This window comes from Corynebacterium sp. CCUG 51687 (genome assembly GCF_024453995.1).
In the GTDB taxonomy this organism is placed as follows: Bacteria; Actinomycetota; Actinomycetes; order Mycobacteriales; family Mycobacteriaceae; genus Corynebacterium; species Corynebacterium pseudogenitalium.
This window is the reverse complement of the sequence record NZ_JAGPYT010000005.1, coordinates 1-57671: the sequence shown is the minus strand read 5'-3', so window position 1 is coordinate 57671 and position 57671 is coordinate 1. Positions and strand designations below refer to the sequence as shown.

The 57671-nt window shown below is 61.1% G+C and carries 47 protein-coding genes and 1 tRNA gene; 35 read left to right on the top strand and 13 right to left on the bottom strand.

Annotated features, from left to right (window positions below; all coding sequences use genetic code 11):
* The first annotated feature begins 469 nt into the window (after positions 1–469).
* The 7 genes from KBX13_RS06535 (at position 470) to KBX13_RS06505 (ending at position 8961) form a co-directional block, all read left to right on the top strand.
* Positions 470–1444, top strand: coding sequence for an Abi family protein (locus KBX13_RS06535; RefSeq protein ID WP_256021321.1), 975 nt, complete (start codon positions 470–472; stop codon positions 1442–1444).
* Positions 1445–2162: 718 nt separating this feature from the next.
* The gene (locus KBX13_RS06530; protein ID WP_256021319.1) at positions 2163–2645 is read left to right on the top strand and encodes a hypothetical protein; all 483 of its coding nucleotides are present in this window, start codon (positions 2163–2165) and stop codon (positions 2643–2645) included.
* A gap of 85 nt (positions 2646–2730) precedes the next feature.
* Positions 2731–4518 (top strand): ABC transporter ATP-binding protein, encoded by a 1788-nt coding sequence (locus KBX13_RS06525; protein WP_070361799.1) that lies wholly within the window; start codon positions 2731–2733, stop codon positions 4516–4518.
* Positions 4515–6263: an ABC transporter ATP-binding protein gene (locus KBX13_RS06520; RefSeq protein ID WP_070975613.1), complete on the top strand. Its 1749-nt coding sequence runs from the start codon at positions 4515–4517 to the stop codon at positions 6261–6263. Before KBX13_RS06525 ends, KBX13_RS06520 begins: the two co-directional genes overlap by 4 nt.
* Before the next feature lie 34 nt (positions 6264–6297).
* The gene (locus tag KBX13_RS06515) at positions 6298–6894 is read left to right on the top strand and encodes an MptD family putative ECF transporter S component (protein ID WP_070361801.1); all 597 of its coding nucleotides are present in this window, start codon (positions 6298–6300) and stop codon (positions 6892–6894) included.
* Positions 6887–7573, top strand: coding sequence for an energy-coupling factor transporter transmembrane protein EcfT (locus tag KBX13_RS06510; protein ID WP_070361802.1), 687 nt, complete (start codon positions 6887–6889; stop codon positions 7571–7573). The genes KBX13_RS06515 and KBX13_RS06510 overlap by 8 nt, the downstream gene beginning before the upstream one ends.
* Positions 7570–8961, top strand: a complete 1392-nt coding sequence (locus KBX13_RS06505) for an ABC transporter ATP-binding protein (protein ID WP_070975612.1) — start codon at positions 7570–7572, stop codon at positions 8959–8961. The genes KBX13_RS06510 and KBX13_RS06505 overlap by 4 nt, the downstream gene beginning before the upstream one ends.
* Positions 8962–9140: 179 nt before the next feature.
* On the opposite strand, the gene KBX13_RS06500 is transcribed toward KBX13_RS06505, so the two are convergent.
* Positions 9141–9214: transfer RNA gene (locus tag KBX13_RS06500), tRNA-Gly, on the bottom strand.
* 57 nt (positions 9215–9271) lie between these two features.
* The gene (locus KBX13_RS06495; protein WP_256021317.1) at positions 9272–10168 is read right to left on the bottom strand and encodes an alpha/beta fold hydrolase; all 897 of its coding nucleotides are present in this window, start codon (positions 10166–10168) and stop codon (positions 9272–9274) included.
* A gap of 44 nt (positions 10169–10212) precedes the next feature.
* Here KBX13_RS06495 and dcd point away from each other — a divergent pair, with 44 nt between their 5' ends.
* Together dcd and KBX13_RS06485 are read left to right on the top strand one after the other, a co-directional pair.
* The gene (gene dcd, locus KBX13_RS06490) at positions 10213–10776 is read left to right on the top strand and encodes a dCTP deaminase (RefSeq protein ID WP_070479603.1); all 564 of its coding nucleotides are present in this window, start codon (positions 10213–10215) and stop codon (positions 10774–10776) included.
* Between the two features lie 11 nt (positions 10777–10787).
* On the top strand, positions 10788–12056 hold the full coding sequence (locus KBX13_RS06485) for a UDP-glucose/GDP-mannose dehydrogenase family protein (RefSeq protein ID WP_256021315.1): 1269 nt from the start codon (positions 10788–10790) through the stop codon (positions 12054–12056).
* On the opposite strand, the gene KBX13_RS06480 is transcribed toward KBX13_RS06485, so the two are convergent.
* The 6 genes from KBX13_RS06480 to KBX13_RS06455 form a co-directional block, all read right to left on the bottom strand.
* The gene (locus tag KBX13_RS06480) at positions 12053–13339 is read right to left on the bottom strand and encodes a pyridoxal phosphate-dependent aminotransferase (RefSeq protein ID WP_256021313.1); all 1287 of its coding nucleotides are present in this window, start codon (positions 13337–13339) and stop codon (positions 12053–12055) included. The genes KBX13_RS06485 and KBX13_RS06480 overlap by 4 nt on opposite strands.
* A 22-nt stretch (positions 13340–13361) precedes the next feature.
* Positions 13362–14012, bottom strand: coding sequence for a DUF1707 domain-containing protein (locus KBX13_RS06475; RefSeq protein ID WP_256021312.1), 651 nt, complete (start codon positions 14010–14012; stop codon positions 13362–13364).
* Positions 14013–14153: 141 nt separating this feature from the next.
* Positions 14154–15377 (bottom strand): Na/Pi cotransporter family protein, encoded by a 1224-nt coding sequence (locus KBX13_RS06470; RefSeq protein WP_256021309.1) that lies wholly within the window; start codon positions 15375–15377, stop codon positions 14154–14156.
* 130 nt (positions 15378–15507) lie between these two features.
* The gene (locus tag KBX13_RS06465; RefSeq protein WP_256021307.1) at positions 15508–16218 is read right to left on the bottom strand and encodes a S1 family peptidase; all 711 of its coding nucleotides are present in this window, start codon (positions 16216–16218) and stop codon (positions 15508–15510) included.
* A gap of 10 nt (positions 16219–16228) precedes the next feature.
* Positions 16229–17584, bottom strand: a complete 1356-nt coding sequence (locus KBX13_RS06460) for an FAD-dependent oxidoreductase (protein ID WP_305086037.1) — start codon at positions 17582–17584, stop codon at positions 16229–16231.
* A 58-nt stretch (positions 17585–17642) separates the two neighbouring features.
* Positions 17643–18905 (bottom strand): AI-2E family transporter, encoded by a 1263-nt coding sequence (locus tag KBX13_RS06455; RefSeq protein ID WP_256021305.1) that lies wholly within the window; start codon positions 18903–18905, stop codon positions 17643–17645.
* Positions 18906–19146: 241 nt separating this feature from the next.
* Between KBX13_RS06455 and dnaK the strand changes: the two genes are divergently transcribed.
* The 6 genes from dnaK to KBX13_RS06425 all read left to right on the top strand — a co-directional run bounded on the left by dnaK (position 19147) and on the right by KBX13_RS06425 (position 25889).
* Positions 19147–20976 carry a molecular chaperone DnaK gene (gene dnaK, locus KBX13_RS06450; RefSeq protein WP_256021304.1) on the top strand — a complete coding sequence of 610 codons (1830 nt, stop codon included), beginning with the start codon at positions 19147–19149 and terminating at the stop codon, positions 20974–20976.
* A 30-nt stretch (positions 20977–21006) separates the two neighbouring features.
* Positions 21007–21588, top strand: coding sequence for a nucleotide exchange factor GrpE (gene grpE, locus KBX13_RS06445; protein ID WP_256021302.1), 582 nt, complete (start codon positions 21007–21009; stop codon positions 21586–21588).
* Between the two features lie 103 nt (positions 21589–21691).
* Positions 21692–22897 (top strand): molecular chaperone DnaJ, encoded by a 1206-nt coding sequence (gene dnaJ, locus KBX13_RS06440; RefSeq protein WP_256021300.1) that lies wholly within the window; start codon positions 21692–21694, stop codon positions 22895–22897.
* A gap of 2 nt (positions 22898–22899) precedes the next feature.
* Positions 22900–23298: a heat shock protein transcriptional repressor HspR gene (locus KBX13_RS06435; RefSeq protein ID WP_070361811.1), complete on the top strand. Its 399-nt coding sequence runs from the start codon at positions 22900–22902 to the stop codon at positions 23296–23298.
* Between the two features lie 726 nt (positions 23299–24024).
* Positions 24025–24972 (top strand): type IV toxin-antitoxin system AbiEi family antitoxin domain-containing protein, encoded by a 948-nt coding sequence (locus KBX13_RS06430; RefSeq protein ID WP_305086036.1) that lies wholly within the window; start codon positions 24025–24027, stop codon positions 24970–24972.
* Positions 24969–25889, top strand: a complete 921-nt coding sequence (locus KBX13_RS06425; RefSeq protein ID WP_084028531.1) for a nucleotidyl transferase AbiEii/AbiGii toxin family protein — start codon at positions 24969–24971, stop codon at positions 25887–25889. Before KBX13_RS06430 ends, KBX13_RS06425 begins: the two co-directional genes overlap by 4 nt.
* Before the next feature lie 699 nt (positions 25890–26588).
* On the opposite strand, the gene KBX13_RS06420 is transcribed toward KBX13_RS06425, so the two are convergent.
* From KBX13_RS06420 to KBX13_RS06410, 3 genes are read right to left on the bottom strand one after another with little or no spacing between them, the layout of a single operon-like run.
* Complete coding sequence (locus KBX13_RS06420) at positions 26589–28352, bottom strand: pyruvate dehydrogenase (RefSeq protein WP_070361814.1); 1764 nt, start codon at positions 28350–28352, stop codon at positions 26589–26591.
* A 47-nt stretch (positions 28353–28399) separates the two neighbouring features.
* Positions 28400–29584, bottom strand: a complete 1185-nt coding sequence (locus KBX13_RS06415) for an alpha/beta hydrolase (protein WP_256021296.1) — start codon at positions 29582–29584, stop codon at positions 28400–28402.
* Positions 29577–29822: a hypothetical protein gene (locus KBX13_RS06410; protein ID WP_256021294.1), complete on the bottom strand. Its 246-nt coding sequence runs from the start codon at positions 29820–29822 to the stop codon at positions 29577–29579. Before KBX13_RS06410 ends, KBX13_RS06415 begins: the two co-directional genes overlap by 8 nt.
* Before the next feature lie 89 nt (positions 29823–29911).
* On the opposite strand from KBX13_RS06410, the gene KBX13_RS06405 reads away from it, so the two are divergent.
* Positions 29912–30754 carry a carbon-nitrogen hydrolase family protein gene (locus KBX13_RS06405; protein ID WP_256021292.1) on the top strand — a complete coding sequence of 281 codons (843 nt, stop codon included), beginning with the start codon at positions 29912–29914 and terminating at the stop codon, positions 30752–30754.
* Here KBX13_RS06405 and KBX13_RS06400 read toward each other — a convergent pair.
* On the bottom strand, positions 30711–31811 hold the full coding sequence (locus KBX13_RS06400) for a hypothetical protein (RefSeq protein WP_256021290.1): 1101 nt from the start codon (positions 31809–31811) through the stop codon (positions 30711–30713). The two genes, KBX13_RS06405 and KBX13_RS06400, sit on opposite strands and share 44 nt — an antisense overlap.
* Before the next feature lie 79 nt (positions 31812–31890).
* On the opposite strand from KBX13_RS06400, the gene KBX13_RS06395 reads away from it, so the two are divergent.
* The 12 genes from KBX13_RS06395 to KBX13_RS06340 all read left to right on the top strand — a co-directional run bounded on the left by KBX13_RS06395 (position 31891) and on the right by KBX13_RS06340 (position 44272).
* A complete protein-coding gene (locus KBX13_RS06395) occupies positions 31891–33243 on the top strand; it encodes a sodium/glutamate symporter (RefSeq protein WP_070479579.1) in 1353 nt (450 codons plus the stop codon).
* Between the two features lie 265 nt (positions 33244–33508).
* Positions 33509–36067 carry an ATP-dependent chaperone ClpB gene (clpB, locus tag KBX13_RS06390; protein ID WP_256021288.1) on the top strand — a complete coding sequence of 853 codons (2559 nt, stop codon included), beginning with the start codon at positions 33509–33511 and terminating at the stop codon, positions 36065–36067.
* 22 nt (positions 36068–36089) lie between these two features.
* Complete coding sequence (locus KBX13_RS06385) at positions 36090–36503, top strand: DUF4265 domain-containing protein (protein WP_070479576.1); 414 nt, start codon at positions 36090–36092, stop codon at positions 36501–36503.
* Between the two features lie 23 nt (positions 36504–36526).
* Positions 36527–37369, top strand: coding sequence for a sulfurtransferase (locus KBX13_RS06380; protein WP_256000819.1), 843 nt, complete (start codon positions 36527–36529; stop codon positions 37367–37369).
* 12 nt (positions 37370–37381) lie between these two features.
* Positions 37382–38533: a hypothetical protein gene (locus tag KBX13_RS06375; RefSeq protein WP_256021286.1), complete on the top strand. Its 1152-nt coding sequence runs from the start codon at positions 37382–37384 to the stop codon at positions 38531–38533.
* Positions 38523–39056 carry an orotate phosphoribosyltransferase gene (pyrE, locus tag KBX13_RS06370; RefSeq protein ID WP_070479573.1) on the top strand — a complete coding sequence of 178 codons (534 nt, stop codon included), beginning with the start codon at positions 38523–38525 and terminating at the stop codon, positions 39054–39056. The genes KBX13_RS06375 and pyrE overlap by 11 nt, the downstream gene beginning before the upstream one ends.
* Positions 39043–39708: an RNA methyltransferase gene (locus tag KBX13_RS06365; protein WP_070975598.1), complete on the top strand. Its 666-nt coding sequence runs from the start codon at positions 39043–39045 to the stop codon at positions 39706–39708. Before pyrE ends, KBX13_RS06365 begins: the two co-directional genes overlap by 14 nt.
* A 12-nt stretch (positions 39709–39720) precedes the next feature.
* Positions 39721–40932, top strand: coding sequence for a glycoside hydrolase family 76 protein (locus tag KBX13_RS06360; protein WP_070361825.1), 1212 nt, complete (start codon positions 39721–39723; stop codon positions 40930–40932).
* A gap of 45 nt (positions 40933–40977) precedes the next feature.
* Positions 40978–42018 (top strand): class II fructose-bisphosphate aldolase, encoded by a 1041-nt coding sequence (fbaA, locus tag KBX13_RS06355; protein WP_255366129.1) that lies wholly within the window; start codon positions 40978–40980, stop codon positions 42016–42018.
* A 520-nt stretch (positions 42019–42538) separates the two neighbouring features.
* Entirely contained in the window at positions 42539–42775 is a 237-nt protein-coding gene (locus KBX13_RS06350; RefSeq protein WP_070361826.1) for a ribbon-helix-helix protein, CopG family, read from the top strand.
* A complete protein-coding gene (locus KBX13_RS06345) occupies positions 42663–43022 on the top strand; it encodes a type II toxin-antitoxin system RelE/ParE family toxin (RefSeq protein WP_370687320.1) in 360 nt (119 codons plus the stop codon). The genes KBX13_RS06350 and KBX13_RS06345 overlap by 113 nt, the downstream gene beginning before the upstream one ends.
* Before the next feature lie 77 nt (positions 43023–43099).
* On the top strand, positions 43100–44272 hold the full coding sequence (locus KBX13_RS06340) for an aromatic acid exporter family protein (protein ID WP_256021284.1): 1173 nt from the start codon (positions 43100–43102) through the stop codon (positions 44270–44272).
* On the opposite strand, the gene KBX13_RS06335 is transcribed toward KBX13_RS06340, so the two are convergent.
* The gene (locus tag KBX13_RS06335; protein ID WP_256021283.1) at positions 44269–45153 is read right to left on the bottom strand and encodes a hypothetical protein; all 885 of its coding nucleotides are present in this window, start codon (positions 45151–45153) and stop codon (positions 44269–44271) included. The two genes, KBX13_RS06340 and KBX13_RS06335, sit on opposite strands and share 4 nt — an antisense overlap.
* Positions 45154–45203: 50 nt before the next feature.
* On the opposite strand from KBX13_RS06335, the gene KBX13_RS06330 reads away from it, so the two are divergent.
* From KBX13_RS06330 to KBX13_RS06300, 7 genes are all read left to right on the top strand, one after another.
* Positions 45204–46493 (top strand): adenylosuccinate synthase, encoded by a 1290-nt coding sequence (locus KBX13_RS06330; RefSeq protein WP_070361829.1) that lies wholly within the window; start codon positions 45204–45206, stop codon positions 46491–46493.
* Between the two features lie 257 nt (positions 46494–46750).
* The gene (locus KBX13_RS06325; protein ID WP_256021281.1) at positions 46751–47914 is read left to right on the top strand and encodes an ATP-grasp domain-containing protein; all 1164 of its coding nucleotides are present in this window, start codon (positions 46751–46753) and stop codon (positions 47912–47914) included.
* A gap of 85 nt (positions 47915–47999) precedes the next feature.
* Positions 48000–52115 carry a YPDG domain-containing protein gene (locus KBX13_RS06320; protein ID WP_256021279.1) on the top strand — a complete coding sequence of 1372 codons (4116 nt, stop codon included), beginning with the start codon at positions 48000–48002 and terminating at the stop codon, positions 52113–52115.
* An 85-nt stretch (positions 52116–52200) separates the two neighbouring features.
* Positions 52201–52797: a hypothetical protein gene (locus KBX13_RS06315; RefSeq protein ID WP_256000831.1), complete on the top strand. Its 597-nt coding sequence runs from the start codon at positions 52201–52203 to the stop codon at positions 52795–52797.
* Positions 52798–52866: 69 nt separating this feature from the next.
* The gene (locus KBX13_RS06310) at positions 52867–53292 is read left to right on the top strand and encodes a helix-turn-helix domain-containing protein (protein WP_256000832.1); all 426 of its coding nucleotides are present in this window, start codon (positions 52867–52869) and stop codon (positions 53290–53292) included.
* Positions 53289–53753 carry a hypothetical protein gene (locus tag KBX13_RS06305; protein WP_256000833.1) on the top strand — a complete coding sequence of 155 codons (465 nt, stop codon included), beginning with the start codon at positions 53289–53291 and terminating at the stop codon, positions 53751–53753. Before KBX13_RS06310 ends, KBX13_RS06305 begins: the two co-directional genes overlap by 4 nt.
* 658 nt (positions 53754–54411) lie before the next feature.
* The coding region (locus KBX13_RS06300) for a Rib/alpha-like domain-containing protein (protein ID WP_256021277.1) at positions 54412–57671 on the top strand (3260 nt) is incomplete at its 3' end.

The following is a 57671-nucleotide window of genomic DNA, read 5'->3' as shown; positions in this document are numbered from 1 at the left end:
TATTGGCTATCCATTTTGTGACCTGCAGGTATGTAGGTCGCGGTTTTTCGAATTGCGTCCTGTGGCACTTGGGTGTTTTCTCAGGCACCAAATTCCCGTCAGTGCCCTGAACTTCAATAACTGTGCTGTGGAGCTTCGTTGCTAGAAGGAAACGTAACTTGCGTGGATTATTGTGCGGGGCAGCTATAGAGTCACTACTTCGTGTAGTGTTGATCTAGTTTTTGCGTGAGGAAAAGCCAGGAAAATAGCCCCGAAAGTGGGGAAACGCTCAAGGGTTAGTGCCAGGTTTTTAGAGTGAAGTCGCAGATAGGTTCATCACATGTGCAGTCTGTGTTCGTTTGGCTGCTTTTCCAACGCGCGTGGATTCTATTAGTATCAGATTTAACAGCACCCCCTACGCCTCTTTGCTGGAACCTCGGTTCCTGTGAACGCGCCTCAAGGGGGCCCTTTCTTTTATAATCCGAATCTTATGACTCCGATTCCCTTCCTCCGCCCCGAACAGCAAGAGCAGTTTCTCCGTGAACACGGGATGATCGAAAGTCAACCACTGAACGGCGAGCAGCGACAGTGGTTGAAGACCGTCAACTTTCATTTTCTAATGGGGTATGCGAGGCATTATAGAGATCTGATCGAAGGTGGTTACGTTGACCGCCCGAAGCGGTTTTCAGATATCAAGGGCCTCGTGGATACTGAGGCTGAGCTTGCTGCCTTCCTCGCCCCTTGGATAAGACGGGCTGAGTGGGTTCTTCGTGCCCAAACAGTTAAGCATTTTTGCGTACAGCAAGGGACTGGGGAGGGGTATCTTGACCGTGATAATTGGACATGCCATGACGATAAGCAAGCAGAGCGACTTCAACTGTCAATGCTTCGCGATATATTACGTCATGGCGAGCCCTATGTAACTTCTGAGATTAAGAGGCAAGCAGCGCTTAAACAGAGGCGAGTGCCGGGATGGTGTGATTCGCAAAACCTGGAGGAAGTGATGGGGCTGGTCAAAGAACTTCCGCTTTGGGCTGTAGTCGACAGTTTTACCATTGGGACACTAGGTAAATTCCTACGCTACTGCGGAACTCAGCCTGGCGGAACGAAAAGCGTCAACGATTTGGTGGCAAGAGATCTACGAGTTCCTAAACGCTCGTTCAACACGACTGTTGAATGTTTTGGTATTACTCGGAACCTCTTATTTCACCATCAACGTCTCTGGATGCGACCAATGCCTAAGAGTCCAGGGCTTTCGAATGTGTTGGAGCGGCGCTATCCGAACGACAACCTAAAAAGTGCATTTAAACAGGCTCAATTCATAGCTTTGGCGAGTATCTCTAGCTTGCTTCCCCCGTCGGAGCGTGTTCAATACCTGGATGCACTCGATGGTTTTCTGGAGCGGAATCCGCTCTACACTATTGGTATAAAAAGACCTGTTTTTGCAAAATTCACCCCAAAGTAGTCGGAGTAGGCAATGCTACCAAAATTGCTACCACCCACACCCCGCCCCAAAAATGGCAAACAAAAAACACCCCGTGACCTGGGGTGTTGTTGGATACTTAGACGTCGAAAATGATAAAAGCCGCGTGAGTTCCTGAACCCCTTTTGACCAGGGAGTTTGTTGTTTCTGGGGCTGTTCGCTAGCGTGCTGGAGGTTCAGCTATAGGGTACTCATCGCCGTTCGGTTCGTTGGTTTGGTGCATATTTCTGGTTGAGGGGGTCTGCTGGTGGGGTTGCGTTAGCGGGTACCTAGTGCGGGGGTTAGAACATAAAATCTGGCATCGAGAAGGCTTCTGGCACGTTGTATCTGATTTCGTTGGCTTCTTTGCGGACGTTGATGTTCGAGCTTTCGAGGAGAATCGGGTTCAGGTAAGGCTTTTCTTCGTGAAGGAAGATTGCATTGGAGACGTTGGTTCGAATGTAGGTGGCGCTCTCGCGGGTGAATCCTAGCCGTTGGAGAAGGATAGTTTCCTGCTTTGTTGTGCCGTACTCGATGTACTCGTACCAGTCATTGTCGAACTGCTCTACTCCGTGGACCTTCTTGTATTCGTTGGAGAATTTGAGGAAGTAGTGGGGTGTGGTATGGGCGTAAGACGTGGGCGTCGAACACGAAATACAAGTACACAGTCTGGCAATGCAACCACAAATACACAGACGAACATCCCTGCAGCAGCGCGACGGTGAAAGACGAGCAGATCAAGGATTCTTTCGTGCAAGCGCTCAATCAACTGATCGCCCGCCGTCCGCAGCAAAGCCAGCTACCGCAGGTGCTTGGCGACATGTTCGGTACGAGCCGTTTGGAAGAACAGGCCGCTGCCTGCCAAACAAAAATCGTGGAGCTGACCGAGCAGATCGAGGCGCTGATTGCGGAAAACCAGCGGTGTGCGCTCAACCAGGACGCCTACCAAGCCCGCTACACCGAACTCGATACTATCTACCGTAAGACGCTCGCACGTAAAACAAGCCTGGAAGCAGATATCGCAGCGAACACCGCCAAGCACGCCGCCATCACCACAGCCCTAGGCGATTTGACGGGCGAACCTGTGAGCGAGTTTCACCCCGCACAATGGAGCGCTCTCATCGATCACGCCATCGTAGACGAGGATACGATCCGGTTGGTATTCCGCACCGGTGAACAGGTAAGCATGGCCTTGAAAGGGTGATGCTCGTATCGGTTGATGTGCACGGTTAGGTACACCTCCCAGAAAGCGAGTAAGGTTAGACTTACCTAATAAGGATGGTGTTTACGTGAACGATAGTGTAACGGATCAGGTTGTTGACGGTGAGTATGGGTCCGCGAAGGAAAAATCTGTCGCTGGCCAGAACGCGATCCGTCAGCTATCGCAGCCGGTGAAAGGCAAACTGTTTATCGCGCAGGTTTTGGCTTTTCTCTCAGGCGTGTTGGCTATTGCCCCGTATGTGGCTCTGGTGGAGCTTGGCAGAGAACTTATGCAAGACCAGGTGGACCCGGCGCGGGTGAACTGGATCGTCATGCTCCTCGTCAGCGCATACATGGCCCGGTTGACCTTATATTTTGTTGCATTGGGCGTGACGCATTTTATTGACCTGTCGTTGCGTAATCAGATGCGTCGGCAAATTGCCGCCCGAATGTCGACTGCTCCGCTGTCGTGGTTTACCCGCGAGGGTGAGGGGAAGATCCGCAAGACCATTCAGGATGATACGGCCACGGTGCATACAGTGATCGCGCACGGGCCGATTGAGAAACTGAACGCGATCGTATCCCCGCTCGCCTTGTTGGTGTATGCGTTTGTGGTGGATTGGCGGCTCGCTCTGCTGTCGATTGCGACGATTCCGATTTATGTGGGCATGTATGGCATGTCGATGCGTGGGATGAATGAGAAGACCGCACAAATGGACACCAAGCTCGCTCAGGTTTCGGCAACGATGGCCGAGTTCGTTGCCGGTATCTCAGTGGTGAAAGCATTCGGCAAGGTCGGCCAAGCACATAAAGCCTATTTAGATGCGGCTAACGAGTTTTCTAAGTTCTACCGGGCGTGGTGTATGCCGCTGGTGTCGATGTCGGTCGCCTCATTTTCGTGGGTGTCGATCCCGGTGTTGTTGATCGTGAACCTTGGCGGTGGCGCGTTGATGATGAACGCCGGTTGGGTGAGCATCTACGAGGTGATAACGACGACGTTGATCGCCTTGGTGCTGCCGGGAGCGTTGATGGCAGTCGCAACCATCGCCTGGTCGTACCAGCTCGCAGGGTCTGCGGCAGTGAGGCTGGTGAACGTCATGGAGCTACCAGCGTTGAGTCAGCCCGATGCGCCACAGACACCACACGGTCATGATATCGAGATTCGGGGTGTGTCGTATGCCTATGACGACACCCAGGCATTAGACGAGGTGAGCCTGAGCATTCCGGCAGGCACGGTGACCGCGCTGGTTGGCCCGTCGGGTGCGGGGAAGTCGACGTTGGCGAGTTTAATTGCCCGCTTCGATGACCCGGACGCTGGCACGATCACTATCGGCGGGGTTGATCTAAAGAGCATTTCCCAGGATTTGTTGTATTCGACGGTCGCGTTCGTCTTGCAAGATGCACAGCTTATTCGCGACACCATCCACAACAACATTGCCCTGGGCGCGCCAGACGCAACCTTGGATCAGGTGCGACAGGCGGCGAGAGCCGCGCAGATCGACGAGTTCATCATGAGCCTGCCAGATGGTTACGACACCGTGTTGGGGGAGGACACCCACGTTTCGGGCGGGCAGGCAGCCCGTATCGCGATCGCCCGGGCGCTCATGGTTGATGCCCCAGTGTTGGTGCTGGACGAGGCGACGGCGATGGCGGACCCGGAATCGGAATCGAAAATTCAACAAGCTCTCTCGACTCTTGCCAAAGGCAGAACCGTGATTGTGATCGCCCACCGGTTGGCCTCGATCAGGGGCGCGGATCAGATTGTCGTCATGGAACGCGGGCGCATTGCTGTGGTCGGTAAACACGACGAGCTGTTGGGTAATGCGCACTATCAGGCACTTCTTGCCCAAGGTGCATGTGAGGAGATGACACGATGAATCAACTATTGCTGCCACGCTTTAAGCGTTTGATGGAACCCGCTTCGTGGCGTGACCTCTCGGTCGGTCAAGCGTGGGGTGCGGTCTCAGGACTGTGTCACGGCTTTGCCCTGCTGATTCTGCTTCCCGCAGCAAGTGCCCTAGCGACCGGAATGCCGGTGTGGGGGTTATCGTTTTGGGGCTGGCTCATCGCCTTGGCGGTGATCTCGGTAGCGGGTGTAGGCACCGAGTTTTATGGCATGCGCACCGGCTATATTGGCGCGCTCGGGTTCATTCACGACGTCCACCACGCAATAGGTAACAAAGTAGCCCGCCTACCGTTGGGAGTGTTCGATTCGGGTAGCTCTGGCCGACTGTCGCGCATGGTCACCCAGGAAATGATGAACTTGGGCGAGTCGGCGGCGCACTTCATTTTCTCCCTCGTCCAAAAACTCTCAGCCGTGCTGGTGATCACTGTGGGAACCTGGTTCTGGGATTGGCGGCTGGGACTGACCTTGACGATCGCGTTCCCGATCATGCTCGCCTTCCTCCATATCTCCCGCGTGCTTCTTGATAAAGGTAAGCAGGTTTCCGAACCAGCTGAGTCAGAATTGGCGGCTCGCATGGTCGAATTCGCCACCTGCCAAGGCGCGCTGCGCTCCTGCCATGTCGCCGACGACTACCCGGCCCTTGATCGGGCATTCAAACAGGCTGACCGCAAAAGCCGCAAAGCATTGTGGATCGAAACATTAGCGAACCTGATTAATGGAATGTTCGTCCAAGCCCTTGTCGTGATAATGATCTGGCTGACCGCCCAACTCGCCCTCGGCGGGCAAATGAATGCGCTGAACGCCGTGGTCACAATCGGCATGTGCCTGCGGTTCACCACCATGCTCCAAGACATCGGTGGCTGCATGACCGGGCTGGAAGAACGCCGCCAGCAGATGAACCACGTCGACAAGGTCATGGATGCCCCCGAACTGTCCGAACCCGATGCCTCTACACCAGTGAGGGCACCTGGTGATGTTCGTTTCGAGGACGTCACCTTCAGCTACGATCCGGACACCCCGGTGCTGCACGATATGTCCTTCCATGTCCCGCAAGGCGGCATGTGTGCCCTGGTTGGTCCATCTGGGTGCGGGAAGACGACGATCGCCCGGATGGTTGCACGTTTCTGGGATGTGCAGTCCGGCAGCGTGCGCGTTGGCGGAGTGGACGTGCGCGAGCAGACCACCGAAGATTTGATGCGCCAGATATCTCTGGTCTTCCAAGACGTCTACTTATTCAACGACACTCTCGAAGCCAACATTCGCCTTGGCAATCCCGAAGCTACTGATGAAGAAATCAGGTGGGCCGCTGAGCTGTCGGGCGTGACGGAAATTGTCAACCGCCTCCCAGACGGCTGGAATTCATTGGCGGGTGCTGGCGGGCGTGCACTGTCAGGTGGGGAACGCCAACGAGTGTCCATCGCTCGCGCCTTGGTGAAGAAAGCCCCGATCGTGCTGTTCGATGAGGCCACCAGCGCGTTGGACGCGGAAAATGAAGCCAACATTGTTGCGGCGATGAACGAGCTGCGTAAGCACTCCACACTAATTGTCATCGCCCACAAACTTGAAACCATTCGCCAAGCTGACCAAATCATTGTGCTCTCCCACGATGGGCGTATCGCCCAGCGCGGGTGCCACGACGAGCTGGTCAACCAGCCGGGTCAATACCGCGATTTCTGGCAAGAACGCATCAACGCAGCTGGATGGCAACTCGTCTAAACACAGCACGTATACGCACATGAAAGGAAAAACTATGTCTACGCCTACATCCTCGCGCCTCAACACGCGCGACTTCATCAACATTGGCGTCTTCACCGCCTTGATGTTCGTCATCGTGTTTGCATTCGGAATGCTCGGGTTCATCCCCGCCGCCATGTATGCCGGCTTCTTGCTTTCTATTCTCGTTAACGGCATCGTCTTTGCGCTGTTCACAGCACGCACTCCGAAGATGGGGGCATTGACAATCATGCTGATTATCATCGAAATCCTCTTCTTCGTGACCGGCCACTGGGTAGGGGGAATCGCGGTGGCCGCTGTATTCGGCCTGCTCGCCGACCTAGTCATTACCAAGGGGCCGAAGAGCGTGAAGGTTCGCGTTCCGCTGGCATACGCACTGTTTATTCTGCCGATCTATGTTTCCCCGTGGATGCCGCTATTTATGGACCAAGACGCATATATGTCGCAGATCGCCGAACAAATGGGCGCCGAGTATGCCGCGAAGATGGCGCAGGTTGTCACGATTCCGATTCTGTTGGGCTTCTTCGTTGTGATGCTCATCGTGGGCTGGCTTGCTGGTCTGTTGGGAACCAGGGTGGCGCGTAAGCACTTTGAACGGGCCGGTCTTGTCTAAACTTCCCGACCCGCGCACGATTATCGTAGCGCTCGTCATCGTCTCCACCACGATCTACAGTGCCTACTCGCCGTGGTTCGTGTGTGCTCTGGGCGGATTCGCCGCCGTGATGCTGGCGAGCGCTGCGATCAACCCCAACACGCTCGTGCGCCCGAGCTGGGTGGCCGTCTACCTGGCCACGTTTGCGGTCCTCGGCGGGCTCGTCTTCGTGATACCACTGGTGTGGAAGTCAACGGTCAGCGCGTTCCTCATGCTGTTTTTGCAGTGGATGTGGCGATTCAGTGTCAGCGCAGGCATGGGCGCATACGCGATCGGTGTAATCCGACCCGCCACCTTGCAAAAAGCACTCGTCAGCTCACGGATCCCGACCTGTTTCACGATCCCAATCTCGGTTGCCTTACGGGTGCTGCCCGTGATCGGCCACGAGGTTAAAGCGATCTCAGATGCGATGAAACTACGCGGCATGTCTGCGTTTTCCCTGCGCGCGGCCCAGTACTTCACAATCCCGCTGCTATCGACCGTGGTACGCAGCGGGGACGAACTGGCATCTGCTGCCCTCGTGCGAGGACTGGGCGGAACCGCAAAGCCCACCTCAGTCACGGTCGTGAAATTCCGTGTGATCGACGCAGTCATTCTGCTCGTCGTTATCGGCTTCGCGATATGGAGAATCGTCCTATGACAATAACCCAAGCCACCGGCGTCACCTTCACCTATCGAGGAGCAGACCACCCCTCAATCACTGACGCAACCATCACCATCACACCTGGAACCGTCACCTTGCTGTGTGGCGCATCGGGATCGGGGAAAACCACCGCGCTACGGCTGTTTAACGGGCTCATCCCGCACTTTCACGACGGCGACCTTACCGGAAGCGTCACAGTCGACGACATTGACGTGGCACGAGTAGATCTATCAGAGCTTGCCCACCACTGTTCGACAGTGTTTCAAAACCCACGCACCCAGTTCTACACCACTCACGTGCGCCAAGAACTCGCCTTCGGCCCAGAAAATCTCGGCCGCGCCCCGCAGGAGATCTGTGCCCGCATTGACGAGGTTGCAGCCGAGTTAGGTATCGCCGACCTGTTGGAATCCCGCGTCACACAGCTGTCGGGCGGGCAGATGCAACGCGTGGCCTGCGCCGTCGCCATGTGCAACAACACGTCGCTGATCGTCTTTGACGAGCCGACCGCGAACCTATCAGCTGATCTTATCGGCCAACTCGCCACACTCATCGCCAGGCTCAAAGCTGATGGACACACGATCATCATTGCTGAACACCGGCTAAGTTTTCTTTCCGGGATCGCTGACCGTGTCTACTGCTTCGACAAAGGCAAGATCGCCCTCACCGCAACCGGCGAAGAGTTCTACGCTACCTCGGATGAGGAGCGCAAACAGCTTGGACTGCGATCCCTAGTGACTGTGTCTATGCCACAACTTCCGGAACCGGCAGGGGAGGGGCTCACGATCGACAACCTCACCTTCGCCTACCGGCAGGGGAAAACGGTTCTCAACGTCGACCATGCGCTCTTTCCGGCAGGGAAAATCACAGCGCTCCTCGGCCCGTGCGGTTCAGGGAAATCAACCCTGGCACGCATTGTTTGCGGACTAGAAAAAGCCAAACACGCATCCATCACACTCAATGGACAAAAATTCCCCAGCCGTGACGCCTACCTTGTGATGCAAGACCCTACCCGACAGTTGTTCTCAGATACCGTCATCGACGAAGTCACGCTCGGCACGACCAAAGCCGAAAAGCAACACATCGATGCCCACGCGATCCTTGAAGAACTCGACCTTGCCGACCACGAGGCTGACCATCCCCAAGCACTCTCTGGCGGGCAGCGCCAACGCCTGGTTATTGCTACAGCGCTTGCTGCGAACAAGAAAGTTTACATCTTCGACGAACCCACGTCCGGTGTTGGCTACAAGCACCTTGTCGCGATTTCCCGAGTAATGCGTAAACTCGCTGACACTGGTGCCGTCGTCATTGTCATCACCCACGACGCTGAACTCGTTACCGAGGTCGCCGACCATAGCGTCCGCCTTGACCAGATCAACGCCTGCTAACGCAAACGCTCGCTCAGCCGAAAGAGAGGAAAGCGCTTCCGCAGGTCAGAGCTAATGCGCTATACACTCGCTAACGCAAGCGATTTTCTTGACCCCCTTGGGGCGTACGCGCTAACGCAAACGCCTACTTATCATTTTCGACGTCATAGTGGAGCCGGCGACGGTGGAGCCGGCGACAGTGGAGCCGGCGACGGGAATCGAACCCGCACTCTCAGCTTGGGAAGCTGATGTTCTACCACTAAACTACGCCGGCAGCGCATGTAATGCAGCAGTGGGTAATTTTAGCACCGCGCTGCTAATTCGCCAAACGCTAGCGGGCTGCGTCGGACCCGTCGGGGAGTGCGCTGAGTGAGCAGGCGCGCTGGTTGGGGGTGCGGTCGTCGACGGTGCGCTCGAGGCCCCACCGGGTGAGGGCTGCGACGGTGAGGTCGGATTGCATGTTGGGGTGCAGGACTCGTCCGGAGTTCGGGCAGGATGCTTCGATGTTGATGTTGACGACGTCCGCTCCGTCGACAGCTTGCAGGATTGAGGTGCTGTTTGGGGTTGCGGTGACGTCGGATGGTGAGTAGAGCGAGGTGTACACGATGCCGGCTTGGGTGTCGGGGAGTGCGTTGAGGGCCTGGATCTCGGGGGAGTCGTTGAGCTGTTGGAGTGCGCCTGGTCCGACGAGGAACGCCGCGAGGCGTGGGAGTGCGCGGGCGATGGGGGAGAGGAATCGGCCGGCGCCGTTGAGGTCGGTACCGTGGAAGGTGGCGCCGACGGTGACTGCGCGGCGGACGTTGTTGCCGCCGCCGAGTTCGGCGATGTATTTCTTCACCAGCAGTCCGCCTTGGGAGTGTGCGACAAGGTCGACCTGGTCGGAGCCGGTTGCTTCCTTGACGCGTTCAACGTTGCGTGCGAGCTCGCGCGCGGAGCTGTTGATGTCGGCGTTGCCGTAGGAGCCAGGGAAGAGAGATGGCAGTCCGCTGCCACGGCCGTAGTTGAAGCCCCACACGCAGTAGCCTGCGGCTTTGAGGGCGACGGCGTTTTGGGCCCACTTTTCGGTGTTGCCGGCGGTGCCGTGCACGTACAACACGGGTGTGGTTTTGTCGGCGGCGGGGACGCAAGAGGCGTCGTTAAAGATGTCGCTGGTGTTCGCTGTGGCGATTGGGGCGCCGCTGACCGCGAGAGCGGCGGTCAGGAGAATGGTCGAGAGGATTCGGTGCATGCGTTTACTTTAGCCCCACCCCAAAGCAGGCTAGACTAGGCGCCGTGCTTCTTTCAGACCATGACATTCGTGACGCCGTTGATTCGGGACGCCTCGGTATTGCGCCGTATGACGCTGCGTTGGTGCAGCCGTCGTCGGTGGATGTGCGTTTGGATCGGTTCTTCCGCGTGTTCAATAACTCGCGCTATACCCATATTGATCCGCGTGAGGAGATGCCGAATCTGACTACGCTGGTGGAGGTCCCTGAGGGTGAGGGGTTTGTGCTGCACCCGGGTGAGTTTGTCTTGGCGTCGACGTTGGAGAAGTTCACGTTGCCAGCCGATTTGGCTGGGCGTCTAGAGGGCAAGAGTTCTCTGGGCAGGCTTGGCCTGTTGACGCACTCGACGGCCGGGTTCATCGATCCGGGGTTTTCGGGCTACATCACGCTTGAGCTGTCGAATGTGGCGAATTTGCCGATCGTGCTGTGGCCGGAGATGAAGGTCGGCCAGTTGGCGTTGTTCGCGATGACGTCGCCGGCGGAGGTGCCGTACGGCAGTGGCGCGTTGGGCTCGAAGTATCAGGGGCAGCGGGGTCCGACGCCGTCGAAGGCGTATTTGAACTTCCGGTAGGGGCCTCGCGTATGCGGTTGTCGGTGGTCGGCGTGGGGTATTTGGGGGCGACGCATGCCGCGTGCATGGCTGAGCTCGGCCACGAGGTGCTGGCGGTGGACACGGATGCGCGCAAGGTTGCGGCCCTGCAGTCGGGGAGGGCGCCGTTGTTCGAGCCCGGCCTCGACACATTGCTGCAGCGCCACACGGCTTCGGGCCGCCTGAGATTCACGGCTGATCTGCGCGAGGCGGCGGGGTTCGCGCGGGTGCATTTTTTGGCCGTCGGCACGCCGCAGGTTTCCGGTGGGCTTGCCGCAGACACTTCATTTCTTGACGACGCCACCTCCCACCTCGCCGCAATCCTGAAAGGGGAGCACCTGGTGGTGGGGAAGTCGACGGTGCCGGTGGGCACTGCGCGCCGCCTGCAGGAGCGTTTCCCGGATGTGGTGGAGGTGGCGTGGAACCCGGAGTTTCTGCGTGAGGGCCACGCGGTGAAGGACACGCTGGCGCCGGACCGGATCGTGGTGGGACAGCGCCCGGGTGGGCGCGCGGAGCAGGTGCTGCGGGAGGTGTACGCCACTCCTATTGAGCAGGGCTCACCAGTCGTGGTGACGGATCTTCCCACCGCTGAACTGGTAAAGGTGGCGGCGAACGCGTTTTTGGCCACGAAGATTTCTTTCATAAATGCGGTCGCCGAGGTGTGCGACGCGGCGGGGGCTGACGTTACCCAGCTGGCGGACGCGATCGGGATGGACGGGCGCATCGGCCGCCAGTTCCTGAACGCCGGCCTGGGCTTCGGGGGCGGCTGCCTGCCGAAGGACGTCCGGGCGTTCATCGCGCGCGCCGACGAGCTCGGCGCGGGTGACTCGGTGCGTTTCCTCCGGGAGGTCGACACCATCAACCAGGGCCGCCGCGCCCGCATTGTTGACCTGGCGCGAGGGGAGCTCGGCGAGCTGGAGGGGCGCACTATCGCGGTGTTGGGGGCGGCGTTCAAACCGAACTCGGATGACATCCGGGACTCGCCCGCCCTCGACGTGGCGCAGCGCCTCCACGACGCCGGTGCTCGCGTGCGCGTCCACGACCCGAAGGCCCTCGCCAACGCCCGCGCCGCCTACCCCGACCTGGAGTTTCCCGGCACGCTCACACAGGCCACCGCAGGCGCGGACCTGTGCATCCTGGCCACCGAGTGGGATGCGTTCCTGGAGCCGCTGGTGGGCGTCGATAAGCGAGTAATTATCGACGCCCGCAACGCCCTCGATATCCCCACCTGGCAGCAGGCGGGCTGGCGAGTCATCCGCTAGTGCTGGTGGTAGTCCGCCAGGAAGTTGCCCAGGCGCTCGATGGCGTTTTCCAGCTGTGACGCCCACGGCAGCGTGACCACGCGGAAGTGGTCCGGGGTGGGGTAGTTGAAGCCGGTGCCCTGCACCATGAGGATCTTCTCGCTCTTGAGCAGGTCCAGCATGAAGCGCTCGTCGTCGTGGATGTGGTACATCTCCGTGTCGATCTTCGGGAAGGCGTACAGGGCGCCCTTCGGCTCCACGACGGAAATGCCCGGGATTTCGCGCAGCTTGCGCACGGCGACGTTGCGCTGCTTGTGCAGTCGTCCGCCGTCCGCGGTGAGCTCGTAAATCGACTGACGCCCACCCAAGGCCACCTGGATCGCGTGCTGGCCAGGCACGTTCGCACACAGGCGCGTGCCGGAAAGCAGGTCCAGGCCCTCGATGAAGCCTTTCGCGCGGCGGCGTGGCCCCGTGAGCACCATCCAGCCGGCGCGGTACCCGCACACCCGGTACGCCTTCGACAAGCCGTTGAACGTCAGGGTGATCACGTCCGGGGCAACCTCCGCCATGGAGATGTGCTGGGCGCCGTCGTAAAGGATGCGGTCGTAGATCTCGTCGGCGAAGATCATCAGCTCGTGCTCGCGGGCAATGTTCGCGATGCCCTCAAGCGTCTCCCGCGAATACACGGCACCCGTCGGGTTGTTCGGGTTGATCACCACGATGGCCTTCGTCTTGCTGGTCACCTTGGAGCGGATATCCTCCAGCGAGGGGTTCCAGTCATCCTCCTCGTCGCACTTGTAGTGCACCACCTTGCCACCCGCAAGTGTCGACGCCGCCGTCCACAGCGGATAGTCCGGCGTCGGAATGAGGATCTCGTCCCCCTCATTCAGGGCAGCCTGCGTGACCATGCTGATCAGCTCGGACACCCCATTGCCCAGGTACACATCATCAATGTCGAACGCCGGGAAGTCCGGAATCATCTCGTAGCGCGTCACAATCGCACGCCGCGCCGAAATAATGCCTTTCGACGTGGTGTAGCCCTGCGAAGTGGGCAAATTGGCAATCATGTCACGCATGATCACATCCGGCGCCTCAAACCCAAACACGGCCGGATTACCCGTGTTCAGCTTCAAGATGGTGTGGCCGTCACGCTCCATCTCCTCCGCGGTCGCGCTCACCGGGCCGCGAATGTCATAAAACACGTTCTTCAGCTTCTCGGCCTGGTCAAAGTGCCGGTGCCGCTTAAAAGGCGTGTGCTGCGGACTTTTGTTTTCTGGTGCTTCTGATTGCTTCTTGTTGGCCATGTGCCAATACTAGCGCCCGAACCTAACCACGTTTGTTGAACCGCTGCATCGTCTGCTGCGCGATATTCAACGCATCGTTCTTCAGCTGGTCCATCTGCTGGCGCTGCTGCTGCTTCCGCATCGCGATCTCCGCCGCCTGATGCGACTGCAACTCCAACTGCTGCATCTTGACCGCCTGGCGCTGCGCCCGCTGAATCTGCCGAACCGACGGCGAGTACCAGCTATCCGGCCCCACCTTCATCACATACAGCAGGATGAACACGGTCGGGATGATCAGCAGCGACAGTACGGCCAGGAAGTTTTCGCCCATCTCGGAAAAGACGACGATGAAAGCGAGGCTGGCGATCGTCGACAAGCCCAGCAGGCCTCCGCGCACATTGCGTCCGCGCTTGCGGGCCAGCTCAATGTCCTCGCCCGTGTACACCGGCGACTGTTGCGACTGCTGGGCAGGCACCTGACACTGGCCCGGCTTCTGCGGCAAATCCTGGAACAACGCCATCAAGTCCGGCGAGTACTCCGCCTTCGCGACAGCCGCACACCGCCTATCGAACTCGTCCATGGTCAGGCGCCCCTCACCGAACGCCACCGACAACGCCGTCACCGCGTCATTGCGGTCGGTGTCACTGATGCGGTAGTTGAACTGGAAATTCGGATTCGGTTGAGGCATGGTCATAGCTCCTAAGCATACTTGGCTGGTGTGGCCCGTCCTAGACCTGCAAAGTGTAGTAACAGGAATGTAGTAATCCCCGAAATGGGGAGCGCCAAAATCCGGATTACTACATTCCTGTTACTACAGTTTGGGTTTTGTCAGCCCCTAGGACACCAAGTTGGTGATGAAGATCGCCAGCAGTGGCAGCGCGAAGAACACGCTGCCGACCCAGATGAAGATGTACGTCTTGTTCTTATCGGCGAGGCCGGCGAGCCACTCGGCACCCTTCGGGGGAAGTGCGCGCAGGAAGGGCACCGACATAATGATGATAGCTGCAAAGGTGTTGAAAAGGGTGTGTACCAGGGCGGTCTGCATGGCGACCTCGGCAACCTCGGGTGGCGCGGAGAACGCCGCAATCAGCCCGGTGACGGTGGTGCCGATGTTGGCGCCGACCACGAACGGGAACAGGTCGCGCATGTGGAACTTGCCCGACGCCGCCAGCGGCACCGTCAGCGACGTGGTGGTGGAGGAGGACTGTACCGCCGTGGTGATGACGGCGCCGGAAAGCACACCGGAGAGGGTGCCTTTGCCGAGTGCCGCGTGCAGGAACTCCTGCGCCCGGCCGACCAGCAGCGTGCCGAGCATGTTGCCGATGAACCCGATGACCACCATGATCAGCGCAATGCCGCCGATGGAGAGGATGATGCCTCCCCACACGGGGCTCAGTGGGCTCACAATGGTTTCGGCGAGGGAGACGAGTGGTTCGGTGATGGCGTCGACAAAGTCGCCGATGCCGCTGAAGACCGTGTTGAGGATGCCGCCCGAGCCACCGCTGGTGTAGTGCGCGATCGCGCCCGAGGTTTTCTGCAGGAAGCCCGTGGCGAGCTCGAGCGGCATGAAGATGGCCAGGGCGATCAGGTTGAAGAAGTCGTGCACAGTGGCCATCGCGAAGGCGCGGCGGAACTGCTCCTTGTTGCCCGAAAGCCCGAGCGCGACGAGGGTGGCGGTGACGGTGGTGCCCAGGTTGGCGCCGAAGAGCATCGGGATGGCGATCTCGATGGGCAGGCCACCCGCAACCATGCCGACGGTAATCGATGTGGTGGTGGAGGAGGACTGCATGATCGCCGTGGCGAGGATACCGATGCCCAGGCCCACGAACGGGTTCTGTGCAAACGAGAAGAGTTCCTCGGCGCGGTCACCGGCGGCCATCTGGAAGCCACCGCCGATCATGCTCACCGCGTTGAGCAGCAGCCACACCGCGACGACGACGGACATCCAGTCCACGAAAGTCTTGAAGGGGCCACCGAACGGCAGGAAACCCAGTGGGTCTTTCTTACCTGCGTCTGCTCCGTCGGGGTGGTGCGTGAACGTCGTTGTCGCGGTGTCCATGCTCATATGATGAAGCGCTTCCTGTAGTCGAAAAAACTCTCGCCAAAAAGGGCCCAAGGTGTGGGCCAACGTATCACCATAATGTGCGCACGTGCACGGCCGGTAACACCAAAGTGAATTTTAGGCGAACTTATCGCAGCTGCCGCGCGTACCAGCCCGGGATCGAGTTTGACGACGTCGTGGGCTGGTCAAGGTCCATAGAAACAGGAGATAGCAGTTCGGGTCCGAAGTACAGCTCCGGGTAGGAGCCGGTCATCCAGTACTTCTTGTCTTTCCATACCCCGCCGGAGGTGACGGCGACGAAGCCGCGGCCCGGGATCCAGATGGGGCCGCCGGAGTCACCGTGGCGAGGCCCGGCGATGGAGGTTGCCACCATGTTGCCGCGCACCCCAGTGACGTGCCCGCAGAACTCGCGGCGCGTGGTGGCGCCGTAGGCGCAGACGCGCTCGCCTGGGCGCACCGCGTTGGGGTGGACTTTCGCGTCACCGGAGAGGCGGTTGGCTCCGGCGGTAGCACCGGAGAGAGTGGCGTAGGCGAAGTCGTTGGGGCCGTCGGCGCTCACCAACCAGCCTGGGAAGGAGACCACCGTGCCGATGCGTCGGCCGCTGCCGTCAAGCACCTGTTGGAACGGGAACTTCACACAGTGGCGAGCGATGGCGATCTGGTTGCGCGCCCGGTCGACATAGCCGACGGTGCAGATGCCGTAGGCGAGCCCCATATCGAGGCGGACGCGGTCGCCCTGGTTCACCACCGGCCGCGCGTCGGCAGCGGGGGCGAGCAGGGAAGCGGCGGTGGCGACGCCCACGCATGCAACGGCGATCTTCTTCATAAACTGGCGCATAGCCAGCAGCTTACTGCTTGTGGTGGGCGTAGGAGACCATTTCGTCCCACTCGACGATCTTCTTGCGCTCGCGGCTGTGGGTGGCGCACTCCTCGCCGAGCTTGCGCTCTGCTTCATCCAGGCGGTACCAGCCGTCCCAGGTGGTGTAGTCGATGCTGCGCTCGTCGAGCAGGCCGAGGATGGCGTCCGGGTCCTCGTGGACCGGGGCGGTGAGTTTGCCGGCGTCTGCGTCGGCGATGAGCATGTCGGTCGTTTCCTTCGCGTCCGACTTCGTGTTGCCGATCAGGCCGACCGGGCCGCGCTTGATCCAGCCGGTGACGTAGAGGGAGTCCTCGAAGCCGTCCTCGCCGAGGACGTGGCCGCCGTCGTTCGGGATGACGTGGCGCTCAAGGTCGAACGGGACGCCCTCGACAGGCTCGGAGCGGTAGCCGATAGCGTGGTAGACCTGCTGGACTGGCCAGTCGGTGAACTTGCCGGTGCCTCGCAGCCCGCCCTCGCCGTCGAACTCAGTGCGCTCGGTGCGGATGCCGACGATGTCGTCGCCCTCAGTGAGCACCTCGACCGGGGACTCGAAGAAGTGAATGTGGATCTTGTGCGGGGCATCATCCGGCTCGCGCATCGCGTACTGCTCCAGGACCTGACAGTTCAGGTCGATGGACTTGTCGGCGCGGCGCAGCTCCTCGGAGGGGCCGTCGTAATCAATGTCTTCAGGGTCGACGAGCACCTGGATGGTGTCCGACTCGTCGAGCTCGCGCAACTCCTTCGGCGTGAACTTCGCCTGTGCCGGGCCGCGACGGCCGAACATGTGGATGACCTCGGCCTTGTTGTTCTTCAGGGACTCGTAGACGTTGTCCGGGATCTCGGTGACCAGCAGCTCGTCGCCGGTCTTTGCAAGGATACGGGAGATATCCAGCGCCACATTGCCGACGCCCACCACTGCGACCTCGCGTGCCTCCAGGTTCCAGGAGCGCTCGAAGCGCGGGTTGCCGTCGTAGAAGCCTACAAACTCGCCGGCGCCGATGGACTTGTCGCCGCCAGGGACGAGGAACTCACGGTCGCGGACAGCGCCCGCGGAGATGATGATGGCGTCGTAGTACTCGCGCAGCTCATCAATGGTGACGTCCCGGCCAACGGTGATGTTGCCCAGGAAACGCAGGTTCGGCTTATCCATCACGTTGTGCAGCGACTTCACGATGCCCTTAATACGCGGGTGGTCCGGGGCGACACCGTAGCGGATGAGGCCGAACGGCGCAGGCATCTGCTCAAACAGGTCAACGTGAATCTCGTGCTCCTGATTGCGGATGTGCAGATCGGATGCGTAAATACCGGCTGGTCCGGCACCTACGACAGCGACGCGCAGACTCATAGAAATATGTCCTTTCGGTTTTTGAGGCTAGTTATCTTAACAATATAGCGCTACATGCTTAGTTCTTGGAGCGCCTGCCCATTTGCGCCATGTGCTCGCGCACCGCGGTGAAGGCCTCCTTGGAGTCCAGCGTTTGGCTCTGCTGGGTGGCCATTTGGATCTCGTCAGGGGTGACTTCGCCCGTCCGTAGCGAGACCATCTCCGCCCAGTAGCGGAACCAGACAGCGAGCACTGCGGCGACTGGCACCGCGAGGAACGCGCCGACGATGCCGAACAGCGTGCCGCCGAGCGCCACCGACAGCAGCACGATCGCGGCATGCAGCCCCATTGCCTGGGACTGCAGAATCGGCTGGAGGATGTTGCTCTCCAGCTGCTGCACCACGATGATGAGCACGAGTACCAGGATGGCGTTGGTCAACCCGTTAGAAACCAGCGCAATAATAATTGCCAACGCGCCCGCGGTGAACGCACCGATAATAGGGACGAAGCCGGCGAAGAACGTGATCACTGCCAGCACCGGCCACAGCGGCACGCCCAGCAAGAGGAGGCCGAGGCCGATGAAGACGGCGTCGACAGCCGAGACGATCGCCTGCGTGCGGATGAAACCGGACAGCGTATTCCAGGAACGCATGCAGACCTCGGTGAGGTGCCAACCGGCGCGCACGCCCACGTAGCCCTTCAGCCACGGCAGGAACTTCGGGCCGTCCTTCAGGAAGAAGAAGGTGAGGATCAAGGTCAGGCCCAGCGTGGTACCAATCGAAGCGATCGCCCCGATGCCCGTGAACACGCCCGAGGCGATGTTGGAGGCCTGTCCGCGCAGGACATTGGTGACTTGGTCGATGGCCTCTTGGATCTTCGTGGGGTCGATAAGTTCGGTGTCGACGTTCTCCCGGATCCACTGGGTGATCTGGTTCAGACCCTGCTCAGCCTGGTCGACGAGCTGGGTGCCCTGCGTGCGCACGGTCGGGGCCATGGCGGCGAAGATGCCTCCGATGATGGCGAAGGCCCCCACGAGCACGCCGGCCGCAGCGAGCGCAGGCGGCGCTTTCTTCTTGCGCAGCCAGTCCACTGGCGGCCACAGCACCGTGCACACGATGAGCGCTAGGAAGATCGGCAGCAGGCCCATCCAGACGTACTTCAGCAGGTACAGCAGGATGGCGGTGGCGGCGACGATAATGATGAACCTCGCCGCCCAAGCTGCCGCGGTGCGCCCGTCGGAGGCGATGACCGTGCTGCGGTCAACATTTTCTGAGGAAAGCTCCTGCGCGGCGTCGGCCGCGGTGGGCTGTGTTTCCTCCTGTGGTTCAACTTTGTTGCTCATACCAAGACATTGTGCCAGACCTGTCCGACATAACTTATTTACACTCCATGAACTGCAAAAATATACAAAGTTGAGTCTGGTGGGAATAACTTTTTAGATTGCATGTTGTAAGGATTGAGCGCGACAGGCTCAAGGTTGGCGGAACTTCTGCTACAGTGGTTCCCGTCAAGTTGAGCCGAGGCGATTCAACTTCGGATTAACTTCAGAAAATACTTCGATAAACACAGGAGGAAATGTAGAAATGGGACGCGCAGTAGGTATTGACCTTGGTACGACGAACTCGGTTGTCTCTGTCCTTGAAGGTGGAGAGCCGGTAGTTATCGCAAACGCTGAGGGTTCGCGCACCACCCCGTCCGTCGTCGCATTTGCGAAGAACGGCGAGGTGCTGGTTGGCCAGTCCGCAAAGAACCAGGCGGTGACCAACGTTGACCGCACGATCCGCTCCGTCAAGCGCCACATGGGCGAGGACTGGACCGTCGAGATTGATGACAAGAAGTACACCCCGCAGGAGATTTCCGCACGTACGCTGCAGAAGCTGAAGAGGGACGCAGAGGCGTACCTCGGCGACGAGGTTACCGACGCCGTCATTACCGTCCCGGCCTACTTCGAGGACGCACAGCGTCAGGCTACGAAGGAAGCCGGCCAGATCGCGGGCCTGAACGTCCTGCGTATCGTCAACGAGCCGACGGCAGCTGCACTGGCATACGGCCTTGAGAAGGCTGACAAGGAGCAGACCATCCTGGTCTTCGACCTTGGTGGCGGTACCTTCGACGTCTCCCTCCTGGAGATCGGCGACGGCGTCGTAGAGGTCCTGGCAACCGCGGGCGATAACGAGCTCGGTGGCGACGACTGGGACAACCGCATTGTTGAGTGGCTCGTCGATAAGTTTAAGTCCGCACAGGGCGTCGACCTGTCCAAGGACAAGATGGCGATGCAGCGTCTGCGTGAGGCCGCTGAGAAGGCAAAGATTGAGCTGTCTTCCTCCCAGCAGGCATCCATCAACCTGCCGTACATCACCGTCGACTCTGAGAAGAACCCGCTGTTCCTCGACGAGACGCTGACGCGCACCGAGTTCCAGAAGATCACCTCTGACCTGCTGGACCGCACCAAGGCGCCGTTCAACCAGGTCATCAAGGATGCTGGCCTCTCCGTCGGCGAGATTGACCACGTTGTGCTGGTCGGTGGTTCCACCCGTATGCCGGCCGTGACCGACATGGTCAAGGAGCTCACCGGCGGCAAGGAGCCAAACAAGTCCGTGAACCCGGACGAGGTCGTGGCTCTGGGCGCTGCGCTGCAGGCAGGTGTCCTGCGCGGCGACGTCAAGGACGTCCTGCTTCTCGACGTCACCCCGCTCTCCCTCGGCATCGAGACCAAGGGCGGCGTGATGACCAAGCTCATCGAGCGCAACACCACCATCCCGACGAAGCGTTCCGAGACTTTCACCACGGCTGAAGACAACCAGCCAAGCGTGCAGATTCAGGTCTTCCAGGGCGAGCGCGAGATGGCTTCCGCGAACAAGCTGCTCGGCTCCTTCGAGCTGGCAGGTATCGCTCCGGCACCGCGTGGTGTTCCGCAGATTGAGGTCACCTTCGACATCGACGCCAACGGCATCGTGTCCGTCTCCGCGAAGGACAAGGCGACCGGCAAGGAGAACACGATCAAGATCCAGGACGGCTCCGGCCTGTCCCAGGAGGAGATCGACCGCATGATCAAGGACGCCGAGGCACACGCCGACGAGGACAAGAAGCGCCGCGAGGAGCAGGAAACCCGCAACGGTGCAGAGTCCGCGGCGTACCAGACGCGCAAGTTCATGGAGGACAACGCCGACAAGCTGCCGGAGGACCTCAAGACCCGCGTCACCGAGGCAGCCGACGCCGTCGACGAAACACTCAAGGGAGATGACCTTGAAGCGGTGAAGTCGGCCGTCGAAAAGCTGAACACGGAGTCGCAGGAGCTGGGCAAGGTGCTCTACGAGGCACAGGCCAACGAGGGCGCAACCCAGGCCGAGGCAGCCGACGACAACGTTGTCGACGCCGAGGTAGTCGACGAAGACACCGACGAAACCAAGTAAACAACAGCAACACTGCAGAAGGAGGTCACCATGACGAACCCGAATACTCCGAAACCGGAGCAGGTTGAAGACCTGATCGAAGAAGCCGAGGCAGTAGCAGCAGAAGCTGCCGAGCCCGAAGCTGAGGTCGACGCCGACGCTGCACCGGAAACGGACGAGGGCGAGCAGGATGACGTCGAAAAGCAGCTTGCTGAGCGGACCGAAGACCTGCAGCGTGTGAGCGCCGAGTACGCAAACTACCGGCGCCGCACCGAGCGGGAACGCGCAGCCATCGCCGAGCATGCGAAAGCAGCCTTTGCCACCGAACTGCTTCCGCTTCTCGACGACCTCGACCTCGCCGAACAACACGGAGACTTAAACGAAGGCCCACTGAAAGCCTTCGCCGACAAACTCCGCGGCGTGGCCACCGCGCAACGCGTCGAAGCCTTCGGCGCAGAAGGCGACGCCTTTGACCCTGAAACCCACGAGGCAGTCCAAGACCTGTCCTCCGGCGACAACAAGGTCATCGGCACCGTGCTGCGCAAGGGCTACCGTGTAGGCGACCGACTCGTGCGAAACGCAATGGTCATCATCGCCGATCCTGCGGAAGAGCCTGCTGAAGACAACGAGTAACAACAAAACCCAGGGCCGGGGCGTGAGGTGCGCGAAAAGCGGCCTTCACGCCCCGGTTTTGTACTTGAAATAACAAAATTCATCCGAGAAAGGAGGGTGCGAGATGGCTATGCAACAAGAGTGGGCCAACAAGGACTACTACGGCGACCTCGGCGTCTCCAAAGACGCGTCCACAGCTGACATTAAGAAGGCATACCGCAAGCTCGCACGCGAAAACCACCCCGACTCCAACCCCGGCAACAAAGCCGCCGAGGAGAAGTTTAAGAAGGTGGCAGAAGCGTACGACGTCGTCGGCGACGAAGAAAAACGCAAAGAATACGACCAGTTCAAAGCGATGATGAGCTCCGGCGGCTTCGGCGGCCGATTCGGAGGGGCAGGAGGTCCCGGCTTTCCGGGAGGGTTTCGCCAAACGGGGCAGAGCGACTTCAACTTCTCCGACCTCTCCGACATCTTCGGAGGAGCCGGGGGTGCTGGACAAGCTGGAGAAGGCGGCCTTGGTGATCTCTTCGGTGGCCTCTTTAACCGCGGCGGCGCTGCTGGCAGGAACGCTCGGCCGTCGCGGGGGGCGGACGTCGAGACGGAAATAACCCTCGACTTCCGCGAAGCCGCCAAAGGCACCACCTTCCCCGTCGAACTCACCGGCGACGCCCCATGCACCACATGCCACGGCTCCGGATCCAAATCCGGCCACGTCACCCAGTGCGAACAGTGCCACGGCTCCGGCTACGTCCGCGAGAACTCCGGCGCGTTCGGCATGGCCCGCCCCTGCACCAACTGCGGTGGCACCGGCGACGTGATCAAGGACCCGTGCACCACGTGCCACGGCACCGGCACCGTCCGGCGCTCCCGCACCATCACGGTGCGCATCCCCGCCGGCGTTGTCGACGGCCAAAAAGTGCGCCTCGCTGGACAAGGCGAAGCAGGACCCAACGGCAAACCAGCCGGCGACCTCTTCGTCACCGTCCACGTCCGACCCGACAAAGTGTTCACCCGCACCGGCGACGACCTCGAAGTCACCGTCCCCGTCTCCTTCAGCGAACTCGCCCTCGGCGGCACCATCACCGTGCCCACCCTGGACAAACACGTCCGCGTGAAGGTCCCCGCAGGCACCCCCAACGGGCGCACCCTGCGAGTCAAGGGGCGCGGCGTGCCACGCAAATCCGGCAACGCCGGCGACCTGCTGGTCACCGTCGAAGTCGCAGTGCCCAAGGACCTGGACGCAGCCGCTACCAGCGCACTGCGCGCCTACCAACAAGCCGAACGCGACTCCGGCTTCGACCCGCGCGCCGGGTGGGCAGGAGGTGCATAACCATGGCTGAGGAGTACTACGTCATCTCCGTCGCCGCCGAACTCACCGGCATGCACGCCCAAACCCTGCGCACCTACGACCGCATCGGCCTGGTCACACCGATGCGGACCAGCGGCGGCGGACGCCGCTACTCCCGACGCGACATCTCCATGCTGCGCCGGATCCAACAACTCTCCCAGGAAGACGGCGTCAACCTCGCCGGCATCAAAACCATCATCGAGCTCACCGAACACATCGACGAGCTCCAAGAGGAACTGGCGGCCAAACGCGAAGAAAACGCGCAACTGCGACAACGCCTGGAATCACGCCCGCGCGGCGGGGAGCTCGTCCACGTTCCCCGCTCAACCGCGCTGGTGACGTGGGAGCCGTCCTCCGCCAGGTCGCGGCGCCGGGCGCGGTAAGGTTGGATTCGACAAGAATATCTGTATTATGGAGATATAAACACAGCCTCCGCCTCATGCATTAGCTAGATCGTGCGTGACGGGGCTGTTTTCTTTTTTACCTTGGGGTTTGGTGTTCTGTGTTCTTTGTGTGCCCTCTGCGCGTTCGTGTCGAGGTGTTTAAGGAGTGCGATGCTGGTCGTCGAAAATCGGCCCGGTTGGGTGAGAAAGCGCGACCTGCATCGCACGCTTTGAAGCCCACGCTTTGAGTGGTTTGAGGACGCCAGGCAGGGGAGGGTGCGCACCAAATTCCTACATCGGGTTTGTGCGACCTGGGTTTTGCAAACGCGCTCGCCGGAAACCCGGAATCTGGTGCGAAGATACAAGGCTTGGGGGAACGTTCTTCGTAGACAGACGACGCGACCTGGGGAAACGCAAGTGCTGGTCGACGGGAACAGGCCTGAAACGCCAAATGGTTCCCGGGCGCGGGAACTATTTCAAGGATGCTGATTGATTGGCAGTCCCAGTTGAGTCGTGGATAGGCGGGTCGCCTCGTGGGGGCGTCGTGCTCAAGAAGCGAGGACACTGAGGGGTTGTTGAAGTGCTTGATCTGATGAATGTGTAGCGCAAGCCTGGGATGGAGAGGGTCTGGTCTTCATATCGCTGAATGTCCGTAAATGTTATGTTTGCTACATCTTTACTGTAGTAAACATAGCTTCCTAGTGTTGTATTTGATATGTTTGCTACATGAAGCTTTCTGAAGCTCAGACTATCTTGGCAGCGTATTCCTATCTGCAACATGGATTGGTTACCTCTGCCCAAGCGGCAAGGGAGGGGATTGATACCACGACGATGACACGATTGGCGCGGGGGGATTACATACGTCGTATCCGTCGAGGTGTGTACATCCTTTCTAGTGTGGCGGAAGATTCACTGACGGAGATCCGGGCGGCATGGTTGTCGACCAGGCCGGGGATTCTCGCTGAGGAACGTCTCCATGCAGAAAACCCGATCGTTGTCTCCCATGTCTCGGCTGCCAGCGTGCTTGAATTGGGTGATATCACCCCGGCAACGCATACTTTTACGTCCTCGAAACGGAAGCAATCATCCGCGACTGACATGTCTCATCGCACTGCTGATCTTCAGGATGAGGACTGGATGATAGTTTGTGGCCTTCCAGTGACGACCGTGGCGCGTACGATCCGCGACCTGGCGAAAGATCGCCTTGATGGGGACCAGCTTTACCACGTAATTGCGGACGGAATTCACGAACGGCGTCTTAGCCCCTCGGAGGTTGCGCGGGTAGTTGATCCCTATGCTGGTTCCTACGGCAGTAGCTCGGGCGATGAGATGGTGGCGGAATCTTTGCGACGCTTCCCTGAGCATGACAGCGCAACAGAAGCTAGGGCCTACGGTAGGAAATCGACCCCTGATGGTTGGGCCAACATGATGGAGGACGTTGGAGAAGCAGTAGCGTCAGCACTGATGCGCCAACTGTCGGATGAGTTGTTATCGAGAAAGCATGCGACCGCGGGGCAGGAAGCGACGTTGATGCAGGGCGCGTCGCAGCAAACCCTCCGTTCGAAAGACTGGAAACTAGATCACGCCACGTTGGAAGCGATCCAGGCTCCAGTGAATGCTTTGTTTAAGAAACATCACCCTGCGTCAGACTCTGCTGATGGTGGTGAATCATGAGTGCGGTATCACCAGTCAGCCGTATTGTTCGCAAGCGGACGCAACTCTTGGCGAAGCTTCGTAACGAAGCCCGCCGACAGTCAGTGACAGTGGAGAATATCCAACACCAGTTCGCTTTCGATATGTTCCTGACCCGATTATTTGCTCATGATGACTGTGTGTGGGTCCTCAAAGGAGGGACGAGCCTTCTCTTACGGATCGGGTCTGGTCGACGCAGTCGCGACATCGACTTAGCGCGCCGGGAGCAAGTCCCTCCTGCAGAAGCGCTCCGAGAGCTGCAGGTGCTAGTTGATGAGCCTGGCCCGACAGATCCCGATTTCACTTTCGAGTTACAAGAGCCGGCAAGGGATAATCAGGACCCGATGGACCGGACCAGAGGATCATTCAAAGTCATTCTCAGGATCGGGGCGCAGCAGGTCGTATCCTTCAGCGTGGATATATCTACGCAGCAGCATCTCGACGCCCCGATTGACTCTGTGACGATCAATCCGGTCATTGAGTACGAGGGGCTTCCATCCGGTGCAGTTATCCGAATGGTTCCGGTTGAAAACGTTGCTGCCGACAAACTATGCGCCTGCTACGAATTGCACGGGGCAGAACCATCAACGCGGTACCACGATCTCATCGACTTGGTCCGGATTGTGACCAGCCAATCCATCGATGCGAAGCTCTTGCAAACACTCATGACAAAGGAAGCCACCCACCGCGGTCTTGATCTTCCAAAGGAGATGATTAGTCCTGGTCCGCAGTGGTCCCAGGCCTATCCGAAGCAGGCGCGGCAAGCAGCTGATTTCCCTGCGGAGTATCACGATCTTGCAACCGCACTTGGCGTCGTCGGAGGGTGCTTAAACCCGCTTCTTAGTGCGTCAATCGTGGCCGGGGTATGGAATCCGCAGAAGCAGACATGGGAATCCTGACAACATATAGGTCGCTGGTGCAGACCTCTCACTTACCCCACTCGCGCGCCTGAGTCACCTGTTCGCCGTCGGGGAGCTGGCTTTCGCGATCCCATTGGCCTGGTGTTCGCAGATGATTGCCCGCTCGAGTTTTACCACGTTACCGAGAAGGCCGAGCATGGTTTTGTATTTGGAGCCGAATCCCACGATTGGGTTGGTCCCGCTTTGATAAATCTCATCGGGCTTCTGCATTCGGCGAGATCTACGACTATGCGGTGTAAGTGCTTGTGCACCTCGTGGCCGAGTGGCGTTGGAGTTCGGTCGGGCTGCGGGATTTTGCTCGCAGTGCTCGTGTCGAGGTGTTTAAGGAGTGCGATGCTGGTCGCCGAAAATCGGCCCGGTTGGGTGAGAAAGCGCGACCTGCATCGCACGCTTTAAAGCCCACGCTTTGAATGGTTTGAGGGCGCCAGGCAGGGGAGGGTGCGCACCAAATTCCTACATCGGGGGTTTGTCCGACCTGGGTGTTTGTAAATCCGCTCGCTGAAAACCCGGAATCTGGTGCGAAGATACAAGGCTTGGGGGAACGTTCTTCGTAGACAGACGACGCGACCTGGGGAAACGCAAGTGCTGGTCGGCGCGGGCGAGGCCGGCAACCCCCAAAACACAAAGTGGCCCCGGACAAAAGCCCGAGGCCACAAAGCCGCAAAACCTAGCGCATCATTACTTGAACGTGATCGACGCTGCGCCGCCGATGTGGCGGAGGTTGGAGCGTGCCAGGTCGATCATGCGGCCGACGCCACCGTCAAGGACGGTTTTGGTTGCGGCGGCGGTGAAGCCCTTCATCATGTCCCAGGTGATGTTTGGTGGCATGGACAGGGCGTCCGGGTCGGTGACGATGTCGACGAGGACGGGGCCGTCGTAGGCGAGGGCCTCCTTGAGCTTCGGGCGCAGGTCGGCGGGGTCTTCGATGCGGAAGGACTTGATGCCGACGCCTTCGGCGATGTTGGCGTAGTTGACGCCGTCGTGGTCGGTTTCGTGCTCGGGGAAGCCTTGGACGAGCATTTCGAGTTTGACCATGCCGAGTGAGGAGTTATTGAACACGATGGTCTTCACTGGCAGGTTGTGCAGCTTGACGGTGAGCAGTTCGCCGAGCAGCATGCCGAGGCCGCCGTCGCCGGACCAGGAGATGACCTGGCGGTCGGGGAATGCGGCTTGGACGCCGATGGCCTGCGGGAGGGCGTTGGCCATGGTGCCGTGCAGGAAGGATGCGGATTCGTCGCGCTTGCCGTTGGGGGTGAGGTAGCGGGAGGACCACACGTTGCACATGCCGGTGTCGACGGTGAAGTAGGCGTCTTCGTCGGCGAGTTCGTCGAGGACGGAGGCGGCGAGCTCTGGGTGGATTGGGGTGCGGGCTTCGCGGGCTTCCGTCGTGTACTTGCCGACGACCGACTCCAGCAGCTCAGCGTGACGCTTCAGCATTGCGTCCAGGAAGGAGCGGTCCTTCTTCTCCTCGATGTGCGGGAGGATGTTTTCGATGACGCTCTTGACGTCGCCGATGACGGGGTAGTGCACCTTGGTGCGGCGGCCGATGTGGGCGCCGTCGATGTCGATCTGGGCGACGTTCTTGCTGGGCAGCCAGTCGGTGTATGGGAAGTCGGTGCCGACCATGATGAAGAGGTCTGCCTTGTCAGAGGCTTCGTGGCAGGCGCCGTAGCCGAGGAGGCCGGACATGCCGACGTCGTATGGGTTGTCGTACTCGATGTACATCTTGCCGCGGAAGGAGTGGCCGACTGGTGCCTTGATCTTTTCGGCGAGTGCGAAGACTTCGTCGCGGGCGTCCTTGGCGCCGTAGCCGCAGAAGAGTGTGACGGTGTCTGCCTCGTTGATGGCTTCGACCAGGCGGGCGGCTTCGGCTGGGTCTGGGTAGACGCGCTTGTTGCCGCCGGTGGCGTAGTTGCCGGACAGGGTTGGGGCGTCGGCGGTGACTTCTTGTGCGAAGACGTCACCTGGGACGACGACGACCGATACGCCGTTGCCGGACATGGTGTTCTGGATGGCGTTGTGTACGACGCGCATGCCCTGGTCGGCGGAGTTTGCCATCTCGCAGTAGGAGGAGCACTCCTGGAAGAGCATTTCCGGGTGGGTTTCCTGGAAGAAGGACGAACCGATGTGGAAGGACGGGATGTGCGAGGCGATCGCGAGGACCTTTGCGCCGTTGCGGTGCGCCTCGAAGAGTCCTTGGACGAAGTGGGTGTTGCCTGGGCCGCAGGATGCGCCGCACACTGCGAGTTCGTCGGTTGCGAGTGCGTCGGAGCCGGCGGCGAATGCGGCGGCTTCCTCGTTGCGCACGTGGACCCATTCGATGCCTTGGGTGCGGACGGCGTCGGAAAGCGGGTTGAGGGAGTCACCGACGAGGCCGTAGATGCGCTTGACGCCGAGCTCCTTCAGCTTGGCAACGAATGCCGAGGCGAAGTTCTGAGCCATTCCTAAAATCTCCTTTTATTTGAAGAATAAATTAACCGCTTATCATGTTACCTTTGTTCCTCCTGGAACTCGAAAGATTGTGTGAGATCTGACACAAAGGCCTCGTCTGTGAAGTAGGCGCTATGACCGCCCGTCACCCCAGGTAGGACGCGCGCGCCGTAGGCGGGATCAGTTGGCGACGCCCCCAGCACCGCCTGCGGACCGGACCTGGTCCACAGGATCGGATCGTGGGGAGAATCCACGGCGACCACCCGCGAGCCTGGCCCTGCCAGTCGTAGGTCGCTCACGTGGCTACCGGCGACGCCGGCGCTGCCGACGAGCCAGAGCTGGTCGGTAAGCAGGCCGTGGTGGACGGCGGCCTCGGTGGCCACACGCGTGCCGTAACTGTGGGCGAGGACCACCCGGTGGGCGTTGGGGAAACGGTCGGTGAGCGCGAGTTGGAAGGCGGAGAGGTCGTCGGCGCCGCGGCGCGCCGGGCCGGGGTCCAGCCCGTTGACCACGTTGGGTGGCGGGTCGTAGCCCTGCCAGAGGATCACGGTCGCGCCGGTGCGCTCGGCGAGGAACTGCGCACGCGCAAGCTCACCGCCCAAACCCTCGGGCCGGCCGGTGGACACGCCGGCGACCATCGTGATCACACGCGCCGGGTCCACCACGTCACCGACCGCCAGTGTCGCCGACACGGGCCCGGCCTCGAGCACGGTCGCGCCCGCGGACTCAACGAGCTCGCGGCGTGCCGGGTCGAGCGCGGCCAGGTTTGTCCGGTGTACCTGACCAAGGTCTACGCCGTGGCGCGCGATGAGCGGCACATGCCCGCGCGCCGCCTCCAGCTCCCGCTCGTGCGCCTTGCAGAGGGCCTCGAGCTCGGCGGCGCACAGCGTGTCGAAGGTCCGCGAAACCCCGTTCAGCACCTGCACGGCCAGCGCGTAGACGGGGCTGCCGCGCAGGGAGCGCGCCATCGCGTCGAGGCGCGCCTGCCAGGTGGCGTAGCGGCGCAGCACCTTGGCGGCCTGGGTGAGGTCGTCGGCGGGGTGGGCGAAGGTGGCGTCGACACGCTGGAGGCGCTGCAGGGCAGCGGCAGGTGCGGGCCCGTGAAAACCCGCCCCTACCAGGTCGGACCTGGCAACGTGGCACGTCTGGGAACGCGCGCGGAACTCGGCCACGGCACCCTCCAGCACGCCCGCGGCGACCATCAGCTGCCCGGCATCCAGGGCAGGCCGGTAGGCGTCAGACATGGCGCAACGCCTCCGCAAGTCGGGTGTCGCAGTGGATGCAGTCGTCCGCAAATGAGGCGATGGATTCTAAGTGCGTGTTGAGGGCGGTGGTGGAGGCGTCGAGAAGCGATTGGGCGCGATCGCCCAGCGAGCGTAACGCGGCGGCGCTGGCGCTGTCGCGCAGCTCAGCGCGGGGGAGCGACGTGCGGGCGACGCGGTGGGAGCGGGCGAGGGACGGGATAGTCGTTGAGAGATGCATGCACCCATCCTCGAAAACCCACCGAAACAGGGCAAGGAAAAACCCCGAAACCCTGTGGATAAAATTTCAGATTCGCTAAAGTTATCCACATGCGTATCGCATTGGCACAATTCACCAGCGGACCTGATAAAATGCGCAACCTTTCGCGCATAGAACCCCAGGTCAGGGAGGCCGCGCGCCGGGGCGCGACGCTCATCGTGCTGCCGGAAGCCGCCTCGCACGCGTTCGGGGCGGGTCGCCTCGACTACCAGGCCGAGGACACCGACGGGCCGTTCACGCAGGGGCTGTTTTCGCTGGCCAAGGAGCTGGGCGTGACCATCGTCGCGGGCTCGTTCCGCCCGGCGGACACCGTCGGCAGCATCAACCGCGTCTACAACACCGCCCTCATTCTCGACGGCCACAGCGACACCCCACGCATCCTCACCTATGACAAGGTGCACCTTTACGACGCCCACAGCTACCACGAATCCCGCACCGTCAAGGCCGGCGATACCCTGCTCACGTTCCGGCACGGCGACGCCACCATCGGCGTCGCCACCTGCTTCGACATCCGCTTCCCGGAGCAGTTCAAGGAGCTGGCGGCGATGGGTGCGCACGTCATCGTGGTGCCCACGAGCTGGGCGGACGGCCCAGGCAAGCTTGAGGAGTGGCGCTTATTGACGCGCGCCCGCGCCCTCGACTCCGGCGCGTTCATCGCGGCGGCCGGGCAGTCCCGCCCGAACCACGAGACCGAGGCCGGCGAGAAGTCCGGCCCGACCGGCATCGGGTTCTCCACTGTTGTGGCGCCGGACGGGCACAGGATCGTGGAGGCCGGCTACGGCCCTGAGCTCCTCGACGCCGATATCGACATCGCGCAGGTCGCGGCCGTGCAGGAGGACGTACCTCTTATTAGGCTGTCGGAAACTGGACCGCTGCGTCAGTCGCGCATGTAAGGATCCCACGAGCCCCCGCGGCCTCGAGGGCCTCGCGGTACTCCGCAACCTCGGCGCCCTTGCCACACAGCACGATCTGGTGGTCCCACCACGTGCCCGGCGCCGACACGAACGCCGGCCCCGGCACCCAAATGGCCTTCGCGGAGCTCTCCCCAAACTCGCCCGGGGTCGGCGCGACGCGCGTAACCTGCAGCCACGGCTGTGAATCTGCGAGCGAGTTGATGGTGTGGGTGTCGTAAAAATCGTCCGCGTTGTCCTCGCACAGCACCAGGTGAACCTCGGGGCGGATGCGTTCCTCGATGAGCCCGAACACCACCGACTTCGCAGCCGCCCAACCGGTCCCCACCGCCACGAGCAGCATCTTCGGCCGGTTCGCCCGCACCGCAGGGCCTCGCGCGGCCCCCAACGTCAGGTAGTCGCCGACCTCCACATCCGGCCCGTCGAGGTGGAACTCCAGTTGCCCAAAGCGGTTCGGCGGCACCGCCGGGGCCAACGCCCACCACACGCCCTGGTTGCCCGCTCGCATCACCGGCAGCGCCTGCCCCGCCGCATAGCCCACCGCCGCGGAAGCCTCCGCCCGCACGACCCACGCCGACCCGTCCTGTACAACCGACGTCACCTGCGCCACCGACGCCGCGGCCATCCCGGCCTCGTCAGCCTCCCGCGACACCCGCTCCATCTCCCGCGCCGCCCGCACCAACACCTGCGTATCGACGCCCACAACCCCACCAACGATCTCCGCCACCGCCGGAAACTCCGACGCCGGAAACCCAGTGCGCCGCAGATCCAACGCCCACTCGCGCAGCGGGGTAAGGGTTGCCTCAGGGATTGCTGCCCCCGCTGCCTCGGACTCCTGGGTGGCGGCGAGGGTGAACGAAGTGGCGTCGACAAGTACTTGGGGCACCTCCGTGGCACTTTCCGGGAAGACCATCGCTGCCTGCGGATACTGCTCCACAATCCGCGCAAACAGCGTGGCGCGCACCTCGGAATCCTGCTCCGCGAGCACCTGCAATGCGGCCGCATTCGGGCCATCCGCGACGGGGGCAAACTTTCTCATAGGGCCAGGGTACTGTTTCTCAGCCTCGGTGAGGTGGACTAGTGTGAGCAGGGAAACAATTAGAGAGAAAGGTGCCGCAGTGGACTACACGCCGTACACACTTCTGACGGATATCGGATGGATCTCCATCCTGCTCATCATCGGAAACGTGCTCCGAAACCGACTGAAAGTGTTACAGGCGCTGCTCCTGCCGGCACCGATCACCGCCGGGCTGCTCGGGCTCATCCTCGGCCAGGAAGTCCTCGGCGTCATTCACTGGTCCGACCAAGTCGGCACCTATACAACGCTGCTCATCGCCGTCGTGTTCGCCTCCATGGCCTACTCCATGAACCTCGGCGGCTCCGTCGCCTCAGGCGCCCGCAACATGTGGGGCTACTCGACGGCCATGTTCATGGGCCAGTGGGGCATCTTTATCCTCCTGGGGCTGTACTTCTTCGCGCCATTCTTCGGCACCGAACCATGGTTCGGCATGATGCTCCCGGTCGGCTTCGTCGGCGGCTTCGGCACCGCCGCCGCCGTCGGCTCTGCACTTGAGGACATCGGCATCGCCGAAGCGTCCTCCATCGGATTCACCTCCGCCACAGTGGGAACCCTGGTGGCCATCGTTGGTGGCGTCATCGTCGCAAACTGGGGCATCCGCAAAGGCAAGGCAACCGAACTCCGTGGCACCCTCCCCGAAGACCTGCGCACCGGCTACATCGCCGCTGAGTCCGAGCGCCCCTCCATCGGACGCGCAACCACCAACCCATCCTCCATCGAACCGCTGGCACTCCACGCCGGATTCATCCTCATCACCGTGCTGATCGCCTACACCGTCAACACCTGGATCAAGAGCATGTGGAGCAACGTCTCCATCCCACTGTTCGCCATGGCCTTCGTCATCGGCCTCATCGGCCGCGGCCTGCTCGTCGCCTTCAAGCGACCCAACTACCTCGATCGCGAAACCATCTCCACCGTCTCCGGCGCCGCCACCGACTTCATGATCGCCTTCGGCATCGCCTCCATCGTCCCCGCAGCACTCGCCGGGTACTGGCAGGCCCTGCTCATCATGTTCGTGCTCGGCACCGTCTTCTGCGTCGTATGGATGGCCTGGGCCGGCCCGCTCTTCTTCGGCGAAAACTGGCTCGAGCGCGGCATCTTCGGCTGGGGCTGGGCAACCGCCGCCGTCGCCACCGGTATCGCCCTGCTCAAGATGGTCGACCCCAAACTGAAGTCCGGCACTCTCAACGAATACGGTGTGGCCTACGTCGGCTTCGCCCCTTTCGAGATCGGTATGACCATCCTCGCCCCAATCGCCATCATTGCCGGGTTCACCACCGCGTTCGGCTGGGTGTCGTTCCTGATCGCCGTTGCGGTGGTGGTCGTGGCGTTCGCGCTGAAGTGGGTGCCCGCCAAGAAACACGGCTCAGGGGCCGTGGCTGCCCAGGAATAGGGCCGGCATTTTTCTAGATGGTAGTAACAGGAATGTAGTAATCCGCTTTTTGGGGCCATTTTTCGGGGATTACTACAATCCTGTTACTACCATTTGCGTTTTGACGTGCGCTTCCAGTGCGTTTCCAAGGGCTCGCCGAGCCCTAAATCTGCAACGCCACCCCCGAAAACGCCCCACATCCAACCTTGAGTGGAACAGACTCAACTTCTCGTGCGTTAGGGAGAGTGAACAACAAAACAAAACGCAAAGAGAAAGGAAAACGGACATGTCTTCGTTTAACCCAACTACGAAAACGCAGGAAGCGTTGCAGCAGGCGCTGCAGCAGGCGTCGGCGAAGGGCAACCCGGATATTCGCCCGGCGCATTTACTTGAGGCGATCCTGAAGCAGGAGGATGGGATTGCGGCGCCGGTGTTGCAGGCGACGGGTGTGGACCCGCAGACGGTGGCCAAAGAGGCTGCTGAGCTAGTGAACACATACCCGAAGGCGGAGGGCCAGAACATGGCGAATCCGAACTTTAACCGCGATGGTCTGAATGCGTTGAATGCGGCGCAGGAGTTGGCGGGCGAGCTCGGTGATGAGTTCGTGTCCACCGAGGTGCTGTTGGCTGGTATCGCGCGCGGTAATGATGACGCGGCGGAGTTGCTGAAGAAGCGTGGCGCCACGTTTGAGGCGATTAAGGCTGCGTTCCAGTCGGTGCGCGGGAATAAGAAGGTGACGTCGGAGTCGCCGGAGGATCAGTTCCAGGCGTTGGAGAAGTATTCGACGGACCTGACGGCGCGTGCGCGTGAGGGCCGGATTGACCCCGTCATTGGGCGCGACAGTGAGATCCGTCGCGTGGTGCAGGTGCTTTCCCGCCGCACGAAGAATAATCCGGTGTTGATTGGTGAGCCGGGTGTCGGTAAGACGGCGATTGTCGAGGGCTTGGCACGGCGCATCGTGGCGGGTGACGTCCCGGAGTCGCTGAAGGGCAAGACGCTGATTTCCCTGGATCTGGGCTCGATGGTTGCGGGCGCGAAGTACCGCGGCGAGTTCGAGGAGCGTCTGAAGGCGGTGTTGGACGAGATTAAGGAGTCCGACGGGCAGATCATCACGTTTATTGACGAGCTGCACACCATCGTCGGCGCCGGTGCCACGGGCGAGGGCGCGATGGACGCGGGCAACATGATTAAGCCGATGTTGGCGCGTGGCGAGCTGCGGCTGGTTGGTGCGACGACGTTGGATGAGTACCGCCAGTTCATCGAGAAGGATGCGGCGTTGGAGCGTCGTTTCCAGCAGGTGTACGTGGGTGAGCCGACTGTGGAGGACACGATCGGTATTCTGCGTGGCCTGAAGGAGCGCTACGAGGTGCACCACGGCGTGCGGATTCAGGATTCGGCGTTGGTGGCGGCTGCGGAGCTGTCGAACCGTTACATAACGAACCGGTTCTTGCCGGATAAGGCGATTGACCTGGTCGATGAGGCGGGGTCGCGTCTGCGGATGGAGATTGATTCTTCGCCGCAGGAGATTGATGAGCTGGAGCGTATCGTGCGCAGGCTTGAGATCGAGGAGATCGCGCTGCAGAAGGAGTCCGACGAGGCGTCGAAGGAACGGCTGGGTACGCTGCGCCAGGAGTTGGCGGATCAACGAGAGAAGCTTGGTGAGCTGAAGGCACGTTGGTCGAATGAGAAGGCGGAGATCGATAAGGTGCAGGCTGCGAAGGAGGAGCTGGAGCACCTGCGCAACGAGTCCGAGATCGCGGAGCGCGAGGGCGATTACGCGAAGGTCTCGGAGCTGCGCTACGGCCGCATTCCGGAGCTGGAGCAGCAGGTCAAGGACGCTGAGGAGGCGGCGGGGGCGTCGTCAAGGACGATGCTCACGGAGGAGGTTTCTCCTGAGGTGATTGCTGAGGTTGTGTCGGCGTGGACGGGTATCCCTGCGGGCAAGATGATGCAGGGGGAGACCGAGAAGCTGCTGGACATGGAGGCAATCCTGGCTGGCCGCGTTGTGGGTCAGAAGGAAGCTGTCGTGGCTGTGTCCGATGCGGTGCGGCGTTCGCGTGCGGGCGTTGCGGATCCAAACCGTCCGATTGGTTCCTTCCTGTTCCTGGGCCCAACTGGCGTGGGTAAGACGGAGCTTGCGAAGGCGCTGTCGGAGTTCCTCTTCGATGACGAGGCGGCGATGGTGCGCATCGATATGTCGGAGTATGGCGAGAAGCACTCGGTTGCGCGTTTGGTCGGTGCCCCTCCGGGGTACGTCGGCTACGACGCTGGCGGCCAGCTCACTGAGGCTGTGCGCCGTCGCCCGTACTCGCTGGTGCTGTTTGATGAGGTTGAGAAGGCGCACCAGGATGTGTTCGATGTGTTGCTGCAGGTCCTCGACGAGGGCCGCCTGACCGACGGCCAGGGCCGCACGGTGGATTTCCGTAACACGGTGATCATTCTGACGTCGAACTTGGGCGCGGGCGGCGACCGCGAGCAGATTATGAACGCGGTGAAGGCGCACTTCAAGCCGGAGTTCATCAACCGTCTCGATGATGTGGTGGTGTTCGAGCCGCTGACGAAGGAGCAGCTGGTGGGCATCGTCGATATTCAGCTGGGCACGCTCGCCGATCGCCTTGCTTCTCGACGCCTCCAGCTCCGCGTCTCCGACGCCGCGAAGGCCTGGCTCGCGGACCGCGGCTACGACCCTGCCTATGGTGCGCGCCCGTTGCGTCGCGTGATCCAGCAGGCGATCGGTGACCGGTTGGCGAAGGAGCTGCTGGCCGGCGCGATCCGTGATGGTGATGCGGTGCAGGTTGATGTCGCGGAAGGCGGTGAGGAGTTGGTGGTGTCTGCAGCGAAGTAGCGTTCGGGCTACACTGCTGTCCATGCAACCAACGACGACGATTTACACACGGGTGGCCGTGCCAGGCGTGGAGAACGAGCAACTTGAGGCTCACCAGCTTGGTGGTGGCCACTTCGTCGTTGCGTCGGTGCCGTTTGTGGATGTGTCGTTGGCGGTGGGGGACATCGTGGAGTGCGTGCGCGTTGGCGGCATGTTCCACGTGAATAAGGTCGTGGTGCGCGGGGGTGCGTCCACGGTGCGGATTTTGCCGCAGGGGGAGTCGCCGTTTTCGCTGGCGGAGACGTTGTTGGCGTTTGGTTGCCGGGTGGAGATGGGCCCGGGTGGGATGTTGGCGGCGTCGATAGGTGCGGATTGTCCGAAGGCCGGTATTGATGAGTGGCTGGAGGGTTTGGCTGCTTCTGGCGTGATCCAGCTCGCACCTGGCTATACAGCGTGAGGCATACGCGTATGGTGTTATGTATGACTGTTTTTATTTCTCCGCAGGAGCTGTACGAACGTATTAAGTCCGGCAAGAAGCAGACGGTGCTCGATGTTTCTTGGGAGCCGGAGGCAGGCAAGGCCTGGCAGAAGTTTCAGTCCGAGCACATTCCGACGGCCGTCTACGGTGACCTGGAGGGCCACCTCGTGGGCATGCCGGGCCGCCGCGAGGGCCGCAATCCGCTGCCGTCACTCGCCGTGATCGATGAGGCGCTCGAGGAGTGGGGCGTCGAGGCGAACCGCCCGGTCTTCATCTACGACCAGGGCTCCGGCGTCTTCGCCGCCCGCGCGTGGTGGATCATGCGCTGGGCTGGCCTGGAGCACGTCCACATTATCGACGGCGGCTTCCGCGAGTGGGAGGCCGAGGGCCTCAAGACCATCGCCGGCCCAGGCAACGTGGTTGTGCCGCGCGACCTGGAACTGGAGGGCAGCAAGCTTCCGGTGGCGACGCTGGAGGACGTACAGCAGTTCGAGGGCATCCTGATTGATGCGCGTGATGAGAAGCGCTTTGCTGGGCGTCGAGAAGTACTGGACTTGAAGGCGGGCCACATCCCGTCTGCGCTGAACCTGCCGGCGGCGGACCTGTTCTGCAAGGAAACGAGGAAGGTCAAGGAGACGGACTACATCCGCGACCGCTTCGCAAGCCTGGGAGTGACGCAGAATACGGACCCGGCGAAGATGATTACGTACTCGGGTTCGGGCAACCACTCCGCGCTGCTCATCGCGGCGATGGAGCACGCGGGCCTGCCGGTGGCCACGCATTATGTGGGTGGCTGGTCGCAGTGGAGTGCACGGTTGGGGAATAAGGTCGCCACGGCACTGTAGTATCAATCTTCGATGATTGCTTACGTGTTGTTTGGGCTGGCCGCGCTGCTCGTGGTCGCGGCTGTCTGGTTGTGGTTTGCACCTGCGTCTCCCTCCTTATCGACGCCCCCTCCGCCACCAGCCGAGCCCTCGCCTGAGGCTGAGCCGGACGTGGAGCCTGAGGCCGAGCAGGAGCCTGCGCTCGAGGTGGAAGAAGAGCCGGAACCAGAGCCCGAGCCTGCCCCGGAGCCAGAGCCCCAACTGGAGCCGGAGCCGGTACCGGAGCCGGAGCCCGAACCTGCACCGGCGCCCGAGCCTGCCCCGAAGCGCCCGCACCGCATGTCGGGCCTGCAGCTGCCGGGCGCGTCGCGCCGGGAGCGCCGCCTGTGGGCGGAACAGCACGGCTTCCGCTTCTCCAAGGTGGATGAGTACCTGGTCGACGAGTGGCACCGGGGTGCGGCGGCGTCCGGTGCGGAGCCACGCGATGTCGTGGCGGGCCAGGTCTACGGCCATGATGTCCGCGTGGTGGACCTTGGCGGTGTGACGGTGGTGGCCGTCGCAACGGGTGAGGTCAGCGACATCGTGGTGGATATGCGCCGTCCGCAGTTCCAGGCGGATTCCTCGGCGGATTTGGTGCTGGTGGAAACCGTCGAGGGCTTCGAGCTATTCACGAACGAGCCCGGTCCCGTCCTGCGCTTCATCGACGTGCGCGTGCGCACCGCCCTGCGCGAGATGCCCGAAAGTGTGTGCGCGGTGTGGTGCGAGCAGGACTGGGTGCTGGCCCAACTGGAGCGCGGTTCGACGCCGCAGGACTGGGAGGACACGTTCGCGCCGCTGGCGCTACTGGCGGACGCGGCACGCACGCTGCCGCCGCGCGAGGCGGCCGAGCTCGCCCCGGCGCTCGGCTCCGAGGAGGCGCCTGCGCCGGAGACCCCGCCGGTGCAGCGCCCGGAGGAACCACTCGAGCTGCCGACCCGTGTGACCGGCGGCGGATTCGGCGAGTTGGAGGACCACGAGATCGGGGCGGATTCTGTGGCGCCGATCGCGGACGGTTCACCTGCCGATGACGGCGCGCAGCTCTATGATTTGACCAGAGTGCGCCGCGAGCAGCAGCCCTCCACAATTTTCAACGACTCGTCAGACACCACAGACACCGAGAAGGAGCCATCCGATCATGAACGATAAAGCACGCCTCGCAGAGCTGGTGAAGGAACTTGCCGTGGTCCACGGTAAGGTCACGCTTTCCTCCGGGAAGGAGGCGGACTACTACGTGGATCTGCGTCGTGCGACGTTGCACCATGAGGCGGCGCCGCTGATCGGCAAGCTGTTGCGTGAGATGACGGCGGACTTGGAGTTCGACGCGGTTGGTGGCCTGACGCTGGGTGCGGACCCGGTGGCCACGGCCGTGATGCACGCTGACGGCCGCCCGATCGACGCGTTCGTGGTGCGCAAGGAGGCGAAGAAGCACGGGATGCAGCGCCGGATTGAGGGGCCGTCGATTGTTGGCAAGAAGGTCCTTGTGGTGGAGGACACCACCACGACGGGCAACTCCCCGCTGACCGCGGTGGAGGCCGTGCGCGCCGAGGGCGCTGAGGTCGTCGCGGTGGCCACCGTGGTGGACCGAGCGACTGGCGCCGCCGACGCCTTGCACGAGGCCGGCCTGGACTACCGATTCCTGCTGGGGCTCGAGGACCTTGGACTCAACTGAGCAGGCTGAGCAGGCCAAAGGACCGACGGAGTGGAATGAGGGCCGCCACGGCGTAGGCCCGTGGGAGGGCCCGTGGCCGGATGACCCCCGCCTGGATCCGCAGTTTTTGGAGGAGGGGGATCGTCGCAACGTAGTGGACGCCTACCGCTACTGGTCGCTCGAGGCGATCCGCGAGGAGCTGGACAAAAGGCGCCACCCGTTCCATGTTGCGATTGAGAACTTTGAGAACGACGCCAACATCGGCACCGTGGTGCGCACCGCGAACGCGTTTCTCGCCGAGGAAGTCCACATTATTGGGCGGCGGCGCTGGAACCGGCGCGGTGCGATGGTGACGGACCGCTACCAGCACATCCGCCACCACGCGACGATCGAGGACTTCGCCCAGTGGGCCAAGGAGCACGACCTGCCGATTGTGGCGATCGATAACACGCCCGGCTGCGTGCCGCTCGAAACGGCGGAACTTCCGCAGCGCTGCGTGTTAGTGTTCGGGCAGGAAGGTCCCGGCATTACGGACGAGACGCAGCGCGAGGCGTCGATGACGTGCTCGATTGCGCAGTTCGGCTCGACGCGCTCGATTAACGCGGGTGTTGCCGCGGGCATCGCGATGCACGCGTGGATACGCCAGCACGCCGACTTGAGTACTGCTTGGTGAAAGGTGAAGGTTGTGGAAGAATCCGCCGCGGAAACATGGTCGCACCGCGCTGACCTGGCTCAATCGGCTGTGCAGGAGCGGCACGCCTCCCGCCTGTGGGGGCTGCCGAAGACGAACCTCGCGGTGGTCACGTGGCCGCCGGGCTCGAAGGATCGCCTCTACTGGCACTGGCACTATTGGTGGCAGGCCCACTATTTGGACTGCCAGATCGACGCCGCTATTCGACGCCCCACCAAAACCCACAAGCGCCGCCTCAAAGACACCCTGCGTGGCATCCAGCGCCGCAACCTGGGCAAGCTGACGAAGAACAAGTACTACGACGACAAAGCCTGGCTGGCCCTGGCGTGGAACCGCGCCGTCGACGAGGGCTTGGCGCGCCGCACGAAGGCCCTCGACGCCCTGGAGTTCGACCTGCTGGCCGGCATCGACCCGGTGATGGGTGTGCTGCCGTGGCGCACGGAGGAGACTTTCTACAACGTGCCGTCGAACGGCCCGGCCGCCCTCTTGTTCGCGCGCACTGGCCGCCTGGACAAGGCCCGCGAGCTGCTTGACTGGACGTTCGACAACCTGGTCACCGAGTCAGGCCTGGTGCAGGACGGGATCCGGATGCGGATGCATGGCCCGGAGGTCGTCGACAAGCTGTATACGTACAACCAGGGCACGGTGCTCGGCGCGAGCCTAGAGATCGCGCTGGCGTTGCGCGCCGACGTCGGACTTCGCGACGACGAGCCAATCGACTCCTTCGCGTACTCAAAACGCGCCGACGATTCCGTGTTTTACATCACACATATCCGGGCAATCGTGGAAGCGATTGTCCTGCATATGGCTACCCCCCAGGGGGTGATTCTGAACAAGTCCTACGAATCCGGCGACGGCGACGGCGGACTCTTCAAGGGAATTCTGGCACGCTACCTTGCCGATGTTGCAGTCCGTCTCCCTGAAGATTCCCGCCAGAACATCGCGACCAAAAAGATAGCATCAAGGCTGATTATGGCCTCGGCGGAGTCCCTTTGGTCCCATCGTTTGGAGGTCGACGGGCTGCCGATCTTCTCCGCGCGGTGGACAGAAGACGCCCGCCTTCCCCACAATTATGGGCTCGGTCCTTCGTCTCTGAGCGAGGCCGTCGGGTTGGTCCGAATTGATGAGAGGGACCTTTCAGTACAGCTTTCCGGGTGGATGCTTCTGGAGGCCGCTGCACGGGTGGCGGCTGCAAATAGTCAGTAAAGCAGGCATACTGGTTGGCGTACCTAAGAAGCTCTAGTGGAGGTTATCTTCATGCCAATTGCAACCCCTGAGGTCTACAACCAGATGCTCGACACTGCAAAGAAGGGCGGGTTCGCATACCCGGCCATCAACTGCACCTCGTCTGAGACCATCAACGCCGCAATTCGTGGTTTCGCAGAAGCCGAGTCTGACGGCATCATCCAGTTCTCGACCGGCGGCGCAGAGTTCGGCTCTGGCCTGTCCGTGAAGAACAAGGTTGCTGGTGCCCAGGCGCTGGCTGCGTTCGCTCATGAGATTGCTAAGCACTACGACGTCAACATTGCGCTGCACACCGACCACTGCCAGCTCGAGGTTCTCGACGAGTACGTCCGCCCACTCATCGCGATCTCCCAGGAGCGCGTCGACCGCGGCGAGAACCCACTGTTCCAGTCCCACATGTGGGACGGCTCCGCTATCCCAATCGACCACAACCTTGAGGTCGCCCAGGAACTCCTGGAGAAGGCGCACAAGGCCAACATCATCCTCGAGGTCGAGATCGGCGTCGTCGGTGGCGAAGAGGACGGCGTCCAGGCTAAGGCCGGCGCGAACCTGTACACCAGCGAGGAGGACTTCGAGAAGACCATCGACGCACTGGGCACCGGCGAGAACGGCCGTTACCTGCTGGCCGCAACCTTCGGCAACGTCCACGGCGTGTACAAGCCAGGCAACGTGAAGCTGCGCCCAGAGGTCCTGGACATGGGCCAGAAGGTTGCAGAGAAGAAGCTCGGCCTCGCAGCCGGCACCAACCCATTCGACTTCGTCTTCCACGGCGGCTCCGGCTCCGAGAAGGAGAAGATCGAGGAGGCCCTGCGCTACGGCGTCATCAAGATGAACGTTGACACCGACACCCAGTACGCCTTCACCCGCCCAGTGGTCTCCCACATGTTCGAGAACTACGACGGCGTCCTGAAGATCGACGGCGAAGTGGGCAACAAGAAGGTCTACGACCCACGCTCCTACATGAAGAAGGCTGAGCAGGGCATGGCCGACCGCGTCATCGAGGCCTGCCAGGACCTGCGCTCCGTTGGCACCTCCGTGTCCAAGTAGTCGTACTGCTTGCTTTTCCTGAAACCCCCTGGGATCCTCGCGGTCCTGGGGGTTTCTTCGTGTGTGGGGTGGTTTGGGCCCCTTTGGGGGTCCTTTGGGGGTCCTTTGCGGCCTGCTGTGCACCAAAATCCCTGTTTGGCCAGGGACGACCTGGGGTTTTGTTGTGGCGGTTTTCTGGAATCCGGGAATTTGGTGTCTTGGCCTTTTGCGTGCGCACCAAATTCCCTCTCCAGGTCCCCGCGACCTGGGGTTTTACGAAGCCGCTTCTCCAAAAACCTGGAATCTGGTGTCGCCGCCTTTCTAGCCAGTGCCAAAGGACGCAATCCCTTCCGCCGAATCCGGCAAAAGCCCAGGTCGCGAAAAATGCGGTGCGTCTATTGGCACTGAAAGCGTCTGGAAGGTTCCAGCACTTCACACTTCATGCGGTTAGGTGTCTTGAAATGTGACTATTTTGTATTTGCTGTCGAGGGACTGCTGGCTTGGGGTGACAGGCTTGGCAGGCTTGTGTATACATGTATACATGAGTGGATCAGTGATTAGTTTGCGAATGGACGAAGTCCAGAAACGTCGGCTTGACGAGCTTGCTACAAAGACAGGTAGGCCAAAGGCGTTCTACATCCGTGAGGCAATTGAGGCCTATCTTGATGACGCTGAATATATCTACGAGCTTCAGGCTGAGGCGGAAGCTGTTCGTAGGGGCGAGCTGGAAACTGTTACCCTCGATGAACTTAAGGCCGAGTGTGGCCTGGCAGATTGAGTTTTCGCCTAGGGCACGAAAGGCGGTGCGACGGCTAGACAAGCAGGTACAGCGTCGGCTTTTTCAAGTCTTGGGTGATTTGTCGCGGTTGAATGATCCACGCGTCCGCGGTAAAGCCCTTGTAGGTGGAATGTCAGGGTTGTGGCGTTGGCGTGTCGGGGACTATCGGGTAATTGCTGAGATTCAAGATGACACGGTGACGGTGTTGGTGGTTGATGTGGGGCACCGTGGAGAAATTTATAGGTAGTGGACCGCCCTCACCCACGCTGCTCCCGTCGACCGGAACGAAAACGGCACGACCACCCGGGGCGCTATGGTTATGGCATGGCGAAAGAGAGAATGGGTACGCGCGCGCGGTTGGCGTCGGTGGATCAGTCGATTCAGGCGCGGTTGATGCGTGTGCGTAAGCGCCTGTTGCCGATTCTGCAGATGGGTATCGCGGCGGGTATTGCGTATTGGATCGCGGGGGACATTATTGGCAACGCGAAGCCATTTTTTGCCCCGATTTCGGTGGTGATCATTATTGGCATGTCGGGTGGGGAGCGTATTACGAAGGCGATTGACCTCTCGATTGGTTGTGCGCTCGGCGTGCTGGTGGGGGATTCGCTGTTTTACAGGTTGGGGGATGGGGGTTGGCAGATTGCGGCGATTGTGTCGGGCAGTTTGTTGATTGCGTCGTTCTTTTCGAAGTCGCAGTTGGTGAATAACCAGGTGGCGATTGGTTCGATTCTGATCGCGACGATTATGCCGCCCGGTGCGGAGGTGACGGGTTTTGACCGCACGATTGACGCGGCGGTGGGCTGCATGGTGGCGTTGGCCACGATTGCTCTGATTCCGCAGGGGCCGATGGAGCCGGTGCGCGCGGAGATTTCGAGCTTGATGGGGTTGATGAGTTCAGTGCTTGACGACGTCGCCTCCGGCCTCACCGACCGCGACCCCTTGGTGATCGATGATGCTTTGGAGGCGATTCGCGGGTCGCAGACGGATATTGACGATATGGCGTCGGCGGTGAACGCGGGCAAGGAAACAACGAAGATTTCTCCGTTTTTGTGGGGCGCGCGCCGCTACATTAATTCCCTGAGCTTGGTGATCCCGCCGGTGGATAACGCGGTGCGTTCGTGCCGAGTGCTGGCGCGTCGGGCGCTGGTGCTGTGTGAGGACGGGGACCACGTCTCGCCGAAGCAGATTGAGTTGATCGATGTGTTGGCTAAGGCGTGCCTGGACATTTCTGAGGTGTACGAGGTGAAGTCGCGGCGTGCGCAGGCAACGGTGATCCCGCAGATCGTGAACGAGTTGCGAGCGGTGGCGCAGGGCTCCTCGGTAGACATGCTGGAGAAGGACGCTGTGTTGTCGGAGTACGCGATTTTGGCGCAGACGCGCTCGCTGACGGTGGACCTGTTGCAGGTGTGTGGCATGTCGAGGGAGTCGGCGTTGGCGGCGTTGGCGCCGACCTCTGACACGCCGGCGTACCCGCCGGAGTCCTTCGATTTGCGCTAACCGCGCACCGACTGGATGTCGCGCAGGTGGCGGTAGAACGTCACCCGCTGCAGTGGCCGCGAGTGGGCGACACCGTCCACCACCAGCGTGATGTCCTCCCCGCCGGACTGTAGTGCCCGGCCGGTAAGCACGGTCGCCGGGTCCGTGAGGGCCGGGGCGACCGTTTTGCCTTTCGTGAGCAAGCTGCCCAGCGGCATGCCCGCAAGACCCTCGAGGCGCTGCGGGTCCACGCGGCGCCCCTCCGGGACGACAAGTGGCGTGACCAGCCGTGACGCCGCCAGCCCCGGAGCATCAGGGGTGGGCACCAGGCGCGCCCCGAACTGCCCGAAGAACCGTGCGGAGGGTTCCTCGCCGGTGCGCATCACCAGCTGCTGCGAGTCCACAACAATCTCCCCCACGTACTCATCGCGCCCATCCCCGTGGGAGAGCGTCGCCGAACCGGCCACCACCACGCCCGTGTCCGTCCTAATACACGGCGACGGCACCACCGGCCCCTCGACGGCCAGGTCCACGGACCCCGCGCCCCACGCCACCGCCGCCGGCGATGTCGGATCGGTGGGCAGGTAGGCCACCTCCACCCACATCACGTCCGCGCGCATCAGCCGCGTCAGCACAGCGCTCAGCGCCGCGTCACTGCCGGACACGATTACGCGCAGTCGCTCCTCCGGTCGCTGCGGCGCCAGCTGCGGGGCGCCCAGGTGCTCCACCGACGGCGACTTCTGGATCTCCGCCAGGCTCGGCGTCGGGTCGTGGGGGAGGGCGGAGCTGGCGGCGTCGAGAAGAAAGGAAAGCTCACTTCTCGACGGCACCTCCGGAAGTGTGACCTCCTCCGCACCCGGAACTGTGAGGGAGCTAGCACACGCACAATGAAGAAGACGCATGCCATTCACGCTACAATAAGCCCGGATTAGTGCCTATTAAAGGAGAGAGAATGTCCGCCATCATCATTGTCGGCGCCCAATGGGGCGACGAGGGGAAAGGCAAAGCCACCGATATCCTCGGCGGGAAAGTCGACTACGTAGTCAAACCCAACGGCGGTAACAACGCAGGTCACACAGTAGTTGTGGGCGGCGAAAAGTACGAACTGAAACTGCTGCCGGCCGGCGTGCTCAGCGAGAACGCCACCCCGATCCTGGGCAACGGCGTCGTTATCAACCTCGAAGCGCTCTTCGACGAAATCGACGGCCTCGAAGCCCGAGGCGCCAACGCCTCGCGCCTCCGCATCTCCGGCAACGCGCACCTCGTCGCGCCCTACCACCAGACACTCGACCGCGTCCAGGAACGCTTCCTGGGCAAGCGCGCCATCGGCACCACCGGCCGCGGCATCGGCCCCACCTACGCCGACAAAGTCGCCCGCGTCGGTCTGCGCGTCCAAGACATCCTCGACGAATCGATCCTCCGCCAGAAGATCGAATCGGCGCTGGACGTCAAGAACCAAATGCTGGTCAAGATGTACAACCGCCGCGCCATCGAAGCCGACGCAATGATGGACTACTTCATGTCCTACGCCGAACGCCTCAAGCCCATGATTATCGACGCCGAAAACGTTCTCAACACCGGACTCGCCGAAGGCAAGCACGTCCTCATGGAGGGCGGCCAGGCCACCATGCTCGACGTCGACCACGGCACCTACCCGTTCGTGACCTCCTCCAACCCGACCGCCGGCGGTGCCTGCGTCGGCTCCGGCATCGGGCCGACCAAGATCACGGCGACCCTGGGCATCGTCAAGGCGTACACCACCCGTGTCGGCGCGGGCCCGTTCCCAACCGAGCTGTTTGATAAGTGGGGCGAGTACCTGCAGGAAACCGGCGGCGAAGTCGGCGTGAACACCGGTCGCAAGCGCCGCTGCGGCTGGTACGACTCCGTCGTCGCCCGCTACGCCGCCCGCGTCAACGGCTTCACCGACTACTTCCTGACCAAACTCGACGTCCTCACCGGCATCGGCGAAATCCCGATCTGTGTAGCCTACGACGTCGACGGCGTCCGCCACGACGAAATGCCGCTGACCCAGTCCGACTTCCACCACGCCACCCCCATCTACGAGACGATGCCGGCCTGGGACGAAGACATCACCGGCTGCACCACCTTCGAAGAGCTCCCGCAGAAGGCCCAGGACTACGTCCTCCGCCTTGAGGAGCTCTCCGGCGCGCCGATCAGCTACATCGGCGTCGGCCCTGGCCGCGACCAGACCATCGTCCGCTTCGACGTGATGGATCGCTAGATTCCTGCTTCCTTCGAAGATCGGGACCTGGGAGACGCTCCCAGGTCCTCTTTTTGTTTGGAGCCGAGAGGTGGATATATGCCTCTCAACTTTATTCGGAAAATCGTGAACAAAATTGCAGTTTTTGTGACAGCGCACACAAGCAAATTTGTTCACAATTTCCCGACTCCGCTCGAGAGCACACCTTCCCCCTCCAGGGCTCATTCAAGCCCGTTCAAGTTTGCTCGCCACATACGCAGCTGAATATGCTGACCACTATGAACGCAGCAATGCCCGAAGAGCAGCAGTCAGAGCAGCAACAGCAGCTCGACAACGAGCCCATCACTCAGCTCGACCCCGCGCGGGATTTGAGGTGCGACCCTCGCCAGGTGCTGGTGCTGGGCGACAGCGTGGTTGAGGAGGAGCTCGCGTGGTCCTTCAAGCAGCTCGGGTTTGACGTGACGCATCTGCGCACCACTGAAATAGACCCGGAAGACATGCAGCAGCGGTATCCGTCGTTGACGGTGGCGGGCGCCGGGGTGGACTCTGAGGTGCTGAAGGAGCTGGAGGAGCGCGCCGGGTCGATTGTGGCGCCGTCGGTGGAGGCGCAGGAGCTGTGCAGTTCGCGTGAGGGTGTGCGGGCGACGGCGACGGATTCCTTGGGTTTGCCGACGTTGCGTTGTGAGTTCGTTCGTTCTCCGGAGGAGCTGGAGGAGGCGGCGTTGCGGTTGGGTTTGCCGGTCGTCGTGAAGCCGGGGCGCTCGTCGGAGGGGCAGGGCCAGACGGTGCTGCGGAGTGAGGAAGACTTGAACGTCGAGGTGGTCAAGGCGTGGGAGGCGGCTGCGGAGGTGGACCCGGAGGGTTCGGTGGTCGTGGAGCGGTTTATTGAGTTTGATTTTGAGTTGACGATTTTGGCGGCTCGTTCGGTGGACCCGGCGACGGGTGAGTTGGCGACGTGGTTCTGTGAGCCGATCGGTACGCGGCATGAGCGCGGCCGTTTGGTGGAGGCGTGGCAGCCGGCGGTGTTGTCGGAGGCTGCGGCGGGGAACGCAAGGTCGATTGCGGCGCGGATTACGGGGGCGCTCGGCGGGCAGGGTGTGTACGCGGTGGAGATGTTCGTGGCCGGTGATGACGTGTACTTCTCTGATGCGCGCCCGCGCCCGTCCTTGGATGGGTTGCTGACGCGTGCGACGCAGCGCCTGAACCAGTGCTCGTTGCACGCGAGGGCGGTGATTGGCCTGCCTATTGACGCCACCTTGGTCAGCCCGGGCGCAATGGTCCTGGTGGAGGATGTTGTCCCGAGCGTGGACGATCTGGCGAAGGCGATGTCGGTCGCGGAGACCGGGGTGCGTTTTGTGGATGGTGCTGCGGTGGTGACGTCGACGGGTGAGTCGGCGCAGGAGGCGCGGGACCGGGCGACGCTGGCTGCGTCGCGCCTCTGAACCGGGCCCGTGTTGGATTTGGACTAGTTTACTGGTTTAATTGACAGATTACTGCAATCTTTTTTAGAGATGGAGTTGTCTGCGCATGAACACTTCCCGGTTGGGTATGGCGGTGGTTGCTGCGGTGGTGGCGTCGTCAATTGTGGTGCCGCAGGCGTCGGCGCAGATTGATGTGGAGGCGGCGAAGCCGTTTCTGAACGTGGTTGCGCCGGATTATGCGCAGGCGCTGCATTCGACGGAGGCCTTGTTTTCGCCGGGGAATCCGGATGATCCGGCGACGGTGAGTGGTTCGGTGAAGCTGCCGATGGAGGTGGCGCGTTCGGCGCGGACGGTGAGTGCGTCGGCGAAGGTGCTGACGAACCGCAAGGGGGAGCCGCTGGGGCGGCCGGTGATGGTTGATGATGGTTCGGGGAATTTGACGCCGGCGTTGCATCCGGGGACGTGGGCGCCGGTGCGTCGGGAGCCGATTCGTGTGTTCGCGCAGTGGTATGAGGGCGTGTATACGGAGCATTCGTCGCCGACGTTTTATACGGAGGTGGATGAGAACGGGAACTTTTCGCTGAAGCTGCAGCCGTATGTGGATGCGCGTGGGGTGGAGCGTGAGTTTTTGGCGGATGCGACGGTCGGCGTGGTTGGTTCGGGTGATCGCGGGCGTGATCAGTTGCGTGAGAAGCTGCGCGTCTGGGTGGAGCTGCCGGAGAGCGTCCGGGATGACTACCGCCTGATTCATCAACCGGCGGGTATTGTGCCGCCGACGAATTGGTTGGGCAATGTGACGCCTTCGTATGAAACGAATGGTTGGTGGCGTGGCGGCAAGGTGAATGGGTTCTTCGTGGCGTACCAGGACCGGAGGAACTCGGCGCAGCATCTGAAGGACCGCTCGAAGTGGGTTGACAATGACGGCTCGGGAACTCCGTTTGGTGTGTACACGGGGCAGATGTTTTGGAATACGGTGGATACGCCGTATAACCGGCGCTACCAGGAGTCGATGACGAACAATGCGGGGGATGCGCCGGCTGCTGGGATGATGGTGGTCGGCTCCTACTTGTCGGATGAGGCAGTGGCGAAGACGCTCGAGTATGGCAAGAAGCAGTTCGGCAAGAAGGTGCGTAGCCGATCGTGGACTCCGGAGGATGAGAAGCAGCTGCAGCTGTGGATTAATGAGCAGGTTGCGAAGGACCAGAGCTGGATCGCGGAAACCGCCGTGACCACGACGGACGAGAATGGTGACTTTAACCTGTACTGGCGGGGTACCTACGGTGACACTTACAGCTATCCCGGTCTGGTAGGAAGCTGGCATCACCGGGTTGCGGAGTCGTGGGATGAGGGCTCGTGGGCCAAGGGCAATATGTATTCGAAGCATATTAACTGGGATTGGTCGTTTGTCTCGATTTTGACCCCGGATGGCAAGGAGCTGCCGAACAACGTCGGCGCGATCCACCCGTGGGCGTTGGGGTACTGGGGTGGCCCGGGGCCCGGCGGTAGTTTTGATTATTGGTCGGGGTCGGACGTGCCGTGGTTAAAGCTTTCGGCAGGCTCGGCGTACGCTGGGTCGACGCTGGTGAGCTCGCCGCGCTACGCCTTGTCGACGGCCCCCTTGAAGTTCCACGTGGAGAAGCGGAACACGTTTAACAACTGGGCGCCTCCGGGGGAGACGGTTCGCACGTTTGGTTCGGGCGTGCCGCTTTCGAAGGGATTGAGTTACAAAATCGTCTGGTATGACGACGAAGGCGAACGGGTTCACGAGTGCAAGGCAACGACGCCGGATGACCAGGCGCGCATTGCGTCGTGTGACTTCAAGGTGCCGGATGATGCGAAGCAGGGCGATACGTACATTGCCCGCCTGTTCTACGCGTCGGACGCTGGCAACGTGCAGGCGATGTTGGCGCAGGATTCGTTTGCGGTGACGCACATGTTCCTGGAGTACGGGGATCCGGTTGAGGCGGCCGTCGGTAGACCGGCGGAGGCCACGCCGAGCTTTGATAACCCCGATTCGAATCCGGTGGAGGCGAAGCCGGAGCGCGCGGAGTTCCAGCTGGGTTCGCTGCCGTTCGGGGTTGACGCGTCCCAGGTAAGCGTGGATGATGAGGGCGTGGTCCGTTTCACGCCACGCATGGACCAGGTTGGCGAGCGCATTGAGATTCCGGTGGAGATGCTGGACCCGAGTAACAAGATCCAGCGTTATGATGCGCAGGGTTCGCAGGGCCCGGTCTCGCGTCCGGTGTCGGCCGCGATTGCGACATTCGTGCCGCACGTTGCCCAGTATGCCTTGGAGTACAAGGAGCAGCAGGTGGAGCCGGGGCAGACGGCGAAGTTCCCGGCGCCGACGTTCGATGACCGCGCGACGAAGAAGCATGAGAAGCTCACGTTCGAGGGCACCCAGTTCGAGCTGGAGCGCCCCGTGGAGGGCGTCACTATCGACGCCGACACCGGCGAGCTCACGGTCGATGTGTCACACCGCCAGCTCACTGATGTTGAGGTCCCGGTCGTGGCGCACGTGCCGTACGAGGACCCGATCCGCGGCGTGGCGAAGGTTCGCCTCCGCATGCCACTGCCGGTACTGAGCACGGTTGAGCAGCAGTCAGTAGCGGCGGGTGCACACCAGGAGCGTCTGGTTCCGACGGTGGAGCACGCCGGCAACGCACAGGCCCGCCTGGAGCGCATCGGTGCCGAAGGGAAGTCTGTTGAGGGTGCCTCAGTAGACCTGGACCTGGATTCTGGCGCGATGCTGCTGACCGTCCCGGTGGAGACCAAGCCGGGCGACGACTACGTGATTGTCGTCTCCGCGCTCTCTACCGGCGAAGAGATCGGCCGCATTCCGCTGCGCGTTACCGAGAACGTCGCGGACCTCTACACTCCGAAGTACCAGGGCGCGACGACGAAGGCCAACGGAGATGTCACGCTGGACAACCTGGGCGATGCCCTGCCGAAGGATGCAGAGGTCTCGGTCAGTGGCCCGCTGGACTGGGGCGTTACCGTCGAAGGCGACGCGGTGAAGCTGCACGCGCCGAAGGACGCGACCCCAGGCACCGTTGTCTTCGATATCACGGTGCGCTACAAGGACGGCTCCTCCGACGTGATGCCGGTGCGCGTCCGCGTGGCCGCCTCGGCCACGACGACAGCGCCGACTTCCACTACACCGACCTCAGCTGCCCCTACGGCGACGGTGTCGACGTCCACCGCGACGCCTGAACCAGCGCCGGTGACGACGAAGGGGACGTCGACAAGCGAGGCGACCTCGCAGGTTCCGACCACCCCAGCGACCGCGCCGGGCACCACCCCAGTGCCGACCACCTCGTCGGCCCCGATTCCGCCGGGGGACGCCCGCGCGAACTACGCGGATCCGAACAGCGCGCTCGGCCGCGTGCCGGTTGACATGGGTGGACGCGTCATGACGCGCGACCCGTTCGCCGACTCGCTGGCGCTGGTCCGCAGCTATGAGATGCACGCCCCGGCCGGCGCGCACGGCTGGGAGTTCACACTCGACGAAAACACTGGTCAGATCCACGCAGTCGCACCGTCGCGGGAGTTCCTGGCCGCGCTCTTCGACGAGGCATACGGCAGCGCCCGCGACGGCGTGGTGCAGCTTCGCCCGCCGGTGTGGGCCCAGTTCGCGGTGGACTTCCAACATGTGTTGCGCCCGGCGGTCAACGTCATCATCGAGCACGAGGACGGCCGCGTCGAGCTGGCCACGGCGGCCTTCGAGCTTATCGACGCCCACAAGCACCCGCTGCTCGACCGCACAGCCGACGCCGACGGTGACGGCGTGTCCAACCTCGACGAGCTGGAACAGCGCACGAACCCGTTCGCCGCGCCCGCCCCGACCCCGACCACGTCGCCGGAGCAACCAACCGAGACCACTACCCCGGTGCCTACGACGACGCAGGCACCGGATGCAGGCTCGGAGCGCTGGGAAGTGGAGAAGTGCATTGCGGTTTCCGTCGCGGCTGGCGTGCCGCTGCTGTTGCTGCTGCCGCTGGGTATCGCGGCGCAGGAGATCCCTGGCGTGCAGCAGGCGCTTGCTCCGATGCGCAAGGCGATGGCCGACGCGTTCGGCCCTGGCGGCCAGTCCGGCGTGAAGAACCCGGAGATCGCGCTGGCTGGCGCGGGCCTGCTGGCGTTCGGCGTGGCGCTCAGTGCGCTGATCTATACGCAGTGCGGACCCGAGGTAAACAAGGACGGGTTGAGCAGTAAGAAGTAGGGGCGGATTTTCGAAAATAAACGGTGTCGGAAATATGTTCGAATGGTTGATGATCGATAGGGTACCGGCGCAATAGTATGTGAGTATGTCGCAGAATCCTCTTGAGTCCGATCCACCGGAGTTTGGCAGCCAGCCCCATTGCTACATCCCAACTGAGCCTTGTGATGACGGCGGTAAACGTTGGGACGTCACCGAGGAATTCGCTGAATACATCGCGTGGCTTCGAAAAGATCGAAAAGCGCCGCGTCAATATGCGAAGGTCAGCAGGGACTTTCTTGCCAAACTTAACTGGCTAAACAGGCCTGGGAGCTGCCTCGACGAATCGGATAACGTTGAGCTTTCGGACTCAGTCGTAAACGAGGATGGAGTACATCGAATTCCTGTAGGGAGGAAAGTTGAACCGACGCAATTGCCTAGTGATGTAAGCCTGATCTGGATGGGGGAGTTATACAGCCAGCACGACAATCCGGCGTCGGCTCACCGGGTCTACTTCAGCGATGTCTCTGACCTGGAGGGGAAACCACGGAACCGAGTCATTGTGGGTGGTGGTGGCACGAAAGATCAGATGCGACGAGGTCGGCAGACAAAGGATATTGTCAAAGCCATGGTTTCGGTGACTCGATTCGCGGCTAGCGAAAAGAGTGAAGTTAGGCCACCCGACCCCACAATGTATGCAGATTAGGCTAGCTGGATATAACGTCAGTAAGTTAAGCTATATATTGACTTTGTCGAGTTGGAGGTGAAATTCAAGATGAACAACATTCTTGATCAGTTGTATGAACAAGATAAGGCTGGCATTGACCAGCAGGAGGTGTTCATTGAGCTTATCCACAGTATGCGGACTTTGCGTAAGGAACGTGGATTATCGCAAGAGCAAGTCGGCGAGCGAATGGGCGGATTGTCCAAGGCGAGGGTGAGCCAAATTGAATCCATCAATCCCGTATCCAACCTGCAGCTTCAAACCTTGGCGGACTATGCGGAGGCGATTGATGGTTTCGTAAGTATCGTCGTTTTTAAGCGTGATTCATATCCGACTATCACGGAGGAGCGTGCACGGCGAGCGCAGTATGACACTCGAGAAGCCACTTACGATGTCGAATTGGTGAGTGAAGATATCGATCTGGCTCGAGAGTTTGAAGAATATGTCACGTCGGATTTCCAACCGATACACAGGTGATTCAAGTGGTCGACAATGTTTACGAACTGTCCAACAGGTTCTTTAGCCACTCAACATTTAGCACTCCCGCAGTGGCAGTGGTTCCAACGCCGAACGGCCCCAATCCTCATGGAAAGGCCCCGTTGAGTCTCGGCGCACAGCTTCCGACTCTTAATGAGGCAAACGCTCAAGATGTGGTGAAGGTTCGGTTGAACCTTGCTTTAAATGAGCCGGGGAAGGTGTATTACACCGTTCAGGCTGAAGGTGTGTGGGATAAGCGGGAGGATAGCCCTCAATTCGACTTGGACACATGGGAAACGTTTGTCTGCGATATCGCTCTTCCGCAGCTCTTTGCCGTCTGTAAATATGAACAGGTGGCGTTGACTCGTAGCCGCCAACTGATTCATGCTCGCTTTTCGCTCGATACTGAAAGTCGCTTTATCGGTGATATGAGGCAGCGTCTGCGTACTGAAAACTCCTGATGTGGCGATCGAGCAGGTCACTTTATAGATCGGCGTGCTGGGGGAGGAAGCGCCGGAGTTTCCGTCGGTCTATCTCAGCTTCTGTGTAGAAAACTCGAAGTAGACCGACTTATGTCAATCAATAGAGTGCCCCTATTGGGGGGGTGTTTCGCCCTTCTTGGAGAATTCTCGCCATCACTTTGGCTGATCTTTGTCGGGAAAAACTCAGGGAGGAACTCGTTTCGGCAATTGCCGGATAAGACACTGAACTAAAGGTCTGGCACAAATGTCGTGAGCGCTACGTTTGTGTTTCGGTGGATGTGTTTGGGCTCTATTCCCGTTGGGGCTCAAAGAATGTTTGGCGGTAATCCGCTTGACTGCTGTTGAAAGTCAAAAGAAATAGGGCCGTTATCAATCCATTCTTAAAACGCTTTAACCAAAAGAAAAGTAACCGGCCGGGGATGGGGCTTCAGTTTGGGTCGATGCAGGCTGCTGTGGATTCCGGCCGAATAGGGGGTGAATGCGGGCGGAATTGCGCAAGTTTCTCGCGAAAAAGGATTCCTGGAACAGTGCACTCCTGTCGATATTGTTTAGTTTCGGGAAAGGTCTGTGCACCTTATTGACGGGCACGGACACAACTTTCTGGACATTCAGATCTTCGGGAAGAAGGAAGAAACATATGCGAAAGAGCATCACGGCACGTCGCGGCACTTCGATTGCCGCCGCGGCGTTGTCCTTTGCACTGGTGGCCCCGCTGGCTCAACCTGTTGCGTTTGCACAAGACAACCCGCCGGCTTCTGCTGCTCCTGCCTCAAGCGCTGACAAGGGCGCCCAGCAAGGCGAGGGTAAGAACAAGCAGGTGCCAAACGCCATCTTTACTAAGGGTGGCTGGCGTGATTTCTATGGCTATCACGGCTGGGCGTACATCAATAAGGATGGCCGCCACGATGACTTGTCTTCGAACAATGAGCCGCTCAAGGGCAATGTCATCTACCTGCAGTACGTGACCAAGAACGGTGAGGTCTCGCCGACGTTCTATACCACGACCGATTCCGAGGGTCGCTTCTCCTTCGACCTGTCTGAAAACGTGACCAACGAGGTCGACGCGCCGCCGTTCTGGCTGGCCGCCGGTGGCGTTCGCGTCCGCGTGTGGGGCGAGAACCCGGATCCAAGCAAGTACTCGGTGGTTGCCGCGGGTGACTTCAACTCGGGTCGTTACACCTCGATTACGGACCGTGTGCAGGAATCTTGGAACTTTACTGCAGGCCCTGCTGGTTCCCGTATTACCAACGGCCGTTTTGTGCTGGAAGAGAAGCCGAACCACGTTGGTTGGTTGGCTAAGCCGGAGAAGGATTGGACCCGAGCCCTCGATGGCGAGACTGGTGAGCCGACGGTTGATGGTCAGTTCCCGTACTACGGAGACTTTGGCGCGATCAAGAGCATTGCCCACCCGAACGAGTCCATGGTGTGGTGGGAGACTGGTGAGTCTGCCGGTACCTTGCCGGGTTACTACAAGTACCAGCCGAGCCGCGGCGATCGCGCCGCTGGCGGAATCGAGATTGTCGCGTCGTACCTCAACGACGAAGTCGCGCGTCAGATTGACGCCTGGAAGAACGAGAACCCGAACTACACCGTTGAGCAGGAGCGTGCGAACCAGGAACGCATCATCAAGGCGTACCAGGATGAGCACGGCGAAGGCTCCCACATTGCGGAGACCGTGGTTGCCCCGTCTAAGGACGACGGCACGATTTACTTGCCGTTCAAGGGCACGCTGGGCTACTCGCGCGACAAGGCCAACTTCGGTGTGAACAATGTGGTCAGCGACGAAGACTGGGGCAAGGTCGCCGACGACTATCAGAACCAGTGGGTCAACGTGTTTACCGGTGCTTCGTTGTACGACGTGCGCCACATCAACACTGACTACATGTACATCTACCCGAACATCGAGGGTCGCGACGTGAAGAACTCTGCGTTCGTCGCCAACATGTTCATGAACTACGGCGACCAGGGCACCGTTATTGCTGGCGCGAACATGAACGGTCTGCAGTTCCCGTTGATGACTGCACAGCCGATCTTCGATATTCCGGAGTACAACTCCTACGACAACAAGGGTCGTCCCGGCTCCAAGGTGACCACGAAGACGTCCGGCCTGCTGCCGAACACGGAGTACGCAATCCGTTGGTACGCCACCGCCCCGGACGGCACCCAGACCGAGATCAAGGACGCGATGTGCAAGATCAAGAGCGATGACAAGGGTGCGCTCGAGTCTTGTGATTTCCAGGCTCCGGAAGACCTGAAGGAGACAACCGTCTACACCGCTGCGCTGGTTTCTGTTGACCCGGCTTCCGGTGAGCCGTCTGATCGTTGGGAGATCGCAGACTCCTTCACCGCTGTTGTTCCTGAGCCGCTGCCGTTGGGTTCGGTGGGAACCGATTTCCCGGATAACGACGTCACGCCGCTGTTCAAGGATCTGCCGGACAATATGAAGGAGGGCGCTGAACCGTCCTACTCGGCTAACGACTTGCCTGCAGGCCTGGAGATCGACCCGAAGACCGGCAAGATCACCGGCAAGCCGACCACCCCGGGCACCACCGAGGTCATCGTGACCCGCGAGGTCGAGGTCATGGTCGAGCAAGAAGTGCCGGTGCTTGACGACGACGGCAAACCGGTCTACGAAAACCCGGACGAGCAAGATCCGGAAAAGCGCGTCGAGAAGACCGAAAAGAAGCTCGTTCCGCAGAAGCGTAAGGAGCAGGTGGTCACCAAGATCACGGTGACGGACACCAAGCTTGCCGACGGCGTCGTCGGCGAGGACTACAAGCAGGAAGTGAAGCCGGAAGGCTTTGACAAGCTGCCGCAGGGCTACGAGCTGAAGAACGGCTCTATCAAGGTTGAGGGTCTCCCGGAGGGCCTCGAACTCAAGGACGGCACAATCACCGGCAAGCCGAAGAAGACGGTTGACGCTTCCGAAGAGAAACCGAACGTCACCGTCACTTACACGTTGGTGGATCAGGACGGCAACGAGACCGAGCACACCGACGTTGTGCCGTTGAAGGTCACCGACCAGGCGGGTAAGTACGACCCGCAGGGCCAGGACCAGGAGGTTGCGAAGAACTCCGAGCCGAAGGCTGAGGACTCGATCGCGAACAAGGACGAGCTTCCGGAGGGCACCAAGTACACCTGGAAGGATGCGCCGAAGACCGACACTTCTGGTGATAAGAAGGCTGTCGTTGTTGTGACCTACCCGGATGGCACCACCGATGAGGTGCCGGTGACGGTGAAGGTTGCCAAGGATCAGGCTGAGCAGTTCGACCCGCAGGGCCAGGACCAGGAGGTTGCGAAGAACTCTGAGCCGAAGGCTGAGGATTCGATCGCGAACAAGGACGAGCTTCCGGAGGGCACCAAGTACGCCTGGAAGGAAGCTCCGAAGACCGACACTTCTGGTGATAAGAAGGCTGTGGTCGTTGTGACCTACCCGGATGGCACCACCGATGAGGTGCCGGTGACGGTGAAGGTCGCTAAGGATCAAGCCGAGCAGTTCGACCCGCAAGGTAAGGACCAGACGGTCGAAACCGGCAAGAAGCCGGAACCGAAAGACAACGTCAAGGATGCGGACAAGCTGCCGAAGGGCACGACGTTCAAGTACAAGGAAGATCCGGATACCACTACCGCTGGTGATAAGCCGGTCACCGTCATCGTGACCTACCCGGATGGTTCCACCGACGAGGTTGAGGCCAAGGTCGTTGTTCAGGATAAGGTCACGCAGGCTGACCAACATGATCCGCAGGGCCAGGACCAGACGGTTGAAACCGGCAAGAAGCCGGAACCGAAGGACAACGTCAAGGATGCTGACAAGCTGCCAAAGGGCACGACGTTCAAGTACAAGGAAGATCCGGATACCACTACCGCTGGTGATAAGCCGGTCACCGTCATCGTGAC

Excerpts from the sequence above, each read along its gene's own strand:
- KBX13_RS06535 (WP_256021321.1), top strand. The coding sequence starts at position 470 with ATGACTCCGATTCCCTTCCTCCGCCCCGAACAGCAAGAGCAGTTTCTC.
- KBX13_RS06520 (WP_070975613.1), top strand. The coding sequence starts at position 4,515 with ATGAATCAACTATTGCTGCCACGCTTTAAGCGTTTGATGGAACCCGCT.
- KBX13_RS06515 (WP_070361801.1), top strand. The coding sequence starts at position 6,298 with ATGTCTACGCCTACATCCTCGCGCCTCAACACGCGCGACTTCATCAAC.
- KBX13_RS06505 (WP_070975612.1), top strand. The coding sequence starts at position 7,570 with ATGACAATAACCCAAGCCACCGGCGTCACCTTCACCTATCGAGGAGCA.
- KBX13_RS06495 (WP_256021317.1), bottom strand. The coding sequence starts at position 10,168 with ATGCACCGAATCCTCTCGACCATTCTCCTGACCGCCGCTCTCGCGGTC.
- KBX13_RS06485 (WP_256021315.1), top strand. The coding sequence starts at position 10,788 with ATGCGGTTGTCGGTGGTCGGCGTGGGGTATTTGGGGGCGACGCATGCC.
- KBX13_RS06480 (WP_256021313.1), bottom strand. The coding sequence starts at position 13,339 with ATGGCCAACAAGAAGCAATCAGAAGCACCAGAAAACAAAAGTCCGCAG.
- KBX13_RS06475 (WP_256021312.1), bottom strand. The coding sequence starts at position 14,012 with ATGACCATGCCTCAACCGAATCCGAATTTCCAGTTCAACTACCGCATC.
- KBX13_RS06470 (WP_256021309.1), bottom strand. The coding sequence starts at position 15,377 with ATGGACACCGCGACAACGACGTTCACGCACCACCCCGACGGAGCAGAC.
- KBX13_RS06465 (WP_256021307.1), bottom strand. The coding sequence starts at position 16,218 with ATGCGCCAGTTTATGAAGAAGATCGCCGTTGCATGCGTGGGCGTCGCC.
- KBX13_RS06460 (WP_305086037.1), bottom strand. The coding sequence starts at position 17,584 with ATGAGTCTGCGCGTCGCTGTCGTAGGTGCCGGACCAGCCGGTATTTAC.
- KBX13_RS06455 (WP_256021305.1), bottom strand. The coding sequence starts at position 18,905 with ATGAGCAACAAAGTTGAACCACAGGAGGAAACACAGCCCACCGCGGCC.
- dnaK (WP_256021304.1), top strand. The coding sequence starts at position 19,147 with ATGGGACGCGCAGTAGGTATTGACCTTGGTACGACGAACTCGGTTGTC.
- grpE (WP_256021302.1), top strand. The coding sequence starts at position 21,007 with ATGACGAACCCGAATACTCCGAAACCGGAGCAGGTTGAAGACCTGATC.
- dnaJ (WP_256021300.1), top strand. The coding sequence starts at position 21,692 with ATGGCTATGCAACAAGAGTGGGCCAACAAGGACTACTACGGCGACCTC.
- KBX13_RS06435 (WP_070361811.1), top strand. The coding sequence starts at position 22,900 with ATGGCTGAGGAGTACTACGTCATCTCCGTCGCCGCCGAACTCACCGGC.
- KBX13_RS06430 (WP_305086036.1), top strand. The coding sequence starts at position 24,025 with ATGAAGCTTTCTGAAGCTCAGACTATCTTGGCAGCGTATTCCTATCTG.
- KBX13_RS06425 (WP_084028531.1), top strand. The coding sequence starts at position 24,969 with ATGAGTGCGGTATCACCAGTCAGCCGTATTGTTCGCAAGCGGACGCAA.
- KBX13_RS06420 (WP_070361814.1), bottom strand. The coding sequence starts at position 28,352 with ATGGCTCAGAACTTCGCCTCGGCATTCGTTGCCAAGCTGAAGGAGCTC.
- KBX13_RS06415 (WP_256021296.1), bottom strand. The coding sequence starts at position 29,584 with ATGTCTGACGCCTACCGGCCTGCCCTGGATGCCGGGCAGCTGATGGTC.
- KBX13_RS06410 (WP_256021294.1), bottom strand. The coding sequence starts at position 29,822 with ATGCATCTCTCAACGACTATCCCGTCCCTCGCCCGCTCCCACCGCGTC.
- KBX13_RS06405 (WP_256021292.1), top strand. The coding sequence starts at position 29,912 with ATGCGTATCGCATTGGCACAATTCACCAGCGGACCTGATAAAATGCGC.
- KBX13_RS06400 (WP_256021290.1), bottom strand. The coding sequence starts at position 31,811 with ATGAGAAAGTTTGCCCCCGTCGCGGATGGCCCGAATGCGGCCGCATTG.
- clpB (WP_256021288.1), top strand. The coding sequence starts at position 33,509 with ATGTCTTCGTTTAACCCAACTACGAAAACGCAGGAAGCGTTGCAGCAG.
- KBX13_RS06385 (WP_070479576.1), top strand. The coding sequence starts at position 36,090 with ATGCAACCAACGACGACGATTTACACACGGGTGGCCGTGCCAGGCGTG.
- KBX13_RS06380 (WP_256000819.1), top strand. The coding sequence starts at position 36,527 with ATGACTGTTTTTATTTCTCCGCAGGAGCTGTACGAACGTATTAAGTCC.
- KBX13_RS06375 (WP_256021286.1), top strand. The coding sequence starts at position 37,382 with ATGATTGCTTACGTGTTGTTTGGGCTGGCCGCGCTGCTCGTGGTCGCG.
- pyrE (WP_070479573.1), top strand. The coding sequence starts at position 38,523 with ATGAACGATAAAGCACGCCTCGCAGAGCTGGTGAAGGAACTTGCCGTG.
- KBX13_RS06350 (WP_070361826.1), top strand. The coding sequence starts at position 42,539 with ATGAGTGGATCAGTGATTAGTTTGCGAATGGACGAAGTCCAGAAACGT.
- KBX13_RS06345 (WP_370687320.1), top strand. The coding sequence starts at position 42,663 with ATGACGCTGAATATATCTACGAGCTTCAGGCTGAGGCGGAAGCTGTTC.
- KBX13_RS06340 (WP_256021284.1), top strand. The coding sequence starts at position 43,100 with ATGGCGAAAGAGAGAATGGGTACGCGCGCGCGGTTGGCGTCGGTGGAT.
- KBX13_RS06335 (WP_256021283.1), bottom strand. The coding sequence starts at position 45,153 with ATGCGTCTTCTTCATTGTGCGTGTGCTAGCTCCCTCACAGTTCCGGGT.
- KBX13_RS06330 (WP_070361829.1), top strand. The coding sequence starts at position 45,204 with ATGTCCGCCATCATCATTGTCGGCGCCCAATGGGGCGACGAGGGGAAA.
- KBX13_RS06325 (WP_256021281.1), top strand. The coding sequence starts at position 46,751 with ATGAACGCAGCAATGCCCGAAGAGCAGCAGTCAGAGCAGCAACAGCAG.
- KBX13_RS06320 (WP_256021279.1), top strand. The coding sequence starts at position 48,000 with ATGAACACTTCCCGGTTGGGTATGGCGGTGGTTGCTGCGGTGGTGGCG.
- KBX13_RS06315 (WP_256000831.1), top strand. The coding sequence starts at position 52,201 with ATGTCGCAGAATCCTCTTGAGTCCGATCCACCGGAGTTTGGCAGCCAG.
- KBX13_RS06310 (WP_256000832.1), top strand. The coding sequence starts at position 52,867 with ATGAACAACATTCTTGATCAGTTGTATGAACAAGATAAGGCTGGCATT.